Source organism: Candidatus Electronema sp. JC, assembly GCF_048287365.2.
Taxonomy (GTDB): Bacteria; Desulfobacterota; Desulfobulbia; order Desulfobulbales; family Desulfobulbaceae; genus Electronema.
Genome location: NZ_JBLWEM020000062.1, coordinates 1 through 50454 on the forward strand (window position 1 = coordinate 1; position 50454 = coordinate 50454).

Annotated in this window: 48 protein-coding genes, 2 tRNA genes and 1 pseudogene; 28 read left to right on the forward strand and 23 right to left on the reverse strand. The window is 56.7% G+C overall.

Annotated elements, in window-relative coordinates; genetic code table 11:
* Positions 1 to 459 precede the first annotated feature (459 nt).
* Positions 460 to 1470, forward strand: a pseudogene (locus ACNKH3_RS10080) (IS701 family transposase).
* A 295-nt stretch (positions 1471 to 1765) separates the two neighbouring features.
* Here ACNKH3_RS10080 and ACNKH3_RS10085 read toward each other — a convergent pair.
* Entirely contained in the window at positions 1766 to 4288 is a 2523-nt protein-coding gene (locus tag ACNKH3_RS10085) for a glycogen/starch/alpha-glucan phosphorylase (RefSeq protein WP_420209139.1), read from the reverse strand.
* 216 nt (positions 4289 to 4504) lie between these two features.
* On the opposite strand from ACNKH3_RS10085, the gene ACNKH3_RS10090 reads away from it, so the two are divergent.
* The 5 genes from ACNKH3_RS10090 to ruvA all read left to right on the forward strand — a co-directional run bounded on the left by ACNKH3_RS10090 (position 4505) and on the right by ruvA (position 9836).
* Positions 4505 to 6571 carry a lysylphosphatidylglycerol synthase domain-containing protein gene (locus ACNKH3_RS10090; protein WP_420209140.1) on the forward strand — a complete coding sequence of 689 codons (2067 nt, stop codon included), beginning with the start codon at positions 4505 to 4507 and terminating at the stop codon, positions 6569 to 6571.
* Between the two features lie 121 nt (positions 6572 to 6692).
* Entirely contained in the window at positions 6693 to 6911 is a 219-nt protein-coding gene (locus tag ACNKH3_RS10095; protein ID WP_417917045.1) for a GIY-YIG nuclease family protein, read from the forward strand.
* A 305-nt stretch (positions 6912 to 7216) separates the two neighbouring features.
* Complete coding sequence (locus ACNKH3_RS10100) at positions 7217 to 8176, forward strand: glycosyltransferase family 2 protein (RefSeq protein WP_420209141.1); 960 nt, start codon at positions 7217 to 7219, stop codon at positions 8174 to 8176.
* A complete protein-coding gene (locus ACNKH3_RS10105) occupies positions 8173 to 9219 on the forward strand; it encodes a glycosyltransferase family 2 protein (RefSeq protein ID WP_420209142.1) in 1047 nt (348 codons plus the stop codon). Before ACNKH3_RS10100 ends, ACNKH3_RS10105 begins: the two co-directional genes overlap by 4 nt.
* Positions 9216 to 9836 carry a Holliday junction branch migration protein RuvA gene (ruvA, locus tag ACNKH3_RS10110; RefSeq protein ID WP_420209143.1) on the forward strand — a complete coding sequence of 207 codons (621 nt, stop codon included), beginning with the start codon at positions 9216 to 9218 and terminating at the stop codon, positions 9834 to 9836. Before ACNKH3_RS10105 ends, ruvA begins: the two co-directional genes overlap by 4 nt.
* Positions 9837 to 9921: 85 nt before the next feature.
* Here ruvA and nusB read toward each other — a convergent pair whose 3' ends face one another.
* The 14 genes from nusB to ACNKH3_RS10180 all read right to left on the reverse strand — a co-directional run bounded on the left by nusB (position 9922) and on the right by ACNKH3_RS10180 (position 18886).
* Positions 9922 to 10338, reverse strand: coding sequence for a transcription antitermination factor NusB (gene nusB / locus ACNKH3_RS10115; protein ID WP_420209144.1), 417 nt, complete (start codon positions 10336 to 10338; stop codon positions 9922 to 9924).
* Positions 10338 to 10802 carry a 6,7-dimethyl-8-ribityllumazine synthase gene (gene ribE / locus ACNKH3_RS10120; RefSeq protein WP_420209145.1) on the reverse strand — a complete coding sequence of 155 codons (465 nt, stop codon included), beginning with the start codon at positions 10800 to 10802 and terminating at the stop codon, positions 10338 to 10340. Before ribE ends, nusB begins: the two co-directional genes overlap by 1 nt.
* 90 nt (positions 10803 to 10892) lie before the next feature.
* Positions 10893 to 11048, reverse strand: a complete 156-nt coding sequence (locus tag ACNKH3_RS10125; RefSeq protein ID WP_420209146.1) for a hypothetical protein — start codon at positions 11046 to 11048, stop codon at positions 10893 to 10895.
* Positions 11049 to 11061: 13 nt separating this feature from the next.
* Entirely contained in the window at positions 11062 to 11601 is a 540-nt protein-coding gene (locus ACNKH3_RS10130) for a J domain-containing protein (RefSeq protein ID WP_420209147.1), read from the reverse strand.
* A gap of 75 nt (positions 11602 to 11676) precedes the next feature.
* The gene (locus ACNKH3_RS10135) at positions 11677 to 12921 is read right to left on the reverse strand and encodes a bifunctional 3,4-dihydroxy-2-butanone-4-phosphate synthase/GTP cyclohydrolase II (protein WP_420209148.1); all 1245 of its coding nucleotides are present in this window, start codon (positions 12919 to 12921) and stop codon (positions 11677 to 11679) included.
* A 24-nt stretch (positions 12922 to 12945) separates the two neighbouring features.
* A complete protein-coding gene (locus ACNKH3_RS10140; protein WP_420209149.1) occupies positions 12946 to 13599 on the reverse strand; it encodes a riboflavin synthase in 654 nt (217 codons plus the stop codon).
* Positions 13600 to 13601: 2 nt separating this feature from the next.
* The gene (locus ACNKH3_RS10145) at positions 13602 to 14243 is read right to left on the reverse strand and encodes a restriction endonuclease subunit R (RefSeq protein ID WP_420209150.1); all 642 of its coding nucleotides are present in this window, start codon (positions 14241 to 14243) and stop codon (positions 13602 to 13604) included.
* Between the two features lie 32 nt (positions 14244 to 14275).
* A complete protein-coding gene (locus tag ACNKH3_RS10150; RefSeq protein ID WP_420209151.1) occupies positions 14276 to 14866 on the reverse strand; it encodes a tetratricopeptide repeat protein in 591 nt (196 codons plus the stop codon).
* Positions 14867 to 14888: 22 nt separating this feature from the next.
* Entirely contained in the window at positions 14889 to 15308 is a 420-nt protein-coding gene (locus ACNKH3_RS10155; RefSeq protein WP_420209152.1) for a hypothetical protein, read from the reverse strand.
* Positions 15301 to 15570 carry a nucleotidyltransferase family protein gene (locus tag ACNKH3_RS10160; protein ID WP_420209153.1) on the reverse strand — a complete coding sequence of 90 codons (270 nt, stop codon included), beginning with the start codon at positions 15568 to 15570 and terminating at the stop codon, positions 15301 to 15303. The genes ACNKH3_RS10155 and ACNKH3_RS10160 overlap by 8 nt, the downstream gene beginning before the upstream one ends.
* Before the next feature lie 13 nt (positions 15571 to 15583).
* Entirely contained in the window at positions 15584 to 16735 is a 1152-nt protein-coding gene (locus tag ACNKH3_RS10165) for an HTH domain-containing protein (protein WP_420209154.1), read from the reverse strand.
* A gap of 100 nt (positions 16736 to 16835) precedes the next feature.
* On the reverse strand, positions 16836 to 17951 hold the full coding sequence (locus tag ACNKH3_RS10170) for a DVU0298 family protein (protein ID WP_420209155.1): 1116 nt from the start codon (positions 17949 to 17951) through the stop codon (positions 16836 to 16838).
* Between the two features lies 1 nt (position 17952).
* Positions 17953 to 18582 (reverse strand): tetratricopeptide repeat protein, encoded by a 630-nt coding sequence (locus ACNKH3_RS10175; protein WP_420209156.1) that lies wholly within the window; start codon positions 18580 to 18582, stop codon positions 17953 to 17955.
* Between the two features lie 228 nt (positions 18583 to 18810).
* A tRNA-Asn gene (locus ACNKH3_RS10180) sits at positions 18811 to 18886 on the reverse strand.
* 138 nt (positions 18887 to 19024) lie between these two features.
* Here ACNKH3_RS10180 and ACNKH3_RS10185 point away from each other — a divergent pair.
* From ACNKH3_RS10185 to ACNKH3_RS10220, 8 genes are all read left to right on the forward strand, one after another.
* A tRNA-Pro gene (locus ACNKH3_RS10185) sits at positions 19025 to 19102 on the forward strand.
* A 151-nt stretch (positions 19103 to 19253) separates the two neighbouring features.
* Complete coding sequence (gene epsC / locus ACNKH3_RS10190; protein WP_417915737.1) at positions 19254 to 20237, forward strand: serine O-acetyltransferase EpsC; 984 nt, start codon at positions 19254 to 19256, stop codon at positions 20235 to 20237.
* 10 nt (positions 20238 to 20247) lie between these two features.
* Entirely contained in the window at positions 20248 to 21171 is a 924-nt protein-coding gene (cysK, locus tag ACNKH3_RS10195; RefSeq protein WP_417915738.1) for a cysteine synthase A, read from the forward strand.
* Positions 21172 to 21310: 139 nt separating this feature from the next.
* On the forward strand, positions 21311 to 22459 hold the full coding sequence (locus ACNKH3_RS10200) for a hypothetical protein (protein WP_417915739.1): 1149 nt from the start codon (positions 21311 to 21313) through the stop codon (positions 22457 to 22459).
* On the forward strand, positions 22438 to 22989 hold the full coding sequence (locus ACNKH3_RS10205) for a DOMON-like domain-containing protein (protein WP_417915740.1): 552 nt from the start codon (positions 22438 to 22440) through the stop codon (positions 22987 to 22989). The genes ACNKH3_RS10200 and ACNKH3_RS10205 overlap by 22 nt, the downstream gene beginning before the upstream one ends.
* 156 nt (positions 22990 to 23145) lie before the next feature.
* A complete protein-coding gene (locus tag ACNKH3_RS10210) occupies positions 23146 to 23793 on the forward strand; it encodes an adenylate kinase (protein WP_420209157.1) in 648 nt (215 codons plus the stop codon).
* A gap of 70 nt (positions 23794 to 23863) precedes the next feature.
* A complete protein-coding gene (locus tag ACNKH3_RS10215; RefSeq protein WP_420209181.1) occupies positions 23864 to 24760 on the forward strand; it encodes a phosphoribosylaminoimidazolesuccinocarboxamide synthase in 897 nt (298 codons plus the stop codon).
* Between the two features lie 145 nt (positions 24761 to 24905).
* On the forward strand, positions 24906 to 27956 hold the full coding sequence (locus ACNKH3_RS10220) for an AAA family ATPase (protein ID WP_420209158.1): 3051 nt from the start codon (positions 24906 to 24908) through the stop codon (positions 27954 to 27956).
* A 653-nt stretch (positions 27957 to 28609) separates the two neighbouring features.
* On the opposite strand, the gene metX is transcribed toward ACNKH3_RS10220, so the two are convergent.
* Complete coding sequence (gene metX, locus ACNKH3_RS10225; RefSeq protein ID WP_420209159.1) at positions 28610 to 29740, reverse strand: homoserine O-acetyltransferase MetX; 1131 nt, start codon at positions 29738 to 29740, stop codon at positions 28610 to 28612.
* 109 nt (positions 29741 to 29849) lie between these two features.
* On the opposite strand from metX, the gene ACNKH3_RS10230 reads away from it, so the two are divergent.
* Positions 29850 to 30011 (forward strand): hypothetical protein, encoded by a 162-nt coding sequence (locus tag ACNKH3_RS10230; protein WP_420209160.1) that lies wholly within the window; start codon positions 29850 to 29852, stop codon positions 30009 to 30011.
* 377 nt (positions 30012 to 30388) lie between these two features.
* Here ACNKH3_RS10230 and htpX read toward each other — a convergent pair whose 3' ends face one another.
* Entirely contained in the window at positions 30389 to 31264 is an 876-nt protein-coding gene (gene htpX, locus ACNKH3_RS10235) for a protease HtpX (RefSeq protein ID WP_420209161.1), read from the reverse strand.
* A gap of 259 nt (positions 31265 to 31523) precedes the next feature.
* Here htpX and ACNKH3_RS10240 point away from each other — a divergent pair, with 259 nt between their 5' ends.
* From ACNKH3_RS10240 to ACNKH3_RS10250, 3 genes are read left to right on the forward strand one after another with little or no spacing between them, the layout of a single operon-like run.
* On the forward strand, positions 31524 to 31979 hold the full coding sequence (locus ACNKH3_RS10240; RefSeq protein ID WP_420209162.1) for a NifB/NifX family molybdenum-iron cluster-binding protein: 456 nt from the start codon (positions 31524 to 31526) through the stop codon (positions 31977 to 31979).
* Positions 31952 to 32920: a P-loop NTPase gene (locus tag ACNKH3_RS10245; protein ID WP_420209163.1), complete on the forward strand. Its 969-nt coding sequence runs from the start codon at positions 31952 to 31954 to the stop codon at positions 32918 to 32920. The genes ACNKH3_RS10240 and ACNKH3_RS10245 overlap by 28 nt, the downstream gene beginning before the upstream one ends.
* Entirely contained in the window at positions 32917 to 33807 is an 891-nt protein-coding gene (locus tag ACNKH3_RS10250) for an ATP-binding protein (RefSeq protein WP_420209164.1), read from the forward strand. Before ACNKH3_RS10245 ends, ACNKH3_RS10250 begins: the two co-directional genes overlap by 4 nt.
* 12 nt (positions 33808 to 33819) lie before the next feature.
* Here ACNKH3_RS10250 and ACNKH3_RS10255 read toward each other — a convergent pair whose 3' ends face one another.
* The gene (locus ACNKH3_RS10255) at positions 33820 to 34152 is read right to left on the reverse strand and encodes a DUF134 domain-containing protein (RefSeq protein WP_420209165.1); all 333 of its coding nucleotides are present in this window, start codon (positions 34150 to 34152) and stop codon (positions 33820 to 33822) included.
* A 1-nt stretch (position 34153) separates the two neighbouring features.
* Positions 34154 to 34561, reverse strand: a complete 408-nt coding sequence (locus ACNKH3_RS10260) for a NifB/NifX family molybdenum-iron cluster-binding protein (RefSeq protein ID WP_420209166.1) — start codon at positions 34559 to 34561, stop codon at positions 34154 to 34156.
* A 260-nt stretch (positions 34562 to 34821) separates the two neighbouring features.
* On the opposite strand from ACNKH3_RS10260, the gene ACNKH3_RS10265 reads away from it, so the two are divergent.
* The 4 genes from ACNKH3_RS10265 to hemB all read left to right on the forward strand — a co-directional run bounded on the left by ACNKH3_RS10265 (position 34822) and on the right by hemB (position 40089).
* A complete protein-coding gene (locus ACNKH3_RS10265; protein WP_420209167.1) occupies positions 34822 to 35391 on the forward strand; it encodes a DUF4390 domain-containing protein in 570 nt (189 codons plus the stop codon).
* 11 nt (positions 35392 to 35402) lie between these two features.
* Positions 35403 to 37643: an ATP-binding protein gene (locus tag ACNKH3_RS10270; RefSeq protein WP_420209168.1), complete on the forward strand. Its 2241-nt coding sequence runs from the start codon at positions 35403 to 35405 to the stop codon at positions 37641 to 37643.
* Positions 37625 to 39004: a sigma-54-dependent transcriptional regulator gene (locus tag ACNKH3_RS10275; RefSeq protein WP_420209169.1), complete on the forward strand. Its 1380-nt coding sequence runs from the start codon at positions 37625 to 37627 to the stop codon at positions 39002 to 39004. The genes ACNKH3_RS10270 and ACNKH3_RS10275 overlap by 19 nt, the downstream gene beginning before the upstream one ends.
* Before the next feature lie 110 nt (positions 39005 to 39114).
* The gene (gene hemB, locus ACNKH3_RS10280) at positions 39115 to 40089 is read left to right on the forward strand and encodes a porphobilinogen synthase (protein WP_420209170.1); all 975 of its coding nucleotides are present in this window, start codon (positions 39115 to 39117) and stop codon (positions 40087 to 40089) included.
* A gap of 67 nt (positions 40090 to 40156) precedes the next feature.
* On the opposite strand, the gene ACNKH3_RS10285 is transcribed toward hemB, so the two are convergent.
* Positions 40157 to 40591, reverse strand: a complete 435-nt coding sequence (locus ACNKH3_RS10285; protein WP_420209171.1) for an Hsp20/alpha crystallin family protein — start codon at positions 40589 to 40591, stop codon at positions 40157 to 40159.
* A 150-nt stretch (positions 40592 to 40741) separates the two neighbouring features.
* Positions 40742 to 43903 carry a delta-60 repeat domain-containing protein gene (locus tag ACNKH3_RS10290; protein ID WP_420209172.1) on the reverse strand — a complete coding sequence of 1054 codons (3162 nt, stop codon included), beginning with the start codon at positions 43901 to 43903 and terminating at the stop codon, positions 40742 to 40744.
* Between the two features lie 394 nt (positions 43904 to 44297).
* Between ACNKH3_RS10290 and mtaB the strand changes: the two genes are divergently transcribed.
* The 6 genes from mtaB (at position 44298) to ACNKH3_RS10320 (ending at position 49455) form a co-directional block, all read left to right on the forward strand.
* Positions 44298 to 45608, forward strand: coding sequence for a tRNA (N(6)-L-threonylcarbamoyladenosine(37)-C(2))-methylthiotransferase MtaB (gene mtaB, locus ACNKH3_RS10295; RefSeq protein WP_420209173.1), 1311 nt, complete (start codon positions 44298 to 44300; stop codon positions 45606 to 45608).
* 76 nt (positions 45609 to 45684) lie between these two features.
* Positions 45685 to 46344: a precorrin-2 dehydrogenase/sirohydrochlorin ferrochelatase family protein gene (locus ACNKH3_RS10300; protein ID WP_420209174.1), complete on the forward strand. Its 660-nt coding sequence runs from the start codon at positions 45685 to 45687 to the stop codon at positions 46342 to 46344.
* Entirely contained in the window at positions 46341 to 47144 is an 804-nt protein-coding gene (locus ACNKH3_RS10305) for a cytochrome C assembly family protein (protein WP_420209175.1), read from the forward strand. Before ACNKH3_RS10300 ends, ACNKH3_RS10305 begins: the two co-directional genes overlap by 4 nt.
* A gap of 1 nt (position 47145) precedes the next feature.
* Positions 47146 to 48447, forward strand: a complete 1302-nt coding sequence (gene hemA, locus ACNKH3_RS10310) for a glutamyl-tRNA reductase (protein WP_420209176.1) — start codon at positions 47146 to 47148, stop codon at positions 48445 to 48447.
* Entirely contained in the window at positions 48437 to 48571 is a 135-nt protein-coding gene (locus ACNKH3_RS10315; protein ID WP_420209177.1) for a hypothetical protein, read from the forward strand. The genes hemA and ACNKH3_RS10315 overlap by 11 nt, the downstream gene beginning before the upstream one ends.
* Positions 48568 to 49455, forward strand: a complete 888-nt coding sequence (locus ACNKH3_RS10320; protein WP_420209178.1) for a zinc-ribbon domain-containing protein — start codon at positions 48568 to 48570, stop codon at positions 49453 to 49455. Before ACNKH3_RS10315 ends, ACNKH3_RS10320 begins: the two co-directional genes overlap by 4 nt.
* Positions 49456 to 49737: 282 nt before the next feature.
* Here the strand turns inward: ACNKH3_RS10320 and ACNKH3_RS10325 are convergent, their stop codons facing one another.
* Together ACNKH3_RS10325 and ACNKH3_RS10330 are read right to left on the reverse strand one after the other, a co-directional pair.
* Positions 49738 to 49995, reverse strand: coding sequence for an ABC transporter permease (locus ACNKH3_RS10325; protein ID WP_420209179.1), 258 nt, complete (start codon positions 49993 to 49995; stop codon positions 49738 to 49740).
* A 6-nt stretch (positions 49996 to 50001) separates the two neighbouring features.
* A partial coding sequence (locus tag ACNKH3_RS10330; protein WP_420209180.1) for an IS1 family transposase occupies positions 50002 to 50454 on the reverse strand: 453 nt, incomplete at its 5' end.

Below are 50454 nucleotides of genomic sequence, written 5' to 3' on the forward strand. Positions count from 1 at the left end.
CAGGACTGACCCGCTCCGCTTCGGCGCTGCTATAAACTCGCTGAGTGCCGATTAAAAAATTAATATAATCGTACTCACTTACTTTGGATTTATTCATCCTGATAGGTTAACTGATTTTTACCAACTGCGTAACTCCTATTTATGTCGAAAATATAACACAAAATGTTGAATTTTCAATATTAAAATAAATAACAACAGCCAGAAAACAGCAAAATGAATGCGGTATTTTTCGAGGAACCCTTGAAAACTCATCCTTCGACAGGCTCAGGAACTGCGCACTCTTCGGCTTCGCTCAGAGCACTTGTTCGTGCAAGTGCCCTGAGCGAAGCCGAAGGGCATTTTATAGTGCTTCAGCTATAAGCGGTAAAAAGACAATTAACTGTAATGGTTGAGAGCCTTATTTCAACTGCGTAACTCATATAGGAGTACGCAGTTGGGAAAAGCATGGTAAGTAGCGGCATGAATAAATCCAAAGTAATAGACTATGATTATATAAATTTTCTGATATGAACGCAGAAAGTCTACAGCTGCGCGGAAGCGGAGCGTGTTCAACCTGATAAAACAGGCAACCTGTCGCATGATGCGTTCACCCGTCAATTGCATCGGCTTTTTCCGGGCACAGACCGGCTTTGGTTGGAAGCCTGAGAACATGTTGATATCACAAAATGGTTTCTGATTTGCGATGACAGCGCATTAGACAAATTTTACAGCAAAAAAATTGAGCTGGTGACGCGTCATTGGTCAGGAAAACACAAACGAGTCGTGTTCGGCATCAATTTGATTACCCTTCTGTAGACAGAAGGCGAGCACTATCTGCCAGTTGACTATAGAATTTACAATAAATTTTCTGATCATCTGACAAAAAAAATGATCATTTTCAATCCATACTGCAAAAAGATGCGGAGCGAGTCTTCACTCCGGAGTGCGTCTTGCTCGACACATGGACATGCAAGTCTTGCAAATCTCAAATTCATCCGTTCTTTCAACTGTATTTTTTAAACGGATTGGAATGCAACCGGCATGTCAATCCTGATAAAACCTAAAATCGACCTGTCAAGGGCAGCAGATATTCCAAGAAAAGGTGATATTGTTCATATTAAAGGTTATGGCATGATTAAAGTGTTCAAGAATTTTATAAAAGACGATGACTTTGAATACTGGGCGACTAATGATCTCAATATGAATGACCTGATGCGTCTCAGATATGCCGAAACTAGCTGAATAATTGAAACATATCATCGCGGCATCAAACAATTCTGCGGAATTGAGCGTTGTCAGGCGCGTTTAGAGAGAGCAGCGAAATCCTATTGAGATGGCTTTAAGAGCATTCCTGCGGATTGAACCCATTGCTTTGTCAATGGAATCTCTTGGTTTGAGGCAAAGATTTCAATTATCCGCAATGCTGTCAGAGCTTATTTGGCAAAGCCGACTTATGGTCTCGAACCCATCAATCTTTATGCAACGGCTTAACTCCTACCGATATTAAAAATCGGCAGGCGTAAGTTTTCCTGCGATCTCTGGATTCTTCCCTGCGGGCCTCCTATTTTTTATCGCAAGACCACGATTTCTTACTTCTAGTGCCTGCGATTAAAAATCAACAGCCTGCGACTCTAATGCAAGCCTCCGCGATAAAACATCAGCCTCGCGATTTCTTCCTGCAAGAGCAGGCGATAACTGCTCAGTTCCTGCCTGCGCGTCAAAAGCAAGACACTTTTCTTCCGCGCCACAGATTACTTTCCCTGCCGGAAATTGCAACAAAAAATCATCATTCAGCTCTGTGCGCCTTAGGATGAAAAAGGATGCCGTCCTCCGGCAGCTCCTGCGATTTCAGCTCGACCGGGCAGGGCCGCACGTCCCAGATCTTGCGGCTGTAGTCGAGAATGGAGCGGTCGGAGGAGAACCTGCCCATACGGGCGGTGTTGAGGATGGACATCTTGATCCAGCTCTTTTTGTCCTCGTAGAGTCTGCTCACGCGGTCTTGGCAGTCGATGTAATCCTGAAAATCCGCAAGCAGCATGTAGCGGTCCTCGTGGAGCAAGGAGTCAACAATTGGCTTGAACAGCTCGCGGTCGCCGGAGCTGAAATGGCCGCCTTGGATCAGGTCGATGGCCGCCCGCAGGTTTTCATTGTGCTGATAATAGTCCCAAGGCCGGTAGCCCTGCCGCCGCAGCTCCATCGCCTGCTCAACGTTCAGACCGAAGAGGAAGAAGTTCTCCGCGCCGACTTCCTGCCGGATTTCGACATTCGCGCCGTCCAAGGTGCCAATGGTCAGCGCGCCGTTCATGGAGAACTTCATGTTGCCGGTGCCGGAAGCCTCCATGCCCGCCTGCGAGATCTGCTCGGAGAGATTGGCCATCGGGTAAACGAGGTGGCCGATCTTGACGCTGTAGTTGGGGATGAAGAAGATCTTCAGCTGGCCGCGCACCGCCGGGTCGTTGTTGATCACCTGCGCCACGGAGTTGATCAGCTTGATGATCAGCTTGGCTATGAAATAACCTGGCGCGGCCTTACCGCCGAAGATGAAGAAGCGCGGCGTGATGCTCAGGTTGGGATCGGCCTTGATCCGGCTGTAGAGGGTGATGATGTGGAGTATGTTCAGGTGCTGCCGCTTGTATTCGTGGATGCGCTTAACCTGCACGTCAAACATCACGGCAGGATCAACGCAAATGTGGTCGCGGCAGCTGATCAGCTCGCTAAAATCGCTCTTGTTCGCCTCCTTGACTCTGCGCCAAGCATCCTGAAAGGCCGCGTCGTCGGCCAGTGTCTCTAGCTGGCGCAGCTCGTCCAAGTTAGTCAGCCAGCTTTCGCCAATGGCCTCGGTGATCAGCTTGGTCAGGCGCGGATTACTCACCGCTATCCAACGGCGCGGGGTTACGCCGTTGGTGACGTTGCGAATCTTGCCCGGATACATCGCGTCCCAGTCGGCCAGAGTGTGCCTGCGCAGCAGGTCAGTGTGCAGGGCGGCCACGCCATTGATCGCCTTTGCGCCCATACAGGCGAGGTTAACCATCCGCACATAACGCGCCCCGGTCTCGTCAATCACTGACATCCGCTGTAGCCGCTCGTCGTCGCCAGGGTATTTGATCCGCACCTCATCAAGGAAGCGGCGGTTCAGTTCAAAGATGATCTCCAAGTGCCGGGGCAGCAAGCTGCCGAAAAGGTCGAGCTGCCACTTCTCCATCGCCTCCGGCAGCAGGGTATGGTTGGTGTAGCAGAGCGTCTTGCGGGTGATGTCCCAAGCCTCGTTCCAGTCATAGAAGTGAATGTCCACCAGCAGGCGCATCAGCTCCGGCACTGCCAGCGCCGGGTGAGTGTCGTTGAGCTGGGCTTGGAAATGCTCGTGGAAATTATGCAGGCTCTCATGACTGGAGAGATGCAGGCGGATCATGTCCTGCAAGGAGCAGGAGACGAGGAAGAACTGCTGCTCCAGCCGCAGCCGCTTGCCCTCAAGCAGCTCATCGCTGGGATAGAGCACCTTGGTGATCGTCTCAGCCTTGAGCTTATCCGCCACTGCGCTGTAGTAGTCGCCGGTGTTGAATTCAGCGAAATCAAAGGAGGTGTGGGACTCCGTGCTCCAGAGGCGCAGATAATTGACGGTATTGACCTTATAGCCGGGAATCGGTGTGTCGTAGGGCACGCCGGTGATCACCCGCTGAGGCCGCCAGCGGATGCGGCGGGTGCCTTTCTCGGTGTGATAAATTTCTGTTTTGCCGCCCAATCCCACCTCACAAGCCATGACCGGCTTCTTGATCTCCCACGGGTTGCCCTGATGCAGCCAGCGGTCGCTGAACTCCTTCTGCCAGCCGTTGACGATCCGCTGGTTGAACATGCCGTACTCATAGCGGATGCCGTAGCCGACCGCCGGAATCTCCAAGGTGGAGAGCGAGTCCAGATAGCAGGCCGCCAGCCGTCCCAAGCCGCCGCTGCCAAGGCCCGGCTCTTCCTCATGATTGATGATCTCGCGCAGATTGAGGCCGCTCTCTGCTGCCGCCTGGGCGAAGTCGTCATACAGGCCGAGATTGACCAGATTATTATGCAGATGCGGGCCAGTGAGAAACTCCGCCGAGAGGTAGCAGACGATCTTCGGATCCCGCTCCAGCAGCTTCTCCATCGAGTTGACGAAAAGATGCTGCATCCGGTCGCGCAGGGCATAGGAGACAGCCAAGTAGTAGTCGTTCAGGCTGGCCGTGCGCGGGGTCACGCCTTGGCGGCAGAAGAGGTTGTAGGCAAAGGCCCGCTTGATCTTGTTGACGCGCCGGCTCTGGTCGTCGTGGGACAGCTCGCTCATGGTCATGCTCCGCTGGAAGGTTCATCTGCTGTTGTACAGATGTACCGCATCAGGCGCGGAACTGCAATCTGCTTCCTGCCTTGGCAGTCCTCAAAGCGTGCTGGCACGCTTGATTCCTCCGCTGGAAATCTCCGCCGGACTTTGTTATAGTCAGGTGTCACCGGCAAAGCCGGTGGCTTTCACTCCTGATCGCTATAACACAGGCGGCCCCTTGGCATGATTCTGCAAATATCCACCCCTGTTATCCGCAACCTGCTCCTCTCGCTCGGCATTTCCCTGCTGCTGCTCGGCCTGCTGCTGAACTGGATGAGCGGCTCGGCGGATCCTGCCCAGCAGCCGCGCCTGCTCTCCCTGCTGGCGGAGACCCTGCCGCTCTGCGTCGGCCTTTATGTGCTGACCAGCCTCAGCCAGGCGTTTTTCCGCGCCCTCCGCTACCAGCTGATTCTGCGGCATTCCAGCGGCAGCGCAGACGTGCCGGGCATGGGCCGGATGTTCACCGTCACTCTGAGCCGGAACATGTTTGTGGACATGCTGCCCGCCCGCTTGGGCGAACTGAGCTACATCGCCATGCTCAACCGGGGTTTCAAGGTCAGCGCGGAAGCCTGCCTGTCCTCGCTGGCGATTTCCTTTCTCTTCGACCTCATCGCCCTTGCCGTGCTGCTGCTTGGCATCATGGGCTGGCAGCTTGCGGCGGCGGATTTTCAGCCGTGGCTGATCGGCGTGTTCCTGATGATCCTCGCGGTCAGCGCGGCGGGCCTGTTTTTCCTTTTCCCGCTGCTGCATTGGTTCAGCGCGAAGCTGGCCCCGCTCCGCGCCCGACCTTGGGCCGCCAAATTGGTCAAGCTGACGGAAGACACCACTGCCGCGCTTGATCAGGCTCGGCAGGCGGGCATTGCAGGCCGGGTGCTGGCTCTCTCGCTGGCAGTGCGGCTGTTCAAATATCTCGGCCTGTATCTGCTCTTTTTCGGTGTCGCGTCCATCTCTTTCCCGGAGATGGACAAAGAGCTGGTTTCCGTGCTGGTCGCCTTGGTCAGCGCGGAGGCGGGCAGCGCACTGCCGGTGCCGACCTTCATGAGCTTCGGCACCTATGAGGCAGGCGGCGCATTAGCCCTGACTGCACTTGGCGCGGCCAAAACCGCCTCGGTGCTGGTCATGCTCGCCCTGCACATCTGGAGCCAAGCCGTTGATTACACGCTGGGCATAGCCGCTGTCGTGCTCTTCATTTTCCTTGTCGGCAGGCAGAATGCCGCGCCAGCGGCACAGCGGCAGAAATGGCTGCTGCCGCTGGCCGCCTGCCTTTTCTGCGCCGGGCTGGCGGTCTTCGCCTTGCAAGTCCGCAACGTCAGCAAGATGGGTTCCTTCCGCCCGCCTAAACCAGGCGAGCCGCTGCCTGCCGCTGAGGCGGAGATGAAGGTGAATCCCATCCTTGCCAAACTGCGCGGTTTCGTTATCTGGAGCAGCAACCGTTTTGGCACCCATGATTTGATCATGCTCACCTTGCCGGAGAGAAAACTGAGCCGCCTGACCGACGACCCGCATACCGATTATTTTCCCCGCATCTCGCCGGACGGCAGCAAGGTGGTCTTCGCCCGCTCGCAGGAGCCGTGGGTCTCGCAGCGCAACAAATATCCGTGGGATGTCTGGCTGCTTGATCTGCACAGCGGCGCGAGCCGTCTGCTGACCAAGCACGGCAATACGCCCACGTGGTCGGCGGACGGCAGGAAGGTCTATTTTCTCCGGCAGGCGAACCAGTTCGTCGAATATGTCCTTGCCACCGGGAAGGAGACTGTGGTATTTGAAACAGGAAAGAACCTGCCGCTGCCCGCTGCTACGCATTTAGAAACACCGGCGTGGAGCGAGGCCCGGCAGACGCTGGCGGTGACAATGCGGAAAAACGGCCCGGTGTACACTTGGCTGATTGGGCCGGACAGAACGGTGCGCGAGGTGAACGAGGGCTGCGAACTGAACTGGTCGCCGGACTCCTCCTTCCTCTACCATGTCGGCCACAGCAAGGGCCGCCGCAATGTCTTCTACAAGATCAATCCCGACACGCTGGAGCGGGAGCTGTGGTTTGACGCGCCGGGCGAATACAGCCACGAGTATTTTCCAAAACTGTCCAACACCGGCGAGGTGCTCGTCTATGGAGCCAGCACCGGCAGCCATGAGCACGACACGGCGGATTACGAAATCTTCCTCTGGCCGATTGGCTCGCCGATGAGCAGCACGGCCCGCTTAAGCTTTCATACCGGCAACGACAACTGGCCGGATGTGTTTTTGTATTGATCTGTCTGAGCGGAATACAGAGCTGCCTGAGCGAAGTCGAAGGCAGCGGCAGACCGGTGGTTTCGGCTCCGCTCAACCTCCGGTCAAATAGAAGCACTAAAGCGAAATGGCTGTCTGTTGCATGTACATCCTTGAATGTGCTGACGGAAGTTATTACACAGGCAGCACAAGGAATCTTGAGCTGCGACTTGCTCAGCATCAGGCCGGTGAAGGCGCAAATTACACCGCTCGCCGTCTGCCTGTGAAATTGGTTTATTACGAAGAATTTTCCCGGATTGATGAGGCGTTTTACAGGGAAAAGCAGGTGCAAGGCTGGAGCAGAAAAAAAAGGAAGCATTGATGCAAGGCGCGACTGAAGAATTGAAGCAGCTGGCTGAATGCAGAAATGCGACGCACTGCGCCTTCGGCTGCGCTCAGGCGCCAGACGCGGACAAACGGTGTCAAGAAAAGGAAGATGCTTGAAGCGTCAAAGGTGGTTGAGCGAAGTCGAAACCGCCGCCGCTGCCTTCGGCTTCGCTCAGGCAGCTTCATGCGTTCGCCTGTTGCGGCGCAGTTTCTGTCATTATCAAGAGAAAACGATTGAGTCATTACAAGGTGGTTGAGCGGAGCCGAAACCACCTTGCACTGCAATTTTTAATTGAAACCATGAAACTCTCCGTCGTCATCCCGATCTACAACGAAGAAGAAAACATCAATCCGCTCTATGACGAGCTGAAAGGTGTTTTAAAAACCATTGCCTGCGACCACGAAATCGTCTTTGTGGACGACGGCTCAAAGGACAGCAGCCTTGCCTTGCTGGAGAAAATCCAGCAGCAGGACGACAACGTGGTGGTGGTGTCCTTCCGCCGCAACTTCGGCCAGACCGCCGCCATGTCCGCAGGCTTCGCCTATGCCAGCGGCGACGTGATCGCGACCATGGACGGCGACATGCAGAACGATCCGCACGATCTGCCCAATTTTCTCGCCAAGATGGAGCAGGAGGGCTGCGATTTGGTCAGCGGCTGGCGGCACAAGCGGCAGGATCCCTTCCTCAACCGCCGACTGCCCTCGATGATCGCCAACAAGATCATCTCCGTCGTCACTGGCGTGCATCTCCACGACTACGGCTGCACCCTGAAAACCTTCAGGAAGGAGATCACTCAGGGCATTCATCTGTATGGCGAGATGCACCGCTTCATCCCGGCCATTGCCAGCGGCGTGGGCGGCAAGATCATGGAAATCCGCGCCAACCACCGGCCCCGGCGTTTCGGCACCTCCAAGTACGGCATCTCGCGGACGCTGCGGGTGGTGCTTGACCTGATGACGGTCAAGTTCCTCCTCAGCTACGGCACCCGGCCCATCCATGTTTTCGGCATGTTGGGCATGATCAGCGGCGGCCTCGGCTTCGTCATCGCCCTGATGATGACCATGCAGCGGATGTTCTTTGAAATGCCGATGGCTGACCGGCCCCTGCTCCTGCTGGCCGTGCTGCTCCTCTTCATGGGCATCCAGTTCATCTCCATCGGCCTGCTGGGCGAGCTGCAAGTGCGCACCTACCACGAATCACAGGGCAAGCCGATTTACGTGGTGCGCAAGGTGCTGGGCGGCAGGCAGGGCGAGCCGTGAGCGAGCGGCTGGAGGCGGTCAACATCGTCATCCCCAACTGGAACGGGCTGCGTTTCCTGCCCGACTGCTTGGCCTCCATCGAGCGGCAGCAGTGCCTGGACTGGCGGATAACGGTGGTGGACAACGGCTCCACTGACGGCTCGGCAGAGTATCTGCGCAAAGCGTATCCGCAGGTGCATCTCATCAGCTTGCCGGAGAACCGTGGCTTCAGCGCGGCGGTGAACGCGGGCATCCTCAGCAGTGTCTGCCCTTTTGTTTTCCTCCTCAACAACGACACCGAGCTGCCGCCGGATTGCCTGTATCATCTGCTCAACGCAGCGGCGGAGCTACCGGAATTCGATTTCTTTGCTCCGAAGATGCTCAGTTTTCATGAGCGCAGCATTTTAGACGGCGCGGGCGACGGCTATCTGCGCGGCGGCGCAGGCTACCGGCTTGGCACGATGGAGCGGGACAGCGCATGTTACAGCCAGCCGGGACCGGTTTTCGGAGCCTGCGCAGGCGCGGCCCTGTACCGGCGCAATATTTTCGACAGCATCGGCCTCTTTGACGAGGATTTTTTCGCTTATCTGGAAGATGTGGACCTGAATCTGCGCCTGAACCGGTCGGGCTGCAAAGGATATTATGTCCCGGCGGCTACAGTGTATCACATCGGCAGTGCCAGCAGCGGTTCCAAATTCAATCCCTTCACCATTAGGCTGTCCACCCGCAACTCCTTTTACGTGCTACTGAAACACTATTCCTTACCCCTCTTCTTCCGCTTTCTGCCGGTGATTGCGGTTTATCAGTTTCTCTGGCTGATTTTCAGCGTGAAAAAAGGGCATTGCCGCGCTTGGTGCCAAGGCATTGCCGAGGCTTTGGCGAATTGCAGCGCGATGTGGAAAAAACGGGAGGAGATCAGCCGCCATGACCGTCTGGCTATGGCAGAATTTGCCGCTGTCCTGCTTCAGGCGGAACGCGCGGCAGTGGCATCTATCATGCGGCGGCGGCAGGAGCAAGGCAAAGGCAACAGCCTGCTGCGACTTTACAAAAATATCTTTTTATGATAGCCTTTCTTTCCGGCCAGCTGCTGCACACAGAGCAGGATGCCGCTGTCATTGACGTGCAGGGCGTTGGCTACGAGGTGCATTTGTCCGCCCGCAGCCGCGACAATCTGCCGCCGCCGGGCGGCAAGGTCGCGCTGCACATCTGCACCAGCGTGCGCGAGGATGCCATCACTCTGTACGGCTTCCCGGACAGCAGTCAGAAGCAGCTTTTTCTCCTGCTGAACACGGTCTCCGGCATCGGCCCCAAGCTGGCCTTGGCCATTTTGTCGGGCATCGAGCCAGCCGCGCTGCGCAGCGCAATCTGCCTGAAGGATGTCAAACGCCTGACCGCCCTGCCCGGAGTGGGCAAGAAGACAGCGGAACGGCTCTGCATGGAGCTGGCCGAAAAGATTCAGGGATTCGCTGCGCCGCCGCCGCAGACAGCGAAAGCCAGCCAGCCGCCGGTGGCCGAGGGCTTTGCCCTGCATGACGCGGCCTCAGCCCTGATGAACCTCGGTTATCCGCAGGAAACTGCCTGGCAGGCGTTGCGGACTGTGCAGCAGGCGGATCCGCTCAAAACGGCGGCGATGCGGGTGGACGAGCTGCTGCGCGCCGCGCTGCAAAAATTGGCGGCGTGATCCGTAGCGGGGCGGCAAGGAGGGATGCGCTGCTTTGAAGAAACAGCGCAATCATTTGAATAAAAAAATGCTCAGGCTGAATGAATCAGCTTTTCTCTTGCAGGCTGTCTAAAATGCCGTTGATGAAGCTGACTGAATCCGGCTCGGCGTAGCGTTTGGCGATTTCCAATGCCTCGTTGATGGCGACCGTGGCCGGGACATCCTCGCCGTATTTGATCTCGTAGGCGGCGATGCGGAGGATGTTGCGGTCCACGGCGGCCATGCGCTCCACCCGCCAGTTGTGGGAGGAACTGGAAAGCAGGCTGTCGATCTCCTTCCGATGCTGACAGATGCCGACAATGAGTTGTTCAGCATACGGAATGGACTTGGCATCCGCCTGAAAAGAAATGCAAAACTCATTCACGCGGGCGAGCAGCTCCTCCTCGCCGCAGGAGCCTTCCTGCACGTCGTGGCCGTAGAGGAACTGGAGGGCCAGCTCCCGTGACTTTCTTCGCAGTCCCATTACAGCTGATTGATCAGACTGATCATTTCCAAAGCCGCCACTGCCACGTCCGCGCCCTTGTTGCCCGCTTTGGTGCCGGCCCGCTCAATCGCCTGCTCAATGGATTCGGTGGTCAAGACCCCGAAAAGCACCGGAATGCCGGTGTCTAACATGACCTGTGCGCTGCCCTTGGCGACTTCATTGGCGACAAAATCAAAATGCGGGGTTGCGCCGCGAATAACCACACCAAGACAGATGACTGCATCATATTTGCCGGAGCGGGCCATCTTTTGTGTGGCAATCGGTATTTCAAATGCGCCGGGCACCCGCGCCACGTCAATGTCGTCGCTTTTAACACCGGAGCGGGTCAGGATGTCCATTGCGCCTTCGAGCAGTTTTTCTGAGATAAAGGAATTGAAGCGGGAAACCACAATCCCTATCTTGCGCCCGTTGCCTTGCAGATTGCCTTCGATGAAGTTTGCCATTATTTTCTGCCGTAGTGTGTTATGTTTTTTCAATGATGGTTTTTTTAAAAATGTTATTTCCTTTTTTTATTTAGAATCACATAATTTATCTCACCATGCTTCCTCCTCATCTGTCACTAACGGAGCATCCAGCCATTCTTGATCTTCCTCGCTGAGTTGTTGCTGCAATTGTGTAGCTTGGTCAAATTGCTCTTTCCAGCCTTGCCGGGGACAAGGACTCCATTCTTTAGCGTCTGTGCAATCCATTTAAAAAAGTTGCTTATTCAAAATATTTTCTCAAGATATTATAAGCATCATTGTATATCTTTGTTTTTTCTTCAGCGAGTCTTCTCAGGTCAACGCCGAGATGAGCCACTTTATCTGGGTGGTACTCTGACATACATTTTCTATACTGAAACTTTATATCTTCCCAAGAACTATTATAATCAATATCAAGGATTCTCAACGAGCTTTTTACGTTTTCAGGAAGCTCCCGTTCGTTCTGTTTATTCTCATTTGAATTTTTATTTGCGCAATTATTTAATAAAAAAATTTTCCGGCCTATATTACTGTTTATTGTTTTGATTTCATAAAAAATATTACAGGATGGACAACGGAAAATAGGAGATTTAAACGGAAAGGAAATCCTGAGTTTCTTATCGCAAGAAAAGCATGAAATAACAATAAATTCACGCTCACTCTTCAAATAATCAGCATCAATCTGATATAAAAAACCACCGCATGTTGGACAAAGAGTTGTTGTATTGCGTTCTGCTTCGCCAATCACTAAAAAGCAATCAGTGCATCGATATCTTTTCATATCAGTTCATTGCATAAAAAAACTGATAACACAGCACCAGTCCGTTACTGATGCTGCCCCTACCATCTGATCTGTTTATGGCTCCCCAACCACCGGGCCTTGCGGCTCGTCGCCGTACAGCTCCAGCAGGTGGCCCATTTTGTCACGCTTGCAGCGGAGGTAGTCCCGTGTCTCGCATTCGCAGACCATCTCTATCGGCAGGCGGGCGACCGCCTCCAAACCATAGCCTTCCAAGCCGATAAGCTTTTTCGGGTTGTTCGTCAGCAGGCGCATTTTACGCACGCCAAGATCACGGAGTATCTGCGCCCCGATGCCGTAATCGCGCAAATCGGGCTTGAAGCCGAGATGAACATTGGCCTCGACCGTATCCATCCCCTCTTCATCCTGAAGCTGATAGGCCCGCAGCTTGTTGACTAGGCCAATACCCCGGCCTTCCTGCCGCATGTAGAGAATCACGCCCTTGCCCTCCTGCTCGACCATCTGCATGGCCGCGTGCAGTTGCGCCCCGCAGTCGCAGCGGGCCGAGCCGAACACGTCGCCGGTCAGGCACTCGGAATGCACGCGCACCATCACCGGCTCGTCCGGGCTGATCTCACCCTTGACCAAGGCGATGTGCTCAAAGTCGTCCACCTCGTTTTTGTAGGCGATGATCTTAAATTCGCCCGCATGGGAGGTGGGCAAGCGTGCCTCAGCCACCCGATGCACCAGCACATCCTCGCGCAGGCGGTAGGCAACCAGATCGGCGACCGTGGCAATCTTCAGGCCGTGCTTTTCGGCGAAGATCTCCAAATCCGGCATCCGGGCCATTGTCCCGTCATCTTTCATAATCTCGCAGATGACACCGGCGGTGCGCAGCCCGGCAAGGCGGGCGAGATCCACCGAGCCTTCGGTCTGGCCGGTGCGCACCAGCACCCCGCCCTTGCGCGCCCGCAGCGGGAAGATGTGGCCGGGGCTGATGATGTCGCGGGGCGTGGCATCCGGGGCTGCCGCCGCCAAAATAGTACGGGCACGGTCAGCGGCGGAAATGCCGGTGGTCACGCCGGTGCGGGCCTCGATGCTGATGGTGAAGCCGGTGCCGTAGGGCGACTGATTGTTCTGCACCATCATCGGCAGACCGAGCTGGTCAATAATGTCAGGACTCAAGGTCAGGCAAATCAGGCCGCGCCCGTGGGTGGCCATGAAATTGATCGCCTCTGGCGTGACAGACGTTGCGGCCATGCAGAGGTCGCCCTCGTTCTCCCGGTCCTCGTCATCCACGAGGATGATCATTTTCCCGGCCCTGATGTCTTGTATCGCCTCTTCGATGGAACAGACCGCCATGATGCGCTCCCGCTCAAAATTTGTTCAGCGCAGAAATCCGTGCTCGGCTAAAAAGGCCGGGTTGATCCTGCTTTCAGCCGCTCCGGCATCCTTGGCCGCGAGCAGCTTTTCCACGTATTTGCCAATCAGGTCAACCTCCAGATTCACCCGGTCGCCTGCTTTCAGGCCGCCGAGCGTCGTCACCGCCAGCGTGTGCGGGATGATGGAGACTGAAAAGCGGCTGCCCGCGCAGGAGTTGACCGTCAGGCTGACCCCGTCAATGGTGATTGACCCCTTCTCAATAACATATTTGGCCAGCTTTTGCTCAAGAGAAAAGGTGAAGAGCGTGAAATCTCCTGCGGCCCGGCGTTCCTCAACTCGGCCTTGAGTGTCCACGTGGCCGCTGACGAGGTGGCCGCCGAGCCGGTCAGCCAAGCGCAGGGCGCGTTCGAGATTGACCTTGCTGCCGACCGTCAGGCCGCCGAGATTGGTGCGGGCAAGGCTTTCCGGTGAGACATCGGCCAAAAAACGGCGACCTTGCATGTCGCGGGCGGTCAGACAGGCCCCGTTGACCGCGATGGACTCGCCTTCCTGCGGCTCAGTCAAATCAAAGCCAGCCTCGATGCGGAAGACTATGCCACCGCCCGCAGGCCGCTTTTCCAGCACCGCGCCCAAGCCTTGAATTATGCCGGTGAACATGATCAGCCCTCCGCGTCGCTCAGATAATTATTTCTGATGGTTTTCAGCACAGATAGGACAGCGTACAAGTCGTTGCCGGGATTGAGCAGGTCAAAAACCCGCGAGATGCCGTACACCGGAGGATTGCCCGGCATGAGCTTAAGGAAAAGAAAGCTGCCGCCATTGGTGACTAAACCGTAGCAGGGCTTGCCCGGCGCAGGATCAGCCAGCATGTAGGACAATATCTGCGCCATGCCCACTTTGACTGAAAACTCGGCCCGTTTTGACTCGATAACCAGCACCCAGAGGTTTTGCTGCAAAACTAAGATGTCAATCCGTCCCTCAATGGTCAGCTCTTCGTTCGGACCGCTGACGCTCACTGATGCCTCAGTTCTGATATGGAAAGGGGGAAGGAAAAAATCAGCAAGATGGAGCAGCGGAGAAAGCACCGTCAACTTGACGGCATTCTCCGGCATGGCGGAATACTTGATCATATTCATGTAGGCTGCCCGCGCCATATCAAGAAACTTCTTTTCCTCCGCCCCAAGAGCAATCTGCTCACTCTGCCATTCTTGGAAAAATTGCCGCTCCTCGCTCAGGCGAATGGCAAATTTTTCCTCCAAATCATGCAACGTGATGTCTTTTGCCGCGATGATATCAGCCATGACCTGCCCTCCTTATGCGCCAAAAAAACTGTTTACGCCCGCTCCAGCTCGTCAGCGCGGCTCGCAAAGTCCTCAGCCATGCGCAGGTGCTTAAAATTTTTGTGGATCGCGGCAACGGTGCGGCAGGTGTCCGCCGCCTTGGCCCTGTCGCCCTTTTCTTGGTACAGCTCGGCGATCACAGTCATCGTCTCCACCATGCCTTTCGGATCTTTGGTGAGCTGATAATGCTCAACCATGTCAAAGGCGTATTCCAAGGCTTGGTCGAATTCACCCAGCTTGCGGTGCGCCGCCGCCATTTTTTTGTTCAGAGCGAGAATAGAGAAGGAATCCTCCTCCTTCTCGCAGACAGCGTAGGCGCGGCGGTAATGCGCCAAGGCGGCGGCATAATCCTGCCGCTCCAAGCAAACATCGCCGAGCCGGTCCGAGGCGTTGGCAATGCCCGCTTCGTCGCCCTGCTCCTCGAAGCCTTTCAGGGCGTTATGAAAGGCCATCGCCGCCATTGCGTATTCGCCTTTTTTGAACTGCTCGCGGCCTTCGAGATAATCGCGCTTGGCCGGATCGTTTTCCGCTGCGGTCTTGGCTTGGCCAAGAGAATCAAGCGGCTGCGTGAACGTGGATGACATTTGTTTTTTCTCCGGTGGCAACTTATTGCAATAATCCAAAAAGTTCTTCTTTAAGGATCATGTAAATATTCGCACATTGCGCTACTAATGGTTCCATTTTTGCAGGATGCAAATCAAGCGCGTAGGCGTGAATGAAAAAATGCCGAAAGGCCAAATGCTCGCCCAGTTTATCCCGCATTGAAAGGGAGATAATTTTTTCTTCTGCGGCAAGGTTAAGCAGGTCTCTGTGCCATGAACTCCCTGCTGGCAAAGGGATATTTTTCGCCTTGCATATCTGTTTCAGGATGTTTTCTATCCCGTTGTAAAAATTATGCAGCAGCGTTGCCACTCCAGCCAGTTCTAAAAAAGATAGGCGCGGCAGCTTTTCAGAAAGCGGAATTTCCTTAAGCAGCAGTTCGATATTTTCAAATTCAGCTTCAATTTTATCTCGTAAATCAGCCATAAAGAACCAAGCCTTCCGAGGCGGCGAGATCAGAGAATTTATTCTTCATCTTCAGGTCAAATATATCCACTGGCTTTGAGAGACTGAAGATCAATTCGCTGTAAAATTTAAAAAAAAGCGAATCGCTGACTCCTTCAACAGCGAGGTCTATATCGTTGCTCTCCGTCAATTGGTCGCAGCCAGAGCCAAAGAGAATAATTCTCTTCGCGTTGTATTTCCTGCCGATATTCTGTATTGCGAGCCGGTCATGTTCAGAGAGCATGTCAGTCCTCCTGTTACAACTTGTTCAAAGCCGCATCCAAGGTCGCCTTGATCCGCTTCTTTTCAATTTCAGGATCAACCTTCTGAAGATACTCCACCGCTGCCAAGTCATCGCCACGCCTTCTGTTCTGACGCGGCTCCAGAGCCTCGATCAGAATAGCTTCCAAGGCCGGAATCAGATTTTCCGCCTTGTAACTGTCCGGCAATGCGCCAATCTGGCCATCATCGGAAACAGGCAGCAGGCCGAACCACGAAAAGCGGTCCCAGCGGGCGGACAGCCGGTCAATGGTGTGCTCATACAGCCGCTTGCCGAGCGGCCTGTCCGTGCTTCTGCCAACATAAATAACTTCCCGTCCGTCATACAGCAAATAAATGCCGAGCTGTTTGCAAAAATCAACAGTCTTCGACCCTATCTGCTGCATACCAAGAATTTTTGGCATCGAATTCCATTCGATAAATTCTTTTCTCCAGAACATGCCGAATGATGTTATAATTTCATACTGTTCCTCAGTGGCTTTCTCCTCAGAGGTAGAGTCTTCAGAATCCTCTGCGTTTTTGTCGAAGAAATTAGAATTCAAGGCAAAAATTCCTCTTCCGGCACGAATGAAAGGGGAAAAGGCTCCATCGTCTCTAATGGAAGCGGTTATGTATCTTTTTACTGTATACGATGGTGTCGCTCCGATATTTTTACACAGACCTTCAGATATTATTTTTTCTGTTATTTCATTATAATGAAGAGGTATTGACGACGAAATCAAAATTTTCTTAATGGCTTCAATCCATTTTGTTTTTGATTCCCTTGCATTTGATCTTGCTTGAGTTTCACTCTCTTCTGCGCAAGACGGCAGAGCAGTAGTTTCCTCCTCTGGTTTAATTTGCGCAGAACTATCGGCAGGAATGAGTTTGACCTCTTGAGTATTGTTTTCTGGCTTTGGCGAAGGAGAAACAGAAGCAGGCGTGATTGGTTTGTTGAGCTGCCGACTGGAATCGTTTTTCGAGTTTGCTCCTTTATATTTATAAGCATGGTTCCACTGCCCGCTGCCATCCTTTGAAATCATATCATGATCGTTAATTTTTCCCTCGTCAAAAAGCCTCTTGACTTCCGCAACGGATAAATTGCTGACAATTTTGCCGTCTTGCGATTTAACTGAAAATGTCACAGCCATTTTTTTCTCCAGATTTTTTTAATTTCATCGAGTTATACTGTCGGCAATATCTTTGCGCTGTCCAGAAAATACGTTGCCGACAGCTTTGGCCGCCATTCTATCACGTTCTGCGCATCTCCGCCACCGCCTCCGTCACCAGTGCGGCCACGGTTGTTTTCACCGGCTCACCGCGCTGGTAAATGGTAATTTCACTCATATCTTGCTGCAAGGCCATGATCTGAAAAATAACCTCGCTGGCCTTGACCCGGCCCAGCAGGCGCACGGTCAGGCCGCGCACTGCCGCGCTGTCGTGGTCAAGCAGGGGGAAGAGCGAGTAAAACGGCGTGCTGCGGACGAGATCAGGGCGGACGGCGGCGATCTCGGCCAAGCCGTGCAGCGCGGCCTCGCGGGTGCCTGCATCGCCCATGAAGTTGAGCAGATGACGGGTGAAGGCACCGTAGATGTCGGTCCGGGCGGCGATGATCGCGCCGATGGCCTCAACCATGCCCCAAGGCATGGAGGCGGAATCCGAGCAGGCTTCAAAGAGCCGGTGCAGCATGTCCGCGACCGGCGCAGGTTCGCGGGTGGAGAGCCGCGCTGCCACCTGCCCAATCAGCCAAGCGGTCTTGTAGCGTCTCTCCGGCAGCGGCTCATAGAGCAGCTTTTGCAGGAAACGCAGGGTGCGCTTGTCGTCAAAGCTGAGATCAACCAGCGCGTCCACATCGCCCGCCTCAGCAAGCTGCTTGACCAAAGGCTTTGTGGCTGCCCGCTTCTGCCGCTTGGGATCACGGACAGGCTCCAGCTCAGGAATGACCGCGCTGCCGCTCTTGGCTTCCAGCTCTTTCTTCTTGGCGAAGCGGGCAGCAACCTCGGCAATATCCTTGTGCAGGCGGACAAAATACAAGATGCCGCGCACCGCTCTGCCGTCCAAGTTGCGCTTGGGGCAGATCTGATGGGTGACATCATCATAATCCTCGACAATGCCGGTCAGATAGTCGCCTTCCGGGATTAGCTCCCACGCCAGGTCCCACTCGTCGCCGCAGGCGAAGACCAAGCACTCGACCATGGCCGAACCAATATTATGCCCGGTCGCGTCGCTGACATAGACCGCGCCGCACTGGCAGCGGCCCGCCGGAAACTCCTTCATCGTTCGCTGCACCGTCTCGGAAGGCTTTCCCACCTCCATGCCGCAGAAGGGGCACCACGGGCGGCTGTGCTGCTGTTTGCCCGCTGCCATGCTACTGCTCCATCTTGGCGTTCAGCCCTTGGACAAAGCGCGGATCCACGGAATAGCCCAGCTCCTTGGCCCGCTCCAGATGCTGCATGGCCTCCTTGTATTCGCCCTTGAAATAGAGAGCCACAGCCAAGTTGTTGTGGGCCATGCCGCTGTCCGGCTCCAGCGTCACCGCCTGCCGGGCTGCTTCCACCGCCTTGTCGTCCTGCTCCAGCATGGTGCAGGCAGAGGTCAGGTTCAGCCAGGCGGTGAGCAGGTGCGGGTCAATCTGAATCGCTTTTTCATAGCATTCAACCGCTGCTGCCGCGTCGCCTTCCTGCTGGCGGATCAGGCCGATGTTGACGTGCGCCTCAGCCATGTTCGGCGTTATGGCCAGAGCCTTCTCGTTCAGCTCCAAGGCGCGGGCAACGTCGCCCCGGTCAAAGTAAATCGCGCCAAGGTTGATGTAGCTCTCCACCGAGTGGTCGTCCAATTCAATGGCCCGCTTCAGCTCGCGGATGGCATCGTCGGCGCGGCCCGTCTGGCGGTAGAGCAGGCCGAGGGTGTGGTGAGCGATGATGTTGTTCGGGTGCTCCTTGCAGATTTTTTCCTGCTCGGCGATCACGGCTTGAAGGGGCTTCTGGATTTCAGTCATCTTGCTTTCCTTGCGGCAAAAATAAACGGAACGCCGCGTCTGCGCGGCGAAATGGACTGTTTGCGGAACGGTAAGCACGAACTGCGCTGCGGCAAGCGATAATAGCAGAGACTGCGGCTTTGCGCAAGAGAACCGGGCGGATGAGGAAATGCTGCGTGAAAAAACTGGGAGCGGTGCTGCGGAAAAGAAAAAGCCCGCTGGATTTCTCCAGCGGGCTTGAACATTCTTTGGCTCCCCGGGACGGACTCGAACCGCCGACAGGGTGATTAACAGTCACCTGCTCTACCGACTGAGCTACCGAGGATTGCACACCGCCTTGCGGCAGCGTTGCTGGCAGATTATTTAGCACAGCGGACGAAAAGAGTCAAGCGGAAAAAACGAAAAAGGTTGCGCTCGACACGGAAAGCCGTTACAATGGGCAGACGCAGCATCCTTCATCCGTCGGGGCGTAGCGCAGCCTGGTTAGCGCGCCTGCCTTGGGAGCAGGAGGTCGAGTGTTCGAATCACTCCGCCCCGACCATCATGAAGCCCTTCCGCAGTGCCTCTTTTTTTCACCTTCCGTTTCAATTTCCGCCGCAGACTGGCCTTGCTGTTTGACAGCAGGGGAATTTCTTGTTATATCAAAACAAAAGCAAATCGTTCAAGCAGCGGATTCCGCGAAGGAGCCTCCCATGTCCGGCAAAACAACAGAACCCTGCGGCTGCACCGCCGAGGTGCGGCTCTGCGCAGAGCCTGCATCCGACTTCATCCCCTCGGTTGTCGAAAAACTGGCCGAGGGCTTCAGCTCGCGCCGCTGGTCGAGCCACATCGAGCCAGTGGAGATTCCGTCACGGCATGAGACCATTGAGCTGATTTTGGAGGCCCAGCGCATCCTTTTTCCCGGTTATTTCAGCCGTTCGACTCTGCCCAGCCCGTCCAGCTTGGAATACCACCTTGGCCACAATCTCACCATTTTTCACAAAAATCTCAGTCATCAGCTCAACTCCGCCCTCCGCCACGAATGCTTCCGCCGCCGCCATTCCTGCTCGCTCTGCGGGGAGCGCAGCAGCGAGCTGGCGGCAGAGTTCATCCGCTCGCTGCCGCAAATCCGCGAGACGCTGGAGACCGACATCAGCGCGGCCCTTGAAGGCGACCCGGCGGCGGCCAATGCCGACGAGGTGATTTTCAGCTATCCCGGCCTCTTCGCCGTGCTGGTCTATCGGCTGGCGCACCGGCTCTATGAGCTGGAAGTGCCGCTGCTGCCGCGCATCATGAGCGAGTACGCCTACCACCGCACCGCCATTGACATCCATCCCGGCGCGACCATCGGCGAATCCTTCTTCATTGACCACGGCGCGGGCGTGGTGATCGGCGAGACCAGCACCATCGGCAGGCGGGTGCGGCTCTATCAGGGCGTGACCTTGGGCGCACTTTCCCTGCCCAAAGGCGCGGGCAGACAGCTCAAGCACGTCAAACGCCACCCGACCATTGAGGATGATGTAATCATCTACGCCAACGCCACTATTCTTGGCGGGGAAACAGTGATCGGGGCGCGCTCCATCGTCGGCGGTAACGTCTGGCTGACCAAGAGCGTCGGCCCGGACACCAAGGTGCTGCTCAAGCAGCCAGAGCTGGTTTATATCGGCAAGAACGGCGAAACCAATCACAATCAATAGGGAGGCGGCAATGGACATCTGCAAGGATTTGGCTGGCAGCGCAGGCAACACGCCCTTGGTGCGGCTCAACCGCTTCAGCGCGGGCTGCGGCGCGGAGATCGCGGTCAAGCTGGAATCGGCCAATCCGCTCGGCAGCGTCAAAGACCGGGTGGCTGTGGCAATGATCGAGGCGGCGGAGCAGGACGGGCTGATCGGGCCGGACACGGTGATCATCGAGCCGACCTCCGGCAACACCGGCATCGGCCTTGCCTTTGTCTGCGTCGCGCGTGGCTACCGGCTGATCCTCGCCATGCCGGAAACCATGAGCGTGGAACGGCGCAAGCTGCTGACCTATCTTGGCGCGGAGCTGGTGCTGACCCCCGGCCCTTTGGGCATGAAAGGAGCCATCGCCCGCGCTCAGGAGCTGCTGCAAGAACACAAGTCCGCGTGGATGCCCAATCAGTTTGAAAATCCGGCCAACCCGGCTATGCACTATCGCACGACCGGGCCGGAAATTTGGCGGCAGACGGACGGGCGCGTTGATTTCTTTATCGCAGGCGTGGGCACCGGCGGCACGATCACCGGCGCGGGCCGTTTTCTCAAAGAGCAGAATCCTGCCCTGCGCCTGATTGCTGTGGAGCCTGCCGCCTCGCCGGTGCTCTCCGGCGGCGCGCCCGGCCCGCACAAGATTCAGGGCATCGGCGCAGGTTTTGTGCCGAAGATTCTTGATCTCAGCCTGATTGATGAAGTGATGCAAGTCAGCAATGACGAGGCGATGGAAGCGGCCCGCAGCTTGGCCCGGCAGGACGGCATCCTCTGCGGCATATCTTCCGGTGCGGCGGCGGCGGCGGCCAAGAAGCTCGCAGCCAGAACGGAGAATGTCGGCAAGCTGATCGTGGCCGTGCTGCCGGACACCGGCGAGCGCTATCTGAGCACCGAGCTGATGGCGGGCTGAAAAAAAACGTCTGCTTTCCCGCATTTTGCCGCAGGCAGTAAAAAAAATTTGACTCAGAACTATCCTCTTGTTTATAATGACAATATATTTTTTGTCAGATTAAAGGCCAGCTGCCGCGCCGCCAAAACGGGAGAAGAGAATGAAGAGGATACTGCTTGCGTCATGCCTTGCGCTGAACTGCATTCTACCGCAACTGAGCTTCAGCAAGGAGCTGAAGTGGTCAGAGGTAATTCCCATCACAGGGAAAGGCGCGACCAACTGCGGCAAAACGCGGATCAGCAACGAGGCCTGGGACAAATGCGAAGCATGGGCGAAAGAAAAGAAAGGCGCGGTGATTAAAGATGTCGAGCTGTACAACATTGCCACCGAAACAGATAAAGGCACCTCTTGGGATCCAAAGCTGGACTGCACGTTTCATGCCAATGTGAAATGCGGCTACGCCATTGAGACTGGCCCGAAACTCAAGCTGAAAGGACTGCTCAAGCCGAAAGGCGAAGCGGCGGCTGGCTGCGACGCGCCGCCGCCAGGCGAGAATGGCGAGCTGATTATCGGCCAATGCGCGGACGGGGCGGCGGACAAAAAAACTCCGCCGCCCAAGCAGGCGGCGGTGAAAAAACAAAAGGCGCAAAAAACGACCGCTGCGGTTCCGGCTCCAACAAAGGCAGGAGCAAAACGGACTGCCTTGAAAACCAAGAAAAAGACCGCCGCAATCCGGCGGTCTGGCCTGCTGCGCATCAAAGGCGGCGGGCTGCCGGACTGCGGCGCGAAGCAGCTCACCAGCGCGGCATGGGGCAAATGTGAAATCTGGGCGGCCAAGAAGAAAGGGCTGCCTAGCAGACCGGTGATTAAAAACGTGGAGCTGCACGGCTTCACAACCAAGCCGCAGACTCCGGCAGGCTGCTCCTATGAGGCGAAAGTGAAATGCCTTTATGTGCTGGCCAAGCCAAAGCCGGGAGCCGTCAAGGCCGCCGGAAAGAGCGTTCCCAAAAAGAAAAAAGCGGCGGGCCAGGAGTATGTGGACAGCAGCGGAATGCGCTGGTCGCCTTTGCTGACCATCCAAGGCGCAGGCGTGACCAACTGCGGCGAAAACCGGATCAAAAACGAGGCGTGGGACAAATGCGAGGCGTGGACGGCGGCGAAACGGCAGCCGGGTGTCCGTCTCAAGCCGACGCTGAAAGATGTGGAGCTGTACAACATCGCCAGCGAGAGCGACAAGGGCACCTCGTGGGCGCCCAAGCAGAGCTGCACCTTCCATGCCACGCTTAAATGCGGCTACAAGATGGAGTGACGGCGCAGCTGCGGCCCTTTGCTGCGGACAGCCTGACTGCCGGCCTTGAGCTGGCTGTCAGCGCGGCACGCAGCTCCTCCGGCTTGCTGTTCCGCTGCGAGCTGCGCGGCTGGCTGAAGAAGCTGCTCCTGCCGGAGCAGTCAGTTGTTCCCGCCCGCCGGGATCAGCTCTGGCAGCAGACCTGCTTCGAGCTGTTCGTCGCGCCCGCAGGCTCGCCGCAGTATTGGGAGGTCAACCTTTCGCCCTCCGGCGACTGGAATATTTACGCCTTTGCCGCATACCGCGAGGGAATGCGGGAGGAGCTGGCTGTCACCGCGCTGCCCTGTCAGATTGATCGGCAGTCCGACTTTCTGACGCTTGAATTCGTCTTCCCCGCAGACAGGATCATCGCCCCGGAGCAGCCTGCCGAGGCGGCGGCAAGCGCAGTCATTCAAGGCCGCAATGGTCAAACGAGCTTCTGGGCCTTGCGCCACTGCGGCCCGCAGCCTGATTTTCACCGGCGCGACAGCTTCTGCCTCAGCCTGCCCTGAGACCAGCGCAGAATTTCGCCCCTGCCCGCTTTCCCCTACCATCTTGCTGAGAAATGGTGTATGCTGTCTCTTTTTCCGCAGCTGCGGAGCGGCAGACAGCTCCGCCCTTTCTCAGGCATCCGCCTTTCCTTTCTTCAACCATATACGGAGCAGACTATGAAACTGATTCTTCTCGGCGCGCCCGGCGCGGGCAAAGGCACTGTGGCCAAGCTGCTGACTGCCATTGACGGCTCTGTCCAGATTTCCACCGGCGACATCCTGCGCGGCGCCGTCCAAGCCGGAACCGAGCTGGGCAAAGAAGCTGAAGGCTACATGAAGCGCGGCGATCTCGTGCCGGACTCGCTGATCATGGGCATTATGGAGAAACGCCTGCAAGAGCCGGACTGCGCCAATGGCTTCCTGCTCGACGGCTTTCCGCGCACCATCCCGCAGGCCGAGGAGCTGAAGAAGCTGCTGGTCAAATTAGGCATCACCTTGGACTGCGTTGTCAGCATTGACGTGCCGAAAGATGTCATCCTTGACCGCCTCTGCACCCGCCGCACCTGCGAAAACTCCGCCTGCCAGGCCATCTACAACGTCAAGTCCAACCCGCCCAAGCAGGAAGGCATCTGCGACAAATGCGGCGCAAAGGTCGTGCAGCGCGAGGACGAGACCGAAGCGGCGATCATCCACCGTCTCGCCACCTACAATGAGAAGACAGCCCCGCTGATCGGCTTTTATAAGAACGAGGGCCAGCTGCTCCCGGTCGAGGCGACCAGCAGCGACGCAGTCATCGCCGCTGTGAAGAAAGAGCTGAATCTGTAATAGGTTGTAGGGGCAATTCATGAATTGCCCCTACAACCCCTTCCGTCAACCTCAGTTTCCTTTTCCAGCCATGAGCAATGCCGTTGTCACCCGAACCAATCTGCCGGAACTGAAGCTGCTGCACCGGGGCAAGGTGCGCGACATGTATGAAATACCCGGTCATGAGGACAAGCTGCTCATGATCGCCACCGACCGGATTTCCGCCTACGACGTGGTCATGGACGACCCGGTGCCGGGCAAAGGCCGGGTGCTGACGCAGATTTCCCTTTTCTGGTTCCAGCTGCTGGGCGGCATCGTCCCCAACCATCTGATTTCCGCTGACGTTGACCAGTACCCGGAGATCTGCCGACAATACCGCGAGCAGCTGGAAGGCCGTTCCATGCTCGTGCGCCGCACCAAAGTGATGCCGGTCGAGTGCATCGTCCGGGGTTATATTTCCGGCTCCTTCTGGTCGGCGTACAAAAAGAACACCACGGTCTGCGGTTTCGAGCTGCCGACAGGTTTGCGCGAATCCGACAAGTTTCCGCAGCCGCTTTTCACGCCGTCCACCAAAGCCGAGCAAGGCCTGCATGACGAGAATATTTCTTTCGCCAAGATGGAGGAGATAGTCGGCAAGGAGACAGCGGCGAAGATGGCGGACATCAGTCTGCGGCTCTATGCCAAGGCAGCGGAATACGCCTTAAGCAAAGGCATCATCATCGCCGACACCAAGTTTGAGCTGGGCATGACCCCGGACGGAGAGCTGATCCTGATTGACGAGGCGCTGACCCCCGACTCCTCCCGCTTCTGGCCGCAGGATCAGTACGCGCCGGGCAAAGGCCAGCCGAGTTTTGACAAGCAGTTTCTCCGCGATTACCTCTCCTCGCTGGATTGGAACAAGCAGCCTCCGCCGCCGCCGCTGCCTGCGGAGATTGTCGCCAAAACAGCGGCCCGCTATGAAGAGGCTGTGCAGCGGCTGACAGCCTGATTTTTTGTTTTTCCCCGCAGCGATGCTGCCTGAGTCAACACTCAGGCAGCCAGCTCAAAACAGCCCTTGCAGCTCTTTTCCCGCCTCTGTATTATTTCTTTTGTCATCCTTGATATCGCCGGGAACGGCAAATCCAAAAAAATAAATGAAAAAAAGGCCATTTTTCGTCGGACGAGAGGCAGAGCTGGAGCGGCTGGCCGCATTGTCGGAAGAGGCGTTTGCAGGCAAGGCGCGGATTGCCTTCATCACCGGAGAAGCGGGCATGGGCAAAACCGATTTGGCGCAGGAGATGCTCCGCATTGTGCAGGAAAAGCGCGGCGATGTGGTGGCGGTCTGCGGCAAATGCACGGTAAGCGATGCCAGTTATTTGCCCTTCCGCACCATGCTGGAGCAGCTTCTCAGCAATGAACGGGAAGTGCGAGACTCCAGCGGCAAATTGAAGAAGGTGATGGAAATCGCCTTTGAAACCATCTGGACAATCGGGCCTGATCTCATCGGTGTGCTTGGTCTGCCGATCAAAGCCTTGCAGGTGCTGGCCGACAAGATGGGCTGGCGGACAAAGAAGGACGCTCCTGCGGTCAGTCTGCCGCAAGATTTGGATCCGCGTCAGATTTACGGCTGGTACTCGAAAATCATGCAGGAGATTTCTACCAAATTTCCCTTGCTGCTCTTTCTGGATGACCTGCACTGGGCGGATGAGTCTTCCATCAACCTGCTTTTTCATTTGGGCCGCGAGCTGGAGCAGCACAATATTTTCCTCGTCGCCTCCTATCGTCCGTATGAGGCGGGCAAACGCCTTGCTGAGATCAAGACCAGTCTTGAACGCTACGGCGCAGAAGAACTGGCATTGGATCGTTCTGCTGAGGAAGATGCGGCGGATATCAAAGGATTTGTGCGTTCGTTTCTGCATGAAAAATATCAGACTAATTTTTCAGCACAATTTGAAACGCTGCTGGTGGAGCACACGCGGGGCAATGCGCTTTTTCTTGCCGAGCTGCTGAAAAACATGGAAGAGAAGGGGCAGATTGTCCGCACTGTGCAGACTGATGGCGCAGCGCAGTGGCGGCTTGCCGGGACAGTTGCGGATATTGCCGTGCTGCCGAAGAGGATTGAAGCGATTTTGCGGGAACGGGTTGAGCGTTTGGACAAACATTTGCATGACCTGCTGGCCTGCGCCAGTGTGCAGGGCGATGAGTTTTTTGCGCAGGCGGTGGCCAAAGCGCAGCAGGAAGATTGCGGCGGGCTGATTGATCTGCTGGATGAGCAGTTGGCGCAGAAACATCAGCTCATTGTGGATCACGGCGGAAAAGATTTGCCGAACGGGGCACGAGTTCATGCTTTTTCCTTCCGGCACAACCTGCTGCGGGAATATGTTTATGGAAAAATTTCTAAAACGAAGAAAGAACATCTTCATGCCAAAATGGGAGCGGCATTGGAGGAAATATGTCAGCCGGAGCAGGATAAAATTGCGGGCGTTTTGGCTGGATATTTCCTTGCCGGTCATATTTTGCCGAAAGCTGTTTCTTATGCGCTGAAGGCGGCGCAGAGTGCCAATGAGCGTTACGGTTCTGCCGAGGCTGTCCGTTGCGCAAGGATGGGCATGGAGGCTTTGTCGGAATGGCGGCAGGTTCTTTCTGAGCAGGACTATGCGGAACAGAAAGTGCGGCTTTTGCTTGAGCTGGCAAAGGCGGAGGAATATGGCGGCGATCCGCAGGAGGAGAAGAATCATATCCAAGCAGGGATAATGCTGCTTGAGGAGAATCTGCCGCTGGTTGAGCAGATTGCGGAGGAGTTGCAGGCTGATTTTTATGCGGAATTGGGGAGACTGTATGACAGGAAGGGTGGAAAACCGCAGGAAACAAAGAAATGGCTCGACAAGTCGTTGGTATTATATGAGCATTTAGGCAAGAAGAATCATGCAGCAGAACTGTATAATTTTCTTGGAGATGTATGTAATTTTATTTCATCTTCAGGAGAAGATGCTCCTATAGAGCAAAGCATTTTAATGCTAAAAAAAGGATTTTCTCTTGCGAAAGAAATTCAAAATTTTTCGTTACAATCGAGAATACTGAGTCGTTTAACTTGGAAAGTAGGAGATAAAGACTTTTCGGCAGCAGAAAAATATTCTCAAGAAGCATTGAAATTATCGAAAATTTCTCTGGATACTACATCTGAAGTACGAGCACTTGTCGCAAGGGCATATATTTACCGTAGATATGCAAAACAAAAAACATCAATCGCCTGCCTTGAGGATGCCATTAATCTATCTGAAAGAATAGGAAATATAGTATCTGCTTCAGAGATATTAAATGATATAGGTTTTGATAACAGTGCTTATCTGTCATGCAAAGATAATGCCAAGTATTTTTTAAAACAGAGTATATCTATCAAAGATAAAATAGGCTCTAAAAAGATTGCTTCCCTGAGTAACTTAGGATGGATTTTTGCAGAGCAAGGTGAATGGAAAGAAGCTGAAAATTGCTGGATCAAAGCTATTGCAGAAGCGAACGAAAGGAGCCAGTCTCTTTATTGTCATAACATAGGAATATTGTACACATTACAAGAAAGACACAAAGAAGCTGAAGATAAGTTTATCGGCAGAATTAAAACTCTTGAAAAATATAAATCTCCTTCCTATTTAGTTTATCTTCGTGCTGCTCAAAACTACGCAAGATTACAAAATGAAAATGAAAGCATGAGATTGCTGAAACTTTCTATTGATTTGTTTCGAGAAGAAATTAATCAGAAAGATAAATCTATTTATTTGAGAATGTACGCAGAAACTCTTCGGATTTTAGGAGATTACAAGACAGCCAAAGTCGCCAATGAGAAGGCACTTGAATGGCTGCTCAACAACGCTGAAGACCCAGATGATTACCAGCCTGTTGCCCAAGCCCGCCTGATCATGGGCAAAATCCTCGTGGATATGCAATCCTATCAGGAGGCTGTCCCGTATCTCGACAAAGCCAGCACCGCCTTTGCTGTCGGCAAGCATTACGCGCTCGGCGAAACCATGATGTACCTTGGCAAGGCGCACTTGGGCTTCGGCAGACGGGCGCAGGCGGAAGAGCTGCTCCTCAAGGCTCTTGCGGAATTTCAGCGGCTTGGCCTGCGCCTGAAAGAGGCGGAGACGAGAAAGCTGTTGGGATTGAATTCCTGTCCTTGGCATCACCTTCAACCTGAAGGGCTTCTTTGATAAAATATTTGGCACGACAAAAGCAGAAACGGCAGTATGCAAGAAGAACCGCAGCAAAGAAGGCTTAACAGGCCGTATCAAACAATAAGTTCATTGAAAATTTATCTCGCGGACAGCTTTCCTGTTCCTGCCTGCCGGAGCATCCGCCTGCGGCACTGCAAAATATAATCAGGACGAATGCTTCTGGGAACATGTTTCAAGCCGGAATTAATACTTTTACGGGCTGAAATCTCATGCTCTCATGAGAGAATTAGGAATTTATGTGGTAATATTCCTGTATTCAAAGTTACATTCAGACACAAATTCTTTTTATGACTTTTCCTTTCCTCTTTCTGCCGGAAGTTTCGTCTGTGGCGACAAAGCATATAATGTCTATAACATAGAAGATGAGCTTGAACAGTCAGATATTCATCTGGATTCTGATGGAAAGGATAATTCAAAATAAAATACGAATCATTCATAGGAAATGGAATAGAATCCATCCGAAAACGCATCGAATCGGCATTCAGCGTCATCACTCAAAGATTTCCAGCACATATTCATGCTGTCACCTCGCGTGGTTTTGAATTGAAAGTTTTTCTTTTTATCTTGGCTTACAGTGTTGAAAAAACGTCACAAATTGGGTTAAGCATAACGTCATGCTCCTTCCGGCCTCAGCGGCGTTCTTCTTCAGAGCGAGCAGCGAGGAACCCGGCGAGCAGGCCGGTCAGGCGTTTGCTGGGAATGAGGAAGCCGTCATGGCCGCTGTCCGCTTGGATCTCGCAGAAGCTGACGTTGATGCTGTTCTTTTTCAGCAGCCTGACCAGCTCCTTGGATTGATACGTGGGATAGAGCCAGTCTGAGGAAAAGGAAGTGACAAGAACGCGCACGCCAGCGTCGGCCATGCGGGTCAGCGTGCCGCTGTCCACGGCGGTGAAGTCGAAGTAGTCAGCAGCCTTGGTGATGTAGAGCAGCGAGTTTGCGTCAAAGCGACGGACGAACTTTTCTCCCTGATAGTGCAGGTAGCTCTCGACCTGAAAGTTAGCGTTGAAGTCATAGGAAAACGAGCAGCGGCCTTGCAGCCTCCTACCGAATTTGCGGCGCATCGCCTCATCGGACAGGTAGGTGACATGACCGATCATCCGGGCCACGGCCAAACCCAGTTCCGGCCCTTCTCCGCCGTAGTATCGTCCCTGCCGCCACTTGGGATCTGTCATGATCGCCTGCCGGGCTATCTCGTTGAAAGCAATAGCCAGGGCGGAATGCCGGGCAGTGGTTGCCAGCAGCACTGCCGAAGCCACGGCCTCCGGGTAGCTGGCGCACCATTGCAGGGCCTGCATCCCGCCCATCGAGCCGCCGACCACGGCCAGCACCCGGCTGATGCCAAGATGGTCGAGGAGCATCTTCTGCGCCCGCACCATGTCTTTGATCGTGACCACGGGAAAGTCCATGCCGTAGGGCTGGCCGGTGGCCGGATTGACGGACGACGGCCCGGTGCTGCCCATGCAGCCTCCAATGATGTTACTGCACAGGACGAAATACTTGCGTGTGTCTATGCCCTTGCCTGGCCCGACCATGAATTCCCACCAGCCAGCCTCCTGGGCCTTGCTGTCGCCGCCCGCATGGCTGGCAACGTGCGAGTCGCCGGAAAAGGCGTGGAGAACAAGGATGACGTTGTCCTTCTGCGGACTCAGCTCGCCCCAGGTCTCGTAGGCCAGCGTGATTGGGCCAAGCCCTGCGCCGCACTCGACCGGCATTAGATCGGGCGGTTCAGCAAAGGTAAAGTGTTGCCTAGAGCCGTTCACAGCAGCCGCCTCCGCATTTCTTGTTTACTTCTGCACTGCAACATGATAAGAGAAAGGGCAGCCCGGCAGCCTGCCGGAACATGATTAGTACTTAAAAAAGGAAGGAAGCATGAAGATCAGAACGTTTCACCGCACCTGTGCCATCATCTTTTCACCGCTGTTTCTGTTCTCATCCCTCGGCGGCGCGTTTCTGCTGTTCAGAAAAGCAGGGTTATACGAAAAAGAAATCAAAGAGCTTGCCGTCTCGTTCCACACCAGGGCAAACGCATGACTTTTATATTTGAAATAATATCAAATAGATAGCATTTTTCGTGTGTTTTGCACGCAAACTATAAAATTTCAAATGATTACAGGGTTAAAGTTGCAATATCTTGATTTTGCTGAATATAAAAAATACATAGCTTGAAATCACAACACATTGAGATTGTTCATGTTTTATTTTTTACTGTTTAACATTATAAATTAATTCTGAAAGTCATGCGTTTGCCCTGCGTTCCACACATGGGAGATCCTCCCAGTGCCTTACATCGGCCTGATCCTCGCCCTCGGCTTGTTTACTGTGACGCTCAGCGGCATCATTCTCTTCTTCAACAGACGAGCCTGATCGGATAGACAGAGAGGGGACGCGCGTCCCCTCTCTGCCTGCTGTCAGGCTGCCGCTTCCAAGGCGGCGATGCGGTCTTCCAGCGGCGGGTGGGTGCTGAAGATGGCTTTCATTGAATTGCCGGAAATGCCGCTGGCAGCCATCTCCTTGGGCAGCTCGCTGGGCGGCATCCCGCCAAGAGCGCGGAGCGCGTCGATCATGGGCCGCCCGTCGCCGAGCAGATAGGCCGCGCCCGCGTCAGCACGGTACTCCCTCTGACGGGAGAAGTACATAACGAGGATGCTGGCAAGGAAGCCGAAGAGCAGCTCAAAGGCAATGCTGATCACCATGTAGGCCAAGCCGGGGCCGCTGGACTCCTCCTCGTCGCCGCGCAGGAAGTTGTCAACCACGTAGGCAGCAGCGCGGGAAATGAAGATGACAAAGGTGTTGACCACGCCTTGAATCAGGGTCAGAGTGACCATGTCGCCATTGGCTATGTGGGCCACTTCATGGGCCAGCACCGCCTCCACCTGCCGCCGGTTCATCGTCTGGAGCAGTCCGGTGGACACCGCCACCAGCGAGTTCGACTTGCTGGGGCCAGTGGCGAAGGCGTTCGGCTCGCCTTCGTACATCGCCACCTCAGGCATGGGCAGACCGGCTTTCTCCGCCAGCTTGGCCACAGTCTCCACCAGCCATTTCTCCTCCTGCGTCGATGGCTGCTCAATGACCTGCGCGCCGGTGCTCCACTTGGCCATCGTCTTCGACATGAAGAGCGAGATGAAGGAGCCGCCGAAGCCGATCAGCGCGGCAAAGGCCAGCAGCATTCCCATGTTCAGGCCGCCTGCGGTCAGGAAGCGGTCCACGCCGAAAATGCGGGCGCTGACGGACAGCACCAGCATCACTGCGATGTTGGTCAGCAGAAATAAGACAACTCTCTTCATTGCATTCCTCCGTGCAAGGTGTTTGGGGGATTGTTCATGCTGGTTATAAATATGGGGTTTGCCGCTGGGACTGTCAAGCGCAATCGGCTGCGGTCAGCCAAGGCCGCAGCCGTTTTTCCAAGCGCAGCCGAAGGAAAGTCCGCGCTCGAATCAGCCTGACTGCTTTTTTCTGTCCTTCAAAGGGATTGACAGCCGTCTTCTTGCTGCTTATTATGTGCATAAGCACAAAATAAACTCACTTCTATCAGGAGGCGGCATCATGAAACTTTGCATCACCGCAGCAGGAAACACCTTGTCCGCGCCGACAGACAGCGCCTTTGGCCGTGCGCCATGGTTCATGTTTGTTGACACTGATTCCGGGGCGGCGGAAGCCCTTGTCAACAGCTCCGCCGACGCGGTGCAGGGCGCAGGCATCGCAGCGGCCCAGCTCATGGCTGAACACAAGGTCGAAGCCGTTTTGACCGGCAGGCTGGGGCCGAAGGCGCAGGCCGCGCTTGCCGCCGCAGGCATCGCCATGCACGAAGGGCTGGGCCGCTGCACCGTCGCCGAAGCCTTGGCGCAGTTCCGCGCCGGACAGTATTCCGCTGCTGGGGCAGGCTCTGCCGCCGGAGCAGCTGTTTCTGCGGCCAGCGCGGGGCAAGGGCCGGGCAGAGGCATGGGCGGCGGACGCGGCCAAGGCTGCGGCAAATGCGGCGGCGGGAGGGGGCGGCGGTGAGCGCGGAACTCCGCCCGGAGATCATCCGGGCTTTTCATCAGACTCCCTTTACCGTGCCGGTGATCGGCATCACCGGCGGCAAGGGCGGGGTGGGCAAGACCACAGTGGCGGTCAATCTGGCCGCCGCCTTGGCCAAGTCAGGCAGAAAAACCGCGCTGATTGACGCGGATGTGGACGCGCCCAACTGCGGCATCCTCCTCAGCCTGCCTTTGGCCGGGCAGCAGGATGTGACGGTGACGCAGCCGGTTTTCAATCAGGAGTTTTGCACCGACTGCCAGCAGTGCGTCAAAGCCTGCGCCATGCACAGCCTGTTCCGGGCCAAGGAGAAAACCATCGCCCTGATGGGCGAATGCAACGGCTGCGAAGCCTGTTTTCTCGTCTGTCCGGCGGCAGGCGCCATCAGTCGGGGACAGCGTTCTGTCGGCACGACATACAAAAACAGCCGGGGCAGGCTGACGCTCTACACCGGCGCGCTGCATCCCGGACTGGCCGAAAGCGCGCACATCGTGACAGCGGTCAAGGAGCGGGCCTTTGCCGAGGCTAGGCAGTTCGACATCATCTTGGTGGACACCTCGCCCGGCACCCACTGCAATGTGATCGGCGCACTCAAAGGCGCAGCTCATGCGCTGGCCGTGACCGAGCCGACCCCGCTGGGCGCGCATGACCTCGACCTGATCCTCTCCCTGCTGGAGATGTTTGAGGTCAGCCGGAGCGTGGTGGTCAACCGCGCCGATCTGCCGGGCAGATTGGACGACATTCATCAGCTGGCGGCGGCCCATCAGGCCGACATTGCCGCCAGCTTGAGCTTGGACAAAGACCTGCTGGCCAGCTATGTCGAAGGGGTGCCGGTGGTGGAATTCCGCCCGGACTCCGCTGCGGCCAAGGTCTTCATGGACATGGCGGAAGAGCTGGCGGCCTGCGGCAAGGAGGTGCGGCAATGAAGGAAATCGTGGTGTTGAGCGGCAAAGGCGGCGTGGGCAAATCCTCGCTGACCGCCGCGCTCGGCCATCTGCTGGCCGAAGGCGGCAGACGGATCACCTTGGCGGACACCGACGTGGACGCGCCCAACCTGCACGTGGTGCTGGGCGCGGCATTCGGCAGCAGCAGCGGCATCACCGCCTCCAACAAGGCCGTGATTGATTACAGCCGGTGCAGCCGCTGCCTGAAATGCGCGGAAGTCTGCAAGTTTGACTCAATCATCGGCGACGAGGAGCCGGTGGTGGTCAGTTATTCCTGCGAGGGCTGCGGTGCCTGCGCCATTGTCTGTCCGACTGGGGCGATTGCTGTCCAGCCGGTGGAGAACGGCAGAATCAATCTGGTCCGCCACGGCTCCATCCGGGTGGTGGCGGGCGAACTGGGCATCGGCGAGTCCAGCTCCGGGCGGCTGGTGGATCTCGTCAAAAAACAGGCCAGACAGGAGGCCGCCCTGAGCGGATGCAGCCTGCTGCTCACCGACGGCCCGCCCGGCATCGGCTGCCCGGTGATCGCCTCGCTCAAAGGTTCTGACTACGCGGTGTTAGTGACGGAGCCGACTCCTTCCGCCCTCAGCGATTTGCAGCGGGCGGCGGAAGTGCTGCGCGGCTTCAAGGTGCCTGCGGGCGTGGTCATCAACCGGGCGGACATGCACCAGAAATCAAAAAATGCCCTGCTGGCGTGGATGGCCGAGGCCGGACTGCCGCTGCTGGCGGAAATTCCTTACGATCCACAGCTGCCCCAAGCCTTGGCCCAAGGCTGTCTCGGCGTGGTCATCTACCCTGACGCGCCATCCTCGCTGGCTATCAGGCAGTTGAGCGGCGCTGTGGCCGCCATGCTGGACAACGGCCATTGAAGCCAGCCGGGATCAGGAGGCAGCCGCTGTTTCCTGATCCCGGCATTCCGCTGTCCCGTCTTCCTCATCGCCAGCTAAAACCAAGGCCGCGCCGGAAACCAGAGCTTCAGCGGTTTTCCGGCGGGCTGAGGCCAGCAGGCGCTGCACAGTGCCGCGCGACACGCCCATCCGCTCGCCCGCCTGCTCCTGAAACAGCTCCTCCAAATCACAGAGCCGGAGAGCCTCCAGCTCGTCCCGGAACAGGCTGATCTGCCGGAGGTTGCGCATAGGAATGCCGTTCGGCTTGAAAATCTGGCCGGAAAAGCGGCCCTCGCAGCAGCGCTGTTTTTTCGGGCGCGGCGACATCTCAGTGGTGCTGGCAGCTGCCGCCTTCGTGCCCCTGGCAGGTCTGCTCAGGCCGCATCTGCGGGAACTTGCCTGCCAAAAAGCCGTCCGCAGCCTCGCCAACATTGCGCAGAGCGGCGCGGTCCGCATAGTAGACAGCAATGCCTGCCTCGGCAAACGCCTGCATGGGCCGCGCGCCCATGCCGCCAACCACAATCGCTCCCACGCCCTTGTCCCGCAGCAAGTTGACCGGCGCCAGACAGCCGCCTGCGCTGTGCTCCACATTGGCGACAGTGTCAACCGAAGCGATTTTTCCCTCCTGAATGTTGATCAGAGTGAAAAGGTCACAGTGGCCGAAGTGGCCGGAAATATTTGCGGTCAAACCGCCCGGATTGTCAGAGGGCACGGCAATGGTCAAGGAAGAACTCATGATTTTTCACTCCTGTTGGAAGGAAATATTTGGCTGCGGCAGCCGCAGATGGACATATGCACAAAATCTACTCGTCCCGCCGAGACCTGTCAAGGAGGAACTGCGCTCAAAAAACAGCGCCGGGCGCATGGACAAGAGCGGCAAAATAGTGTACTTTGCCTTATTTCATGCCGTTTCATCATCGGCGGCGGCAACGGCCCGCTGCTGCATCTGACAAATCACGGCAGAGGCGGTTCTGCCGCTCCTGTCATCCTTCATTCATGCGCATACGACTTTTTTCTCTGCTGGCCAGTCTGCCGCTGCTTTTTTTTCTGCTGTCCTGGCCCGCTGCGGGCGGCGGCGGCAAGCCGGTCATCGCCAAGCTCACCCTCACTGGCGCGGACGGCAGGCTGCTGCTCTCCGCAGCTGTCAAAGACTGCTTCACCAAAGAAATGCTGGAGGGGGTGCAGAACGGCATTCCTGTCACCTTCCGCTTCAAAATCCGGCTGGAGCGGCTCCGCAGCTGGTGGCTGAACGAGACGGTCAGCAGCCTGGGCGTCAACCACACCCTCAGCTACGACCCGATCCGGCGCGATTATCAGGTGGCCTTTTCTGAATACGACCGGCCCCGCGCCACCCGCTCGCTGGCCGAGGCCGAGCAGATGATGGCCGAGCTGGACAAAATTGAGCTGGCGCGGCTGGAGCAGCTGCTTGCCGGGGAGAGATACGCCCTGCGCATCAAGGCCACGCTGGTGGAGAACACCCTGCCCTTGAGCATTCATTCCCTCATCCCTTTCTATTCCATCTGGAACTTTGAGACCGACTGGCGGCTGGTCGAATTTTCCTACTGAGGCGGACGGTCATGCTCAGTCCTGAGCAGCGCAAAAAAAAGCAGCGGCTCATCCGCGCGGTCATCCTTTTCTGCCTGCTGCTGATTCCCCTGCTGATCTGGCTCCAGCGGCAGCTCCTGCAAGGCGGACTGAATCTGCCGGTCTCCAGCACGGTGCTGATCTTCGCCCTGATCAACATCAACGGCCTGCTGCTGCTGCTCATGCTCTATCTGATTCTGCGCAATCTGGTCGAGCTGCTCTTCGAGCGCCGCAGCCGGATCGCCGGGGCGCGGCTGCGGGGCAAATTGGTCGCCGCCTTTGTCTCGCTCTCCATCCTGCCCACCGCCGTGCTCTTCGTTTTTGCCCTCGGCTCAGTCTCGACCTCAATGGACTACTGGTTCAACACCAATGTCGAGGACTCGCTCGAGGCCTCGCTCAGGCTGGCGCAGGACATGTTTCAGGAGACCGAGAACCGGGCCGCCAACATGGGCCGGCAGTTCAGCCTGCTTTTGGAGAATGTCGACCTCAGTTTGGAGGACAGCGGCGGCCTCCAGCAGCTTTTCAGCCGGACGCTGGCCATGGCCCCGCCCGGCGCACCGGACGCGCTGATGCTCATCGACCGCCATTTGCAGGTGCGGGCGGCGGCCAAAGGCGAGCGGCTGGCCAACGCCGCCCTGCCCGACATGCCGAGCGAGGCCCTGCGCCGGGCGGCGTTCAGCGGCTCGCCAGAGATCATCACCCGGCAGACCGGCAGCGGCGAGCTGGTGCAGGCCATCGTCCCGGTGCGGCTGAAGGATCAGCACCGCGCCTTTTTAGTCGCCAGCCTGCTCATTCCGGCGGAGAAGCTGGCCCTGATGCAGTCGGTCTCGCAGGGCATCACCGGCTACAAGCAGCTCATCCTGCTCAAGGCGCCGATCAAGCTGAGTCTGATCATCATGCTCCTGATCGTCACCCTGCTGATCCTTTTCGGGGCGATCTGGTTCGGCTTCTACATCGCCCGCTCCATGACCAGCTCCATCAACAAGCTGGCCGAGGCCACGCAGCGGGTCGCGGGCGGCGAGCTGAATTTCACCATTGAGAAGGATTCAGACGACGAGCTGGGCCTGCTCGTCGACTCCTTCAACTCAATGACCGCCGATCTCCTCGCCAGCAACAGCCAGCTTGCTGAAGCCCACCAAGCCTTGCAGGAGTCAAATCAGATCTCCGAGCAGCGCCGCCGCTATCTGGAAGCCATCCTCCGCAATGTGGCCGCCGGTGTCATTGCCATCAACGAGCAGCATCAGGTCACGATCATCAATCCCTTTGCCGAGAAGCTGCTGCGGATTGACCCCGCGCTTTTCCTCCAGCGCGACTTCCACGAGGCGCTGCCGCTCTCGCACGCGGCGATGCTGGAGCAGTTTTTCAGCGACCTGCGCGAGTCCGGCCAGCGGAGCATCGAGCGGCATCTCAGTCTGACTGTGCGCAAGGGCGAGACCTACTCGCTCCTGGTCAACATCACCCGCCTGCTTGACGACCGCGAGCGGCCCATCGGCTACGTCATTGTTTTTGACAACTTGACCAAGCTGGAAAAAGCCCAGCGTCTGGCGGCCTGGCAGGAGGTGGCCCGCCGCATCGCCCACGAGATCAAGAACCCGCTCACGCCGATCCAGCTTTCGGCGCAGCGGCTGCGCAAGCGGTATCTGGAAAGCATCAGCAAGGACCGGGAGATATTCGACCAGTGCACCGCGACCATCATTCAGCAGGTGGACGAGATCAAACGCTTGGTGACGGAGTTCTCCGACTTCGCCCGGATGCCGCGCATCAAGAAGCAGCAGGCAGATTTAACCGCATTGGCGGCGGACACGCTGGTGCTCTACCGCGAGGGCTGCAAGCATATTGATTTTCAATTGGAGCGCGGCCCGCTTCCGCCCTTCTCCTTTGACCCGGTGCAGATCCGCCGCGTGCTGATCAACCTCCTGGACAACGCGGTCAGCGTCCTCAGCGGCGGCGGCGCGGTCAGCATCGCCATCGGCCTTGACCAGAATCAGCAGACAGTCAGCGTCACGGTCAGCGACAACGGCCCCGGCATCCCGGAGGAGGTCAAGCGGCGGCTCTTTGAACCCTACTTCTCCACCCGCAAATCCGGCACCGGCCTTGGTCTGGCCATTGCCAACACCATAGTTTCCGAACACAACGGCTCCATCCGGGTGCAAGACAACGTCCCGGTCGGCACGACGGTCATCGTGGAGCTGCCCTTTCTCCGCGAGGAGCCAGCATGTCCGCAACCATCCTGATCATTGACGACGAAAGCGCGATCCGCGAGAGCCTCTCCGGCATTTTGGAGGACGAGGGCTTTCAGCCAATAGCCGCCGCCTCTGCCGAAGAGGGGTTGAATCTGCTGGCGCGGCGGGATGTTGATTTGATTCTTTTAGACATCTGGCTGCCGGGCATGGACGGCATCGAGGCCCTCAAGCGCATCCGGCAGAACTGGAGCGAAGCCCCGGTAATCATGATTTCCGGTCACGGCAGCGTTGAGACCGCTGTGCAGACCACCCGCATCGGCGCCTTTGATTTCATCGAGAAGCCGCTCTCTTATGATAAAGTGGTGCTGACGGTCAATCAGGGCCTGCGGCTGGCCCGTTTGGAGCGCGAGAACCGCCTCCTGCGCGAGGCCGCGCCTGCCGGGGCGGCGGTCATCGGCGAATCCCAAGCTGTCCGCCAGCTGCGGCGGCAGATCGAGCGGGTCGCGCCCACGGACGCTTCGGTGCTGATCCTCGGCGGCCACGGCACGGGCAAGGAGCTGGCCGCGCAGGCTGTGCACCGCCAGTCGTCCCGCGCCGCCAGCCCGATGATCGCGGTCAACTGCGCCGCCATCCCGGAGGAGCTGATTGAATCCGAACTCTTCGGCTATGAGAAAGGAGCCTTCACCGGCGCGGACAAGGCCAAGCAGGGCAAGTTTGACCAGGCTGACGGCTCGACGCTCTTTCTTGATGAAATCGGCGACATGAGCCTGAAGAGCCAGGCCAAGGTGCTGCGCGTCCTGCAAGAGAAGAACTTCGAGCGGGTCGGCGGCGGCAGGATGATCGAGGTGGATGTGCGCATTCTGGCGGCCACCAACAAGGATTTGGAGCAGGAGATCAAGGCAGGCCGTTTCCGTGCCGACCTTTTCTACCGCCTGAATGTCATCCCGCTGCGCATCCCGGATTTGAAAGAGCGGCTGGAGGACATCCCGCTCTTGGCGGCGGAATTCCTCCGCCAGCTCCGCAGCCGGGGCTTAGGCGAAAAGCGTTTAGACGACGGCGCGCTGGCCCTGCTCATGCGCCACGATTGGCCGGGCAACATCCGCGAGCTGCGCAACCTGGTCGAACGGCTGGTGATCATGACTCCCGGCCAGCTCATCACTGCCGAGGATGTGAGCTTCTTCCTTCAGCCCGGCGCGGCGCGGCCTGCCCGGTCCGTCAGCCTGCCGGACTGGTGCCAGTTCGGCTTCAAGGAGGCGCGGCGGCAGTTTGAATACGATTATCTCTGCAAAAAGCTGGAGGAGCACGGCGGCAACATCTCCAAGACAGCGGAGATGATCGGCCTGGAGCGCAGCCACCTGCACAAGAAGCTTAAGGCGTTGGGGATCAAGGCGGAGGAGCAGCAGCAGGCATAGGCCGTTGACTGCTGCCAGAAAAACTACGACAAGCTGAAACAAAAGCTGGCGGCGCCAAAAACAATCAGCAATCCGCCAGTCCTTTCTCCAAAAAACACAGGAGCGTCAACATGGTCTTTCCCGAATACCGTCCCCGCCGGATGCGGCGGAATGAGAACTTCCGCGCCATGATCCGTGAAACCCGCCTGGCTGCGGAGCAGCTTGTGTACCCGCTCTTTGTCATGCCGGGCAAGGGCAAAAAGGAGGAGGTGCCGTCGATGCCGGGCGTGTTCCGCCTGTCCGTGGATCAGCTCAAGCAGGAGGCCAAGGACTGCCTTGAAGTCGGTGTCCGCTCGGTGATTCTCTTCGGCCTGCCGGAGAAGAAGGACGCGGTCGGCTCCGGTGCTCATGCGAAGAACGGCATAGTCCAGCAGGCAATCAAGGAGTTGAAGAACACCGCGCCGGACATCACCGTCATCACCGATGTTTGTCTCTGCGAATACACCGATCACGGGCACTGCGGCTGCCTTGCGGGCAAAGAGGTGGACAACGACGCGACGGTGGAGCTGCTGGCCAAAACCGCGCTCTCGCACGCTCAGGCCGGGGCGGACATGGTCGCGCCGTCAGACATGATGGATGGCCGAGTGAGTGAAATCCGCAGCACGCTGGACGAGAACGATTTTCACAACGTGCCGATCATGTCCTACGCGGTCAAATACGCCTCGGCCTTCTACGGCCCCTTCCGCGATGCGGCGGACTGCGCGCCGCAGTTCGGCGACCGCCGCAGCTATCAGATGGACCCGGCCAACAGCCGCGAGGCCCTGCGCGAGGCCACTTTGGATGTGGACGAGGGTGCGGACATCCTGATGGTCAAACCGGCGGTCGCGTATTTGGACATCATCAGCCGCCTGCGCGATGAGTTCGACCTGCCCATCGCCGCCTATCACGTCAGCGGGGAATACGCGATGATCAAGGCTGCTGCGGCCAAAGGCTGGATAGACGAGCAGCGGGTCATGGCCGAGACGCTGCTTTCGATCAGAAGGGCAGGCGCGGATATCATCCTGACTTACTTCGCCAAAGATATGGCGAGGCTGCTGCGGGGCTGAAAAAAAATACGCAGCCCCGGAAAGCAGTGCTCTCCGGGGCTGCTGGTGATATGCGCTATAGCCGCTCTCAGCTGACTTTCACCTCGATCTGTTTCGGCTTCGCCTTCTCCAGCTTGGGGATGCTCAGACAGAGGATGCCGTTTTTGTATTCGGCCTCAATTTTCTCCACATCCACATCCTGCGGCAGGCTGAAGCTGCGGACAAAAGAGCCGTAGGCGCATTCAATCCGGTGGCGTTTCTCGTCCTTGGTTTCGAGCTTCTTCTCGCCCTTGATGGTCAGGATGCCGTTGTCAATATGCACCTTCACATCCTCTTTGTTCACGCCGGGCAGCTCTGTCCGCACGACAAATTCGCCGTCAGTTTCGGCAATGTCAACAGAAGGCATCCAGTCGCCGGTGTCAATCGCCTTGGTCTCGCCAGATGCCGACTTTCTTGCCGATCTGCTGTACCTGTCTAACAATGCTTCCATCTCACGGAAGGGGTCCCATACTTGCAGATTCATACTGTCCTCCTTTCGCTCTTCGCTGCAATCAGCTCTCTTGGAAAGAATGTTGTTTTGCTTGTGACGCTTCTTGTTTCCTTCTGAGCGAGAAGATAAGCACCTCCATTTCTTTGTCAAGGGCGGATTGGGAGCCGCAGCTTTTTTTCCGCTTCAAATCGATTTTCCCCTGAAGCTCTGCCAAGTTAAAATCAAGCTGCCGCCCGCTGCCGGAAGCAGCAGCGTCCAGATGCCGAATTGCAGCAGCAGCCAGGCCGCGCCGGTCACAGGCAGAAGGAGGAGGCGCACGGCGAGACGCAGGCCGCTGTGCTGGCTGACTAAGTCGGCAAGGGCGGGCGAAACCTGATAATACAGCTCGACCGCCGCCCGGCTGACCGCGTTGCCGCTCAGGAACTGGTTGCGGAAATCGCGCAGCACCTGCACGGCGGGATGGAAGACCGAGCCGTAAGCGGCAGTGGCGACAAAGCAGGAATCAGCGGTGCGGAAGCCGACTTCATTGCCGTAATAGGTCACGCCGTCGCTGATTGCGTAGGCGCGGGCATAGAAGAAGGTGCCCGGCTTCAGGTTGGTCAGTTTGCTGCTGAACGCGCCGCTGCCGCCGCCTTCGTTGGTGCTGCCGTCTTCAAAAAATTTAGTTTCGCTGGCCGTGGAGCTGGAGGAAGTGTTTGAAGAAGAACTGGCGGGTGTCGTTGTGCTTGTCGTGGCAGCGGCGGTGCTGGTGCTGTCGGTGTCAGTTATGCTGGTTTGCGCAACCGCTGTGCTGAGGAATAAACTGCCAACATTCCGCAGCGCGGTGTTGATGAGCTGGTCAGATGTGGCAAGCTGCGCATCAGCAGCGGGGGCCTGGGCGGCGGTGGTGTTGATTTCAAAGGTTATTTTTATTCCTATAGGGCTTTCCTTCGAGTTGTCGGGATCCTTGTCCTTGCAACGGACATAAATAGTATGTTTTCCTGCCGAAAAAGTCTCGGTGTGCGTTTTTCCACCAGTTGTGGTGAAATCAGTCATATCAGCATACGCCTTGTCAGTTGTTTTGCTGTACCTGCAATCTGCCTCCACGTCTGTGGAAATAGAATTTTTTTCACCGGAAATATTTTCAGACAAGATAATGACAGGCGTTGCTATAATTTCTATTGAAATTTTACTTGAATTGCCGTATGTATCTTTACATACAACATCATAGTTATAAACATCTACCTGTAGGTCTTCTATGTATACGTAATGATCTTTCCCTGCGCCTTCGACATACGGAAAATATTCAAACTCTTCTCCTTTTTTGCCGTATTTACAGCTTGCTGATTCCTTTGTAGTCACACGCAATGTTGCAATCTTGGTGCTTGCGTCTGAGCAGCCTGAACATTGAACTTGATGAAGGGTCTTTAATTCTAACTGGGTAGGTGTAGATTTATCAGTTATGCTTACAGATGTTGGAGTTTGAGCTGTTGCCGTGCTGCCACCAGTTGTAGACGATGTTCCTGTCGCTGTGCTTCCGGTTGTGCCTGACGTTTTTGTGGAATCCGTCTCTGTCCCGCTCTTCACTGCAAAAGAAATTACCGTGTCCGCCGTGTTCACCGCATTAGAAGACGTGTTCTTGCAGCGGGCGTAATAGGTGTATGTTTTTCCTGCCTCAAGATCAGGGATCAGCTGCGAATGCGTCTTCTCTCCTGTGGTGGAGAAGGTGCTGTTCATTGCATCATAAGCAGTTCCAGCAGTCGCATCATATTTGCAGATTGCGTTGACATCTGTGGTCAATGTTAAATTAGCGGAAGTGCCTTCAACCTCTGAACCAGGAGCATTCTTTGTCACCACCGGCGCGCCGCTGTTGTTTTCAGGCGAGCTGTTGTTCAGCGACGGATTGCTCCTCGTGCTGAAGGCTATGCCGCGCTGGCTGACCATGCCGCTGATGCCGCGCACTTCAGCAGGAACAATGGCCGTTGTTCTGGTCACTTCGTATGGCGCGCCAGTCCAGACATATCCGCTGCCTGCGCTGGAACTGGCGGATGCGGAATCCTCTGCGCCGCTTTCTGCCGCCGCCATCATATATTTGCTCACTGCCGCGCTGGAGCCAGCCGCCGCTTCGCTTTCGCCCACCGCCACCACGCTCTGCTCGGAAACTGCGGCCAAAGCAGTGGCCGTGTCGCTGTCGCCGCCGAAGCCGGTGCTGACAACAGCGGAGGCGGTCTGCATGGTCAGACTGCCGCTGTTCTCCTCCGCGCCGCCAGTGTTTTTGCTGTAAGTGAGCAGCAGGAACTTGCGCTGCTCCCCGTCTGTCTCAAAGCCGGTTGCGGCGACAGCTGTTCCTGTGAGAACAACATCATGCAGCACGTCATCTCCGCTGCTGACGGCAGTGACGAGCGCGCCGTTCTGCTCAAAGCCGCTGTCCGGGCGGCCATCGGCGGTGAAGCGGAACAGGGCCGCGTCCCGCTCACCCGCATCGCCTGCAGAGCCTGCCACCAATATCGTGCCGTCTTCGTTGACAACCATGCCGTAGCCTTCGCTGAACACGCTGCTGTCCGCCGGAACCGCGATGCCGTTTTCGCCGAACTTTTTGTCCAGCTGGCCCTTGCTGTCAAAGCCGAGCAGCATCAGCCCGCGCCGCTGGCCGTCGCTGTAGGAGCCGGAGAGCAGAATGCGCCCGTCCTTGCCCAAGGCCACGCTTTCGGCCTGCGCGTCCACGCCCACCACGCTGAGGGAGAAGCCTTGGTCGGCAAAGGCGGTGTCCGGGCTGCCGTCAGCCAGATAGCGGGCCAGCACCGCCACCTTGCCGTCCGCGCTCTGAGCTGCGCCGACAATGATGATGCCGCCGTCCTCCTGCACAGCAATGTCAGTGATCTCGTCGTGACTGCCGCCGACAGCGGTGACAGCCATGCCTTCTGTGCCGAAGCTGCGGTCAAGGCTGCCGTCGCTGTTGTAGCGGACCAAGGCGAAGTCGCGGTTTTCGCCGTTGCTGCTGTAGCCTGCGGCGATGATTTTGCCGTCCGGCTGCACGGCCACAGCCAACGCCTCGTCGTCAAAGGAGCCGACCGCCGTGGTGACAGTGCCGTCTATATTGAAGGCGGGATCAAGCGAGCCGTCAGGCAGCAGGCGGAAGAGCATGAAATCGCGGTCTGCGGTGCTGGAAGCGTAGCCTGCGGCGACGATTTTGCCGTCCGGCTGCGCCGCCACCGCGTTGGCCCGGCTGCCGAATATGCCCAGCTCCACTGCCACCCGGCCATCGTGGCCGAAACCGGCATCAAGAGCGGCGGCGGAAGCCTCGGAGCAGAGGGCGGCAAGCAGGGCGGCACCAAGGGCAAGCAGGCGGACAGGGCGGCTGTTCATGATCAAATTCCTGAAACTGAATAAATAAGAGAGGATTGACGCTCTCAGCATAGCCTATTCGGCTGGAGATTGCAACCGTCGCCGCTGCGGGCTGTTCACGTTCCGGTAATGGTGATTTATGAGTGAAAAGGCGGGCCGGGTAATGTGCAACTCTTTTAAGGGAACCTCGAAAAATACCGATTTAGCCGAAATCGCCATCGAATAATTAAGCAGATGCACAATCTGCCAAAAATACTAATTTTTCGAGGTTCCCTTAAGTATGTTGCAGACAATAACTTGGGCGAGCATATTGACTGACACAGGCGGCAGTGCCTGCGGTGTGCGGTTGCCTCCCGCGCCGCTTCGTGGTACACTCGGATGAACTGAACCCGGCCCTTTTTCCCCTTTCTTCCTCTTGAGCAGAACAGTCGCCGTTCTCACGCTTGGCTGCAAGGTGAACCAGTTTGAATCCGCCGCCCTCATCGCCGGTTTCCGCGAGCTGGGCTGTGAGATCACCGCGACCGCCAGAGAGACGGATCTCGTGGTCATCAACACCTGCGCCGTCACCGCCCGCGCCAGCCAGCAATCGCGCCAGTTAGTGCGCAAGATCGCGCGGGAAAACCCTGCCGCCCGCATCGTCGTGACCGGCTGCCAAGTCGAGGCGGATGCGGCGGAGCTGCGCAGCCTCATCCCCGGCAGTCGGCTGACTGTGCTCGGCAACGCGGTCAAGCACCTTGCCGTGCAGGCCGCGCTCTCAGACAAGCAGGACGGCCAAACCCTGCTGCCGGAAATCGGCAAGGCGGAGAGCATCTGCCCGCTGCCGCTGGTGCGCCGTTTCAGCGGCAGAACACGCTCATACCTCCGCATTCAGGACGGCTGCAACAACTTCTGCGCCTACTGCATCGTGCCGCACACGCGGGGCCGCAGCCGCAGCCTGCCCTTGGCTGATGTGCTGCGGCAGGCTGTCATTTTCGCCGAGGAGGGCTGCAAGGAGATCATCGTCACCGGCATCAATGTCGGCAAGTACGGCCTTGATCTGGCTGAAGACATGGACATTTGCAGTCTGCTGGAGCGTCTCTGTCACGACTTTCCGCAGATCCGCATCCGTCTCAGCTCGGTTGAGCCGACTGAGGTCAGCGACCGCCTGCTGGCTCTGCTGGCCGCGCAGGCGAACTTCATGCCGCATCTCCACATCCCTTTGCAGAGCGGCGACAGCGGCGTGCTCGCCCGGATGAACCGCCGCTACACCGCCGAGACCTTTGCCGACGCGGTGGCGAAGATTCATGCCGCCGCGCCCCATGCCGCCATTGGCTGCGACATCTTGGCTGGCTTTCCCGGCGAGGACGAGCAGGCCGCCGCCCGCAGCCTTGCGCTGTTGGAATCCCTGCCGCTGGCCTATTTGCATGTCTTTCCGTACTCCGCCCGTCCCGGCACTGCCGCCGCCGCCTTTCCTGAGCAAGTGCCTGCGGCGGTCAAAGAGGCGCGGACAGCGCAGCTGCAAGCCTTGGATCAGCGCAAGCGGGCGGACTTTATCCGCCGTCAGCTCGGCACGGAGCAGCGTGTCCTGCTGGAGCGGAAGAAAAAGAGGAGCGGCCCGCTGAAAGGTTTTTCGGAGAATTACATCTCGGTGCAGTGTGAAGGCCCCGCCAGCTTGGCCGGGCAAATCGTCAAGATGCGGCTGATTGAGATGAGGGCGGGTGCAGTTCTGGGCGCGATGGCATTGTAGGGGCGCGGCAGGCCGCGCCCCTGCAAAGCCCGATGCGCTTCCGCGCCCTTCGCTGCTGCCAACCATGTCAAGAATCATGTATCATCTCAGCCTGAACATAAGCGGCCAGCTCTGCATTATCGTCGGCGGCGGCAAGGTGGCGGAGCGCAAGGCACTCTCCCTGCTGAAGGCCGGGGCGCAGGTGCGGCTGATCAGTCCGCAGCTCACGGACGCGCTGCATGAGCTGGCCGCTGCCCGGCAAATAGACTGGCTGCCGCGCTGTTTCGAGCTTGGCGATCTGGCCGATGCGCTGCTGGTTTTCGCAGCCACAGACAGCGCGGCGGCCAACAAGGCTGCGGCGCAGGAAGCCAAGGCGGCAGGCAAATTAATCAACGTTGCTGACGCGCCGGAGTTGTGCAGTTTTCATGTTCCGGCGGTTGTGCGTCAAGGCGATCTGAGCATCGCCGTGTCAACTAACGGCAAAAGCCCGGCGCTCGCCGCCCGCATCCGCAAGGAGCTGGAGGCGGAATACGGCCCGGAATACGCTGTCCTGCTTGACCTGCTGGGCCGCGTCCGCGCAGAGGTCTTGGCCGGAACAGCGGACGGCGCGGCGCGAAGAAATCTGTTTGAGAATCTGCCGCATGAGGATATACTCCTGTGGATCAAAACCGGCCAGAAGGAGCGGCTCCGCAGCTGGCTGCGGGCGGTTCTTGGGCCGGACGCGGACTATGACCTCAGTCAGCCGGACAATTCATGAGCTATCTGCTTTTCCTTTGCAGCTTTGCCGCGTACAGCGCAGCAGCAGGTTTTTACACAGTCTTTTTCGTAGGCCGGAAGAAACGGCTGCGCGCCGCAGGCCGCACGCTCTTCTTCGCCGCCGCCGCCCTGCACACAGCCAGCATAGCCGCCCGCTATGTTGCAGCCGGGCACACGCCGATCACCAGCATTCACGAAATCATCTCCTTTTTCGCCTGGGCCATCGCCTGCTGCCACATCACCTTCCGCTGGCGCTATCCAGTCAAGAATTTCGGCTTCTTCGCCTCCATTCTCGTCGCCCTGCTGATGCTCGCCGCCGCGCTGGCGCCGCATGAAATCATGCCGCTGCCGCCGGAGCTGCGCTCCTGGCTGCTGCCGGTGCACGCCTCGATCTCCATTGTTGCCAACGCCTTCCTTGCCCTCGCGGCCATCGGCGGCCTGATGTACGTACTTCAGGAGCGGCAGCTCAAACAGAAACGCTTCGGCTTCTTCTACCACCGCCTGCCCTCGCTGGACACGCTGGACACGCTCAACCAGCACTGCATCAGCATCGGCTTTCCGCTGATGACGCTGGGCATGGTCATCGGCACAGTCTGGGCCTTTCAGCTCAGCGGCGACCGGGGATTAGGCTGGCACAGCAAGATCATCAGCGCGATGATCACCTGGCTTTTTTACGCCGGACTGATGCATTTGCGCTTTGTCAGAGGCTGGCGCGGCAGACAGACCGCCCTGCTGACTATTTTGGCCTTCTGCGCCACGCTGCTGACCTTCCTGCTCCTGCTGCTCAAAGGGGGAAGCTGAGATGGCCCGTGAATCCCTTGTCCTGCTCGGCTTCAATCATAAAAAAACCCCGCTGGAAATCCGCGAGAAGCTGGCTCTGGGCGGCTACGAGGAGCCGCTTGGCCGCCTGCGCTCGCTGCGCGGTCTGAAAGAATATTATCTGCTCTCGACCTGCAACCGCGTGGAAGTGCTCTTTGCCAGCGAGGAGCCGGAGCAGCTGCGGGCCGAGGTGCTGGCCCTGCTTTTCGCGGGCCGCGTGAGCCAGGAGCAGCTCGAAAGCTGCGTGTACACGCATTTCGGCAGCGAGGCGGTGCGGCACCTCTTCACCGTCGCGGCCAGCTTGGATTCGATGATCGTCGGCGAGGCGCAGATACTGGGCCAGCTCAAGGAAGCCTTCCGGCACGCCGCCGAGCAGAAGACAACGGGGCTGATTCTCAACCGGCTTCTGCACAAAGCCTTTTCAGCGGCCAAGCGGGTGCGGACAGAAACCCGCATTGGCGCGAGCGCGGTTTCTATCTCGTATGCGGCGGTGGAGCTGGGCCGGAAGATATTCGGCGACCTGAGCGGCAAGCGGGCCATGCTGGTCGGCGCAGGCGAAATGGCCGAGCTGGCTGCCGAGCATCTCGTCGGTCAAGGCATTGCCGAGGTGGTGGTGGTCAACCGCACTTTGGAGCGGGCCGTCAACTTGGCTGCCCGCTTCAAAGGACACGCTGCCGGGCTGGATGAGTTGGTCGAGCAGCTGGCTGAGACAGACATTCTCATCAGCTCCACCGGCGCGGCTGGGCTGGTGCTGCATAAGCAGGATGTGGCCTCAATCATGCCCCGCCGCCGCAACCGGCCTTTGTTCCTTATCGACATCGCTGTGCCCCGCGATCTTGACCCGGAGATCAACACCCTCGACAACGTCTATCTTTACGATATAGACGACCTCAACAGCGTGGTCGAGATGAATAAAGAGCAGCGGGACAAGGAGGCTGTCAAGGCGCACCGCATTGTCGAGGAGGAGACGCTGAAGTTCATGCGCTGGCTTGATGGCATGGAGGTCACGCCAACCATTGTCGAGCTGCAAGCCGCTGCTGAATCCATCTGCCGAGCAGAGCTGGACAAGACGCTGCCGCGCCTCGGCACTCTTGGCGACAAGGAGCGGCAGGCGGTCGAGCGGCTGGCCTCGGCAGTTGCAGCCAAACTGCTGCACCGCTCCTTTCAGTATCTCCGGGCCGAGCATGATTGCGTCAATCGGCAGGAGCGCATTGCTGTGGTGCGCAGCCTGTTTGGCCTTAATGGCGAGGAGCTTTCAGCCAGTCAACCTGCTGATGTTTGCTGAGGAACGCGCCCGCCTGATTGAGGACGAGCTGGCTCTGCTGCCGGAAATGGCCTATCATGCCGCCATCTCTGCGGCGATTTTTTCGGAGTGCGAGGGGAATCTATCACCAGATAATCAATTATGATTTTAAAATGCCCTGACTGTCAGAAACAATACAACATTGATGAATCAAGAATTCCATCTGGAGTAAAACAAGCAAAATGCAAAGCATGTGGAAAAAATATACTATTTAAGGCTGAATCCGTAAAACCTGTAAAGGTATGTCCAAAATGTGGACATAAATCAGAAGGGAAGCAACAAGCTGAATGTTCCGCTTGCGGAATTATCTATGCAAAGTTTTCCTCCGATAAAGTACAGAAACCAAAACAACTGCCTGTATCTCATGTTGAGCAAAGACAATCAGCTCCTCCATTAGAAGAAAATACGCCAGAGCTACGCAAGATAACAATACTGGTATGGGCTATGTCGGCGATTATTTGTCTCGTGGCGGGATATTTTGCTGGGAGAGAACACGTCAAATATGAGCTTCGTCAAACATTAAAAATAGCAGCAGAGGGCGTGACAAAGAGTTTTAATACAGCATTTCTTGGAGGAGTTGAGCCAGAGAAAAAAGTTGAATTGCCGAATCAAAAACCAAAAGAACCAGCTCCATTTTCTGTCGTACTTAACAATAAAGTCTTTCAGGAGGCAGACTTTGAGGCCGGTAGACGTGATGCAATTTTATTCTCTTTAAATTTTAAGAATCTAACTGGGAAAGACATTAGGGCGTTTGATGGAAAAATTCTTTTTACCGATATGTTGGACAATATAATACTCTATTCCGGGTTAGCAGTAAATGATCCTATTTTTTCTGGTGGTCAAATAGAGTGGATTGGAGAAATTTCTTACAATCAATTTATGGATAGCCATCAAGGGTTAAAAAATGCAGATTTTAAGAATATTAAAATTAATTTTAATCCAAAGAAAATTTTATTTTTCGATGGTTCTACAAAGGAATTCGATAAATAATATATCTCGCTTTAATACATATTTTAATTATACAATTCATGTTCCGCTCTCCGCGCTTGCGGCTTGGTGCCTTTACAGCGGTGTTGCTGGAATGCTTCCACGCGATGCGACTACCTGAAATTTTGGCACGCTTGCGCGGATCGCTAAGAACGTATCGCCGTGGTGCGCAGCCTTTTCGGCCTCAGCGGCGAGGAAGCCGCTGTCAGTCAGCCTCCCGCCAGCTGACTTCTCTCCGACGTCGTTCTTCAAACAGCAGCGTCATTGCGCTGCCGTGCAGGATCCTCAATCCAGCCGCTTCTTGAAGCGCAGCGAAGCCGCAGTCAGGCCCGCGACGATGAAGCAGGCGAAAAAGGCGATATCCCAGGGCATGCTGAGAAGCTGAACATCCCGCAGCACCACGCCCCGGATCAGGCGGATGAAATGCGTGGCAGGCAGGATTTCGGCGATGCGCCGGGCAGGCAGCGGCATTCCCTCATAAGGGAACATGAAGCCGGAGAGGAGGATCGACGGCAGCAGGACGAAGAGGTGAAGGTGAACCATAAGTGATCAATTAAATAAAATACTATCATTGTGGCGATAAATAAATCTCCAAACAGATGCTGTCAAATTCTCAATGCTTCTCGAAAATGACAATGTCTTCCTGACTAATGCCGATAATCTTTGCCTGAATGTCAAATTCAGTCTTTCGATATGACTTGTTTTTTCGCTTCCTTTGCTGACAATCCTGTGCCTGTCAGCCGGAAATGCTTTTGCGTAAGACTCCAGGCCGTCCGTAAAAAATATTCCGTTTTTCTTGCAGTCTTCAGAAAGGGAGTCCCACAGGGCAGCAGCTCCGGCATCATTTCTCTTTCCGACATGACATCCGACTATAAGACCTGCCCTTCTCTCAGCGGCAAGCCATATCCATATGTCGTTTTTTTTGCTTCCGACAAATGTCCACATTTCGTCAGCCTCTATGAAAATTTTTTCTTTTTTTGACATCTGAAATGCTTTCCTTCG

Bases quoted from the DNA above. Each gene is read 5' to 3' on its own strand.
- ACNKH3_RS10085 (WP_420209139.1), bottom strand. From the start codon at position 4,288: ATGAGCGAGCTGTCCCACGACGACCAGAGCCGGCGCGTCAACAAGATC.
- ACNKH3_RS10090 (WP_420209140.1), top strand. From the start codon at position 4,505: ATGATTCTGCAAATATCCACCCCTGTTATCCGCAACCTGCTCCTCTCG.
- ACNKH3_RS10095 (WP_417917045.1), top strand. From the start codon at position 6,693: ATGTACATCCTTGAATGTGCTGACGGAAGTTATTACACAGGCAGCACA.
- ACNKH3_RS10100 (WP_420209141.1), top strand. From the start codon at position 7,217: ATGAAACTCTCCGTCGTCATCCCGATCTACAACGAAGAAGAAAACATC.
- ruvA (WP_420209143.1), top strand. From the start codon at position 9,216: ATGATAGCCTTTCTTTCCGGCCAGCTGCTGCACACAGAGCAGGATGCC.
- nusB (WP_420209144.1), bottom strand. From the start codon at position 10,338: ATGGGACTGCGAAGAAAGTCACGGGAGCTGGCCCTCCAGTTCCTCTAC.
- ribE (WP_420209145.1), bottom strand. From the start codon at position 10,802: ATGGCAAACTTCATCGAAGGCAATCTGCAAGGCAACGGGCGCAAGATA.
- ACNKH3_RS10125 (WP_420209146.1), bottom strand. From the start codon at position 11,048: ATGGATTGCACAGACGCTAAAGAATGGAGTCCTTGTCCCCGGCAAGGC.
- ACNKH3_RS10130 (WP_420209147.1), bottom strand. From the start codon at position 11,601: ATGAAAAGATATCGATGCACTGATTGCTTTTTAGTGATTGGCGAAGCA.
- ACNKH3_RS10135 (WP_420209148.1), bottom strand. From the start codon at position 12,921: ATGGCGGTCTGTTCCATCGAAGAGGCGATACAAGACATCAGGGCCGGG.
- ACNKH3_RS10140 (WP_420209149.1), bottom strand. From the start codon at position 13,599: ATGTTCACCGGCATAATTCAAGGCTTGGGCGCGGTGCTGGAAAAGCGG.
- ACNKH3_RS10145 (WP_420209150.1), bottom strand. From the start codon at position 14,243: ATGGCTGATATCATCGCGGCAAAAGACATCACGTTGCATGATTTGGAG.
- ACNKH3_RS10150 (WP_420209151.1), bottom strand. From the start codon at position 14,866: ATGTCATCCACGTTCACGCAGCCGCTTGATTCTCTTGGCCAAGCCAAG.
- ACNKH3_RS10155 (WP_420209152.1), bottom strand. From the start codon at position 15,308: ATGGCTGATTTACGAGATAAAATTGAAGCTGAATTTGAAAATATCGAA.
- ACNKH3_RS10160 (WP_420209153.1), bottom strand. From the start codon at position 15,570: ATGCTCTCTGAACATGACCGGCTCGCAATACAGAATATCGGCAGGAAA.
- ACNKH3_RS10165 (WP_420209154.1), bottom strand. From the start codon at position 16,735: ATGGCTGTGACATTTTCAGTTAAATCGCAAGACGGCAAAATTGTCAGC.
- ACNKH3_RS10170 (WP_420209155.1), bottom strand. From the start codon at position 17,951: ATGGCAGCGGGCAAACAGCAGCACAGCCGCCCGTGGTGCCCCTTCTGC.
- ACNKH3_RS10175 (WP_420209156.1), bottom strand. From the start codon at position 18,582: ATGACTGAAATCCAGAAGCCCCTTCAAGCCGTGATCGCCGAGCAGGAA.
- epsC (WP_417915737.1), top strand. From the start codon at position 19,254: ATGTCCGGCAAAACAACAGAACCCTGCGGCTGCACCGCCGAGGTGCGG.
- cysK (WP_417915738.1), top strand. From the start codon at position 20,248: ATGGACATCTGCAAGGATTTGGCTGGCAGCGCAGGCAACACGCCCTTG.
- ACNKH3_RS10200 (WP_417915739.1), top strand. From the start codon at position 21,311: ATGAAGAGGATACTGCTTGCGTCATGCCTTGCGCTGAACTGCATTCTA.
- ACNKH3_RS10205 (WP_417915740.1), top strand. From the start codon at position 22,438: ATGCGGCTACAAGATGGAGTGACGGCGCAGCTGCGGCCCTTTGCTGCG.
- ACNKH3_RS10210 (WP_420209157.1), top strand. From the start codon at position 23,146: ATGAAACTGATTCTTCTCGGCGCGCCCGGCGCGGGCAAAGGCACTGTG.
- ACNKH3_RS10215 (WP_420209181.1), top strand. From the start codon at position 23,864: ATGAGCAATGCCGTTGTCACCCGAACCAATCTGCCGGAACTGAAGCTG.
- ACNKH3_RS10220 (WP_420209158.1), top strand. From the start codon at position 24,906: ATGAAAAAAAGGCCATTTTTCGTCGGACGAGAGGCAGAGCTGGAGCGG.
- ACNKH3_RS10230 (WP_420209160.1), top strand. From the start codon at position 29,850: ATGAAGATCAGAACGTTTCACCGCACCTGTGCCATCATCTTTTCACCG.
- htpX (WP_420209161.1), bottom strand. From the start codon at position 31,264: ATGAAGAGAGTTGTCTTATTTCTGCTGACCAACATCGCAGTGATGCTG.
- ACNKH3_RS10240 (WP_420209162.1), top strand. From the start codon at position 31,524: ATGAAACTTTGCATCACCGCAGCAGGAAACACCTTGTCCGCGCCGACA.
- ACNKH3_RS10245 (WP_420209163.1), top strand. From the start codon at position 31,952: ATGCGGCGGCGGGAGGGGGCGGCGGTGAGCGCGGAACTCCGCCCGGAG.
- ACNKH3_RS10250 (WP_420209164.1), top strand. From the start codon at position 32,917: ATGAAGGAAATCGTGGTGTTGAGCGGCAAAGGCGGCGTGGGCAAATCC.
- ACNKH3_RS10255 (WP_420209165.1), bottom strand. From the start codon at position 34,152: ATGTCGCCGCGCCCGAAAAAACAGCGCTGCTGCGAGGGCCGCTTTTCC.
- ACNKH3_RS10260 (WP_420209166.1), bottom strand. From the start codon at position 34,561: ATGAGTTCTTCCTTGACCATTGCCGTGCCCTCTGACAATCCGGGCGGT.
- ACNKH3_RS10265 (WP_420209167.1), top strand. From the start codon at position 34,822: ATGCGCATACGACTTTTTTCTCTGCTGGCCAGTCTGCCGCTGCTTTTT.
- ACNKH3_RS10270 (WP_420209168.1), top strand. From the start codon at position 35,403: ATGCTCAGTCCTGAGCAGCGCAAAAAAAAGCAGCGGCTCATCCGCGCG.
- ACNKH3_RS10275 (WP_420209169.1), top strand. From the start codon at position 37,625: ATGTCCGCAACCATCCTGATCATTGACGACGAAAGCGCGATCCGCGAG.
- hemB (WP_420209170.1), top strand. From the start codon at position 39,115: ATGGTCTTTCCCGAATACCGTCCCCGCCGGATGCGGCGGAATGAGAAC.
- ACNKH3_RS10285 (WP_420209171.1), bottom strand. From the start codon at position 40,591: ATGAATCTGCAAGTATGGGACCCCTTCCGTGAGATGGAAGCATTGTTA.
- ACNKH3_RS10290 (WP_420209172.1), bottom strand. From the start codon at position 43,903: ATGAACAGCCGCCCTGTCCGCCTGCTTGCCCTTGGTGCCGCCCTGCTT.
- ACNKH3_RS10300 (WP_420209174.1), top strand. From the start codon at position 45,685: ATGTATCATCTCAGCCTGAACATAAGCGGCCAGCTCTGCATTATCGTC.
- ACNKH3_RS10305 (WP_420209175.1), top strand. From the start codon at position 46,341: ATGAGCTATCTGCTTTTCCTTTGCAGCTTTGCCGCGTACAGCGCAGCA.
- hemA (WP_420209176.1), top strand. From the start codon at position 47,146: ATGGCCCGTGAATCCCTTGTCCTGCTCGGCTTCAATCATAAAAAAACC.
- ACNKH3_RS10315 (WP_420209177.1), top strand. From the start codon at position 48,437: ATGTTTGCTGAGGAACGCGCCCGCCTGATTGAGGACGAGCTGGCTCTG.
- ACNKH3_RS10320 (WP_420209178.1), top strand. From the start codon at position 48,568: ATGATTTTAAAATGCCCTGACTGTCAGAAACAATACAACATTGATGAA.
- ACNKH3_RS10325 (WP_420209179.1), bottom strand. From the start codon at position 49,995: ATGGTTCACCTTCACCTCTTCGTCCTGCTGCCGTCGATCCTCCTCTCC.